The organism is Serratia plymuthica NBRC 102599 (genome assembly GCF_001590925.1).
Taxonomy (GTDB): Bacteria; Pseudomonadota; Gammaproteobacteria; order Enterobacterales; family Enterobacteriaceae; genus Serratia; species Serratia plymuthica.
In genome coordinates, this window is record NZ_BCTU01000034.1 from 1 (window position 1) to 55,539 (window position 55,539).

Here is a 55,539-nt window from a genome sequence, read left to right on the forward strand (position 1 = left end):
GTTACCCCTCCCATTAAACGCAACCCCTCATTTTTTACTTTTACTTTCAATAAACTGGCCTTTCTTCTCCTGATTATACTTTAGGGGTAGTCACGCTTGCTTCCCCGTTTATCTCCCTCTATTCCCTTGATCGCAATCAATTTGCCGCCTTTGTCGCCTCAGTAGGCTGGCGGCAGATTGAGCATGTCTTCTTATAACGACAAGAGCCTTCAGGAGAACTCCGGATGAGCAAGTTTCTAGACCGTTTCCGCTATTTTAAGCAACTGGCGGAACCTTTTTCTGGCGATCATGGCCAGACGTTGAACACCAACCGCGACTGGGAAGACGGCTACCGCAGCCGCTGGCAGCACGACAAGATTGTGCGCTCGACCCACGGAGTGAACTGCACCGGCTCGTGCAGTTGGAAGATTTACGTCAAAAACGGCCTGGTGACCTGGGAAACCCAGCAGACCGATTACCCGCGCACCCGCCCCGATCTGCCCAACCATGAACCGCGCGGCTGCCCACGCGGCGCCAGCTATTCCTGGTATCTGTACAGCGCCAACCGACTGAAATATCCGCTGATGCGTAAACGCCTGATCGCACTGTGGCGTGAGGCGAAGGCGCTGCACAGCGATCCGGTCGATGCCTGGGGCTCTATCGTCTCCGACCCCGAAAAGTCCAAGAGCTATAAGGTCGCCCGCGGGCGCGGCGGCTTTGTGCGTTCCAGTTGGCAGGAGGTGAACGAACTGATCGCCGCCTCCAACGTTTATACCGCCAAAACCTTCGGCCCGGACCGCATCATCGGTTTCTCGCCGATCCCGGCGATGTCGATGGTGTCCTACGCCGCCGGCGCCCGTTATCTGTCGCTGATCGGCGGCACCTGCCTGAGCTTCTACGATTGGTATTGCGATCTGCCGCCGGCGTCGCCGATGACCTGGGGCGAGCAGACCGACGTGCCGGAATCTGCTGACTGGTACAATTCCTCCTATATCATCGCCTGGGGCTCTAACGTGCCGCAGACCCGCACCCCGGATGCCCATTTCTTCACCGAAGTGCGCTACAAAGGCACCAAAACCGTGGCGGTGACGCCGGACTACGCCGAAGTGGCCAAGCTGTGCGACCAATGGTTGAACCCCAAGCAGGGGACCGACAGCGCTATGGCGCTGGCGATGGGCCACGTGATGTTGAAAGAATTCCACCTGGATCGCGAGGTCGGTTATTTCCGCGACTATGTGCGCCGCTACACCGATATGCCGATGCTGGTCGTGCTGGAGCCGCGTGAAGCAGGTTATTACGCCGCCGGCCGCTTGCTGCGCGCCGCCGATCTGGTGGACGGGCTGGGGCAGGAAAACAATCCGGAGTGGAAAACCGTTGCTATCGACCAGCGCAGCGGCGAACTGGTGGCGCCGCAAGGGTCCATCGGTTTCCGTTGGGGCGAGCAGGGCAAATGGAATCTGGAACAGCGTGAAGGCAAGGGCCAACAGGACGTGGAGCTGCAACTCAGCTTGCTGGGTGCCCATGACGAAATAGCCGAGGTGGGCTTCCCGTATTTTGGCGGCATAAAAACCGAGGGCGAGCACTTTAACAGCGTGGCGCTGGACGAGATCCTGCTGCACAAGCTGCCGGTAAAACGCCTGCGCCTGGCGGACGGCAGCGAAGCTTTGGTCACCAGCGTCTACGATCTGACTCTGGCCAACTACGGCTTGGAACGTGGCCTGGACGACGCCAACTGCGCCGCGAATTACGACGACGTCAAAGCTTACACGCCGGCCTGGGCCGAGCAGATCACCGGCGTGTCGCGCCACAACATTATCCGCATCGCCCGCGAATTCGCCGACAACGCCGAGAAAACCCGTGGCCGCTCAATGATTATCGTAGGTGCCGGCGTCAACCACTGGTACCACATGGACATGACCTACCGCGGCCTGATCAACATGCTGATCTTCTGCGGTTGCGTCGGCCAAAGCGGCGGCGGCTGGGCACACTATGTCGGCCAGGAAAAACTGCGGCCGCAAACCGGTTGGTTGCCGCTGGCGTTCGGTCTCGACTGGCAACGCCCGCCGCGCCATATGAACAGCACCTCGTTCTTCTATAACCACTCCAGCCAATGGCGGTATGAAACCGTCGCAACCGAAGAGCTGTTGTCGCCGCTGGCGGACAAGTCGCGCTTTGGCGGCAGCCTGATCGATCTCAACGTGCGTGCCGAACGCATGGGCTGGCTGCCTTCTGCGCCACAGCTGGGCGTTAACCCGCTGCATCTGGCGGCGCAGGCGAAAGCCGCCGGGCAGACGCCGGTAGATTTCACCGTCGACGCGCTGAAGACGGGGCGGCTTGGCTTCGCCGCCGAGCAACCGGACAACCCGCAGAACTTCCCGCGTAACCTGTTCGTCTGGCGTTCCAACCTCCTGGGCTCCTCCGGCAAGGGCCATGAGTACATGCTCAAATACCTGCTGGGCACTGAAAACGGCATCCAGGGCAAGGATCTGGGCCAACAGGGCGCTGCCAAGCCGCAGGAAGTGGAATGGCTGGATAACGGCGGTGAAGGCAAGCTGGATCTGGTGGTGACGCTCGATTTCCGCATGTCCAGCACCTGCCTTTACTCTGACATCGTGCTGCCGACCGCCACCTGGTACGAAAAAGACGACATGAATACCTCGGATATGCATCCGTTCATTCACCCGCTGTCGGCGGCGGTCGATCCGGCCTGGGATTCCAAGAGCGATTGGGAGATCTACAAGGGCATCGCCAAAGCCTTCTCCGAGGTGTGTGTAGGGCATTTGGCGCAGGAAACCGACGTGGTGACGCTGCCTATCCAGCACGACTCCCCGGCAGAACTGGCGCAACCTTATGGCGTGAAAGACTGGAAGAAGGGCGAATGCGAGCTGATCCCCGGTAAAACCGCGCCGCACATTATGGTGGTGGAGCGTGACTACCCGGCCACCTACGAGCGTTTTACCTCGCTGGGCCCCTTGCTGGACAAGCTGGGCAACGGCGGCAAAGGCATCACCTGGAATACCCAGACCGAAGTCGATTTCCTGAAAAAGCTCAACTACGTGAAAACCGAAGGCCCGGCGGTGGGCCGGCCGAAGATTGAAAGCGCGATCGACGCCGCCGAGGTGATTTTGTCGCTGGCGCCGGAAACCAACGGGCAGGTGGCGGTCAAGGCGTGGGAAGCGTTGGGCAACATTACCGGCCGCGATCACCGCCATCTGGCGCTGAACAAGGAAGATGAAAAGATCCGCTTCCGCGATATCCAGGTTCAGCCGCGCAAAATCATCTCCAGTCCCACCTGGTCAGGGTTGGAAGATGAGCATGTGTCGTATAACGCCTGTTACACCAACGTGCATGAGCTGATCCCTTGGCGCACCCTCAGCGGTCGCCAGCAACTGTATCAGGATCACGAATGGATGCGCGCCTTTGGCGAAAGCCTGCTGGTGTATCGCCCGCCGATCGACACCCGCGCCGCGCAGCCGCTGCTGAACCGGAAGCCGAACGGCAATAAAGAGAAGGCGTTGAATTTCCTGACGCCGCACCAGAAATGGGGCATTCACTCCACCTACAGCGACAACCTGTTGATGCTGACCCTGTCGCGCGGCGGGCCGATTGTCTGGATGAGTGAAGACGACGCCCAGGATCTGGGCATCAAGGACAACGACTGGATCGAGGCCTTTAACGCCAACGGCGCGCTGACCGCGCGGGCGGTGGTCAGCCAGCGCATTCCGGCGGGCATGACCATGATGTACCACGCGCAGGAACGCATCGTGAATATTCCCGGTTCGGAAATCACCAGCCAGCGCGGCGGCATCCACAATTCGGTGACCCGCGTTTGCCCGAAACCGACCCACATGATCGGCGGTTATGCGCAGTTGGCCTACGGCTTTAACTATTACGGCACCGTCGGTTCCAACCGCGACGAGTTCGTGGTGGTGCGCAAAATGAACCGGATCGACTGGTTAGACGGTGAAGGCAACGACGACTCGCAGGGCAGCCGGCAGGAGAAAGCAAAATGAAAATTCGTTCGCAAGTCGGCATGGTGCTGAACCTGGACAAATGCATCGGTTGCCACACCTGTTCGGTGACCTGCAAGAACGTCTGGACCAGCCGTGAGGGCATGGAATACGCCTGGTTCAACAACGTGGAAAGCAAACCGGGCGTCGGCTATCCGCACGCCTGGGAAGATCAGGACAAATGGAAGGGCGGCTGGATCCGTAAAATCAACGGCAAACTGGAACCGCGCATGGGCAGCCGCGTTGGGCTGCTGTCGAAGATTTTCGCCAACCCGGACGTGCCGGCGCTGGACGACTATTACGAGCCGTTCGACTACGACTACCAGACTCTGCATACCGCGCCGCAGGGCAAGCATCAGCCGATCGCCCGGCCGCGCTCGCTGATCACCGGCCAGCGCATGAAGAAGATCGAAAACGGCCCGAACTGGGAGGAGATCCTCGGCGGCGAATTCGAAAAACGCTCGCAGGACAAAAACTTCGACAACATGCAGAAGGCGATGTACGGCCAGTTCGAAAACACCTTCATGATGTATCTGCCGCGCCTGTGCGAGCACTGCCTCAACCCGGCTTGCGTCGCTACCTGCCCGAGCGGGGCGATCTACAAGCGCGGCGAAGACGGCATTGTGCTTATCGATCAGGATAAATGCCGCGGCTGGCGCATGTGCCTGACCGGCTGCCCGTACAAGAAAATCTATTTCAACTGGAAGAGCGGCAAGTCCGAGAAATGCATCTTCTGTTATCCGCGCATTGAGTCCGGCCAGCCGACGGTCTGTTCGGAAACCTGCGTCGGCCGTATCCGCTATCTGGGGGTGCTGCTGTACGACGCCGATCGCATTGAACAGGCCGCCGCGGCCGAAAATGAGAAAGAGCTCTACCAGAGCCAGTTGGACATATTCCTCGATCCGCATGACCCGGCGGTGATTGCTCAGGCGCTGAAGGATGGTGTTCCGCAAGGGGTGATTGAGGCCGCCCAGCAGTCGCCGGTATACAAAATGGCGATGGACTGGAAGCTGGCTCTGCCGCTGCACCCGGAATACCGCACCTTGCCGATGGTGTGGTACGTGCCGCCGTTGTCGCCGATTCAATCCGCCGCAGATGCCGGTGAGCTGGCGCACAGCGGCGTCCTGCCGGACGTGGAAAGCCTGCGTATCCCGGTGCAATATCTGGCGAACCTGCTGACCGCCGGTGATACCGCGCCAGTGCTGTTGGCGCTGAAACGCATGCTGGCGATGCGCCACTATAAACGCGCGGAAACCGTGGACGGCGTGGTGGACACCAGCGCGCTGGAGCAGGTGGGGCTGAGCGAAGCGCAGGCGCAGGAAATGTATCGCTATCTGGCGATCGCCAACTACGAGGACCGTTTCGTTATCCCGTCCAGCCACCGTGAACTGGCGCGAGAAGCCTTCCCGGAAAGCAAAGGCTGCGGTTTCAGTTTTGGCGACGGTTGCCACGGCAGCGACGGTAAATTCAACCTGTTCAACAGCCGCCGCATCGACGCTATCGATGTGACGCAGAAAACCGGCCGTCAGAAGGATATCTCATGATTAGCCTGAAAGTGATTGCTCGCCTGCTGGATTACCCGGAGCAGGCCTTGTTTGACCACCAAAAGGCGCTGATCGAGGCGCTGGAACCGGCCAACGAGCTGGATTTGCACCGCAGCGCGCAGCTGATTTTGTTTATTCGCCGCTTCTGCGCCCGTCCGCTGCTGGACGTGCAGGCCGAATACTGCGAGCTGTTCGATCGGGGCCGCGCCACCTCGCTGCTGCTGTTTGAACACGTGCACGGCGAATCGCGCGATCGCGGTCAGGCGATGGTCGATCTGATGGCGCAATACCGCACCGCCGGGCTGGAGATCGACAGCCGCGAACTGCCGGATTTCCTGCCGTTGTATCTGGAGTATCTCGCCAGCCGCAGCCAGGCGCAGGCCGCTGAAGGGTTGCAGGACATCGCCCCGATTCTGGCGCTGCTCGGCGCCCGGTTGCAGCAGCGCGAAAGCCCGTATGCGGTGCTGTTTGATCTGTTGCTGACGCTGTCCGGCACCGGCGTCGATAGCGCCAGCCTGGAGAGCCAGGTGGCGGGTGAGGCCAGGGACGATACGCCGCAGGCGCTGGACGCGGTGTGGGAAGAGGAACAGGTGCGATTTATTTCGCAGGGCAGTCTGGGCGAGCAGGGCTGCGCTTCGGCACAGCAGACGGCGCACCAGCGGCGCTTTGCCGGCGCCGTGGCGCCACAGTATCTGGACCTGACAGCGGCGCTAACCGGAATCAAAGGACGCTAACCATGCAATTTTTGAATCTGTTCTTCTTCGATATTTACCCTTATCTGGCGGGGGCGATTTTTCTGATCGGCAGTTGGCTGCGCTACGATTACGGGCAATACAGCTGGCGCGCCGGTTCCAGCCAGATGTTGGACAAAAAAGGCGTGCGTCTGGCCTCCAACCTGTTTCACATCGGTATCCTGGGCATCTTCGCCGGGCACTTTCTCGGCATGCTGACGCCGCACTGGATGTATGAAGCCTTCCTGCCTATCGATGTGAAGCAGAAACTGGCGATGATCGCCGGTGGTGCCTGCGGCGTGATGACGCTGATCGGCGGCGCGTTGCTGCTGAAACGCCGTCTGACCAATGCGCGAGTGCGTGCCACCAGCAGCTTTGCCGATATCATGATCCTGACGTTGCTGGTGGTGCAGGTGTGTCTTGGCCTGCTGACCATTCCGTTCTCCGCCCAGCATATGGACGGCAGCGAAATGATGAAGCTGGTGGCCTGGGCGCAGGCGGTGGTGACTTTCCATGCCGGAGCGTCACACTACCTGGTGGGCGTAGCGCCGATCTTTAAACTGCATATGGTACTGGGCATGACGCTGTTCGTGCTGTTCCCGTTCTGCCGCCTGGTGCATATCTGGAGCGTGCCGGTGGAATACCTGACCCGCCGTTACCAACTGGTGCGCAACCGCCGCTAAGCATCGCAACACCAGAATCAACACGGCGAGATCCCCTTCTTGCCCTCAACACAAATGCACCTTAATCGGTGCATTTTTGCTGTCTTGCCCTGACGTTAATATCTCAGTATGGTTACGATGGCTGCGCCGGCGGATACCGGTTGCTTGCACCGCATAACTACGATCGCTAGCCCAGATTCAAGGGGCATTTGGGAAATTAAAAACCGGGGATGACCTGCCGCCGTCGCCATGCCGACAGCGCCGGGAGGTCGCTTTATGGATATTCAGGTTACTTATTAATAATAATGACAATACACTCTGGTTCACCCGCTTTGTTACCTCTCAAAGTCATCGCCACCGGCGTGGCTTTGCCGCCAAACTGTATAGCGTCCTCCGCGCTGGATAGCCTGTTGGGCAAACCGGCCGGCTATGTTGAAAAACGCTCGGGGATTGTTCACCGTTTTCACGCCACCGACGACGCCAGTCAGGCCGAACTGGCCGCTGCCGCATTACATGACGCCTTGGCCCGCCACTCGCTTCACGCACACTCGATTGACCTGCTGATTTCCGCCTCGGCGATTTCTGTCCAGGCGCTACCTTGCACCGCTGCGCACATTCTCAAGGTGGCCGGACTGGCGCCAGGCACCCCAGGTTTTGACATCAACAGCAGTTGCGTGAGCTTTATCTCCGCCCTGCAGGTGGCCGCCGGACTGCTGAATGCCGGCACCTATCGGCGCATTGCTATAGTGTCGGCGGATTTAGCCTCGCGCGGCATCGATTGGGAGCATGAGGAGTCCTCGCTGATCTTTGGCGACGGCGCGGCCTGCGCCATTGTCGAACGCGGCGACGGCGCCAGCGGCATTCTGGCAAGCTTGGTGGAAACCTATCCCGAAGGCAGCGAGCTGTGTGAGATCCGCGCGGGCGGCACTCGCCGCAACCCGCGTGCCGGCATGACCGGCAGCGATTTCCTGTTCCATATGCAGGGCAAACAGCTGTTCAGGCAGGCTTCGGCATTGATCGAAGGCTATCTTGCCCGCTTGCTGGCGGCCGGCGGGCTGACACTGGCGCAAATCGCCACCGTGGTGCCGCATCAGGCGAGCCATCTTTCGCTCGAACACATGCGCAAGCGCCTGCACGTTTCCAACGAGGTGTTGGTGGATATTTATCCCTACCACGGCAATCAGGTCGCGGCATCCATTCCTACGGCGCTGCACGCAGCGGTCACTCAAGGCCGCTTTAATCCCGGCAAACCGGTGATGCTGATCGGCACCGCCGCCGGGCTGTCGCTGGCCGGCATGGTGTTGCTGCCATGAAGGTGCTGGTTACCGGGGCCACCAGCGGCCTGGGGCGCAATGCGGCGCAGTGGTTGCTGGAGGCGGGTCATCAGGTGCGCGCCACCGGGCGCGACAGCCAGGCTGGACAGGGGTTGCGTCAGAGGGGCGCCGAATTTGTCCCGCTGGATTTGGCGCAGGCTACGCTGGAGCAGTGCCGACAACTGATGGCCGACTGCGATTGGGTCTGGCACTGCGCGGCAAAATCTTCACCCTGGGGCGACAAAAACGCGTTCTATCAGGCCAATGCTACCGCGACGGAAAAACTGGCGGAGGCGGCCGGCCAGTGCGGCATCCGGCGTTTTATTCATATTTCCACCCCGGCGATTTACTTCGATTTTCGCCCGCATCAGGATGTTGATGAGGGTTACCGCGCCCGCCGCTTCGCCAACCATTACGCAGGCAGCAAGTATGCCGCCGAGCAGCGGTTGCAGGCGCTGGTGCCGCGCTACCCGCAAACCACCTACGTTATTCTGCGCCCCAGGGGCCTGTTTGGGCCGCATGACCGGGTGATTGTGCCTAGGTTGCTGCAACAGCTCGAACGCGATGGGGGCGTGTTGCGCTTGCCCAGCGGTGGGCGGGCGATGCTGGATCTGACGTTTGTGTTGAACGTGGTGCATGCGATGGACCTGGCCAGTTGCCGGCCCCGGTTGGCATCCGGCGCGGTTTACAACATCACCAATCACCAGCCGCAGCGGCTGGCTGACATGCTGCACGCCTTGTTGCACCAGCAGTTGGGGCTGAATTACCGACTGCAAGCGGTGCCGTACCCGTTGCTCTACGCCTTGGCCGGCGGGCTTGAACTGTTGGCTCGCTTTACCGGCAAAGAACCGTTGCTGACGCGCTACAGCGTGGCGGCGGTGCATTTCGATATGACGCTGAGCCAAACCCGCGCCGTTGAAGAGCTGGGCTATCGGCCGCGCTATTCGATGGAAGAGGGGATCCGCCTGACCGGCGAGTGGCTCAAAAACCCGCGGGGGGCGAACCATGGCTAAGATCAGGGTCTTTGAAGTGGGCTACTGCACCCACATTGGCTGCATGGCGTTGCGCGGGGCGGGGTTCCGGGTGTGTAAATTCCCGGCACGCGCTTACCTGCTGGAGGTGGGGAACCGCCGCTGGCTGTGGGATACCGGCTATGCGCGCTATTTCCAACAGCAAACGCAGTCGGGCATTTTCCGCCTTTACCGCCATATGACGCCGGTCTATTTCGATCCCGCAGAGTCGCTGGCACAGCAGTTGCGCGCCGCCGGCTATGCCGCCGACGATATTCAGGGGCTGATTGTTTCGCACTTTCACGCCGACCACATTGCCGGGTTGCGCGATTTTAGCCAACTCGAGTTTATCTGTTCCGGTGAAGGCTGGCAGCAAACCCGCTCGTTGCGTGGCTTCGCTGCGTTAAAACGCGCTTTTATCCCCGGTTTGATCCCCGACGATTTCGAGAGTGGCCTGCACTTTATCGAGGGTTTTCCGCAGGTGAGTCTGCCTGCGCTGCTGGCACCTTTTGAGCGGGGATATGTGCTGCCGGGCAGCAAAGGACAGATCCTGCTGGTGCCGTTACCCGGTCATGCGGCGGGCCATATCGGCGCGTTTATTCTCACCGAGAGCGGCTGGACGCTGTTGGCCAGCGATGCCGCCTGGTCGCCCTTGAGCTATCAGCAACTGCGAGGGCCGTCAGTGCTGGCCAATCTGGTGATGGACGATCCCAAAGGTTATTACCGCACGCTGGAACGGCTGAACCAACTGTGGGCGGGCGGCAACGTGAACATTCTTCTGTGCCACGAGGGGGATCTATGATCCCGTTAATGACGCTGTGGCACTATTTTCGCGCCCGGCGCTTAATTTTTGCCGATCGCGCGGCACTGGAGGCGCACCAGACGAAACGGCTTAACGTCTTCGCCCGCCGGGTGCTGGCGAGAAGCCCTTACTTCAGGCGCTTCAGCCGGCAACCGATCGCCGCCTGGCCGCTGATGGACAAGGCGCTGATGATGGCGCAATTCGACCAAATGAATACCGCCGGATTGCAGCGTGACACGTTGCTTGCCTGTGCGCAGCGCAGCGAGGCGGAGCGGGATTTCACGCCAAAAATTGGTCAATACAGCGTTGGGTTGTCTTCCGGCACCTCTGGGCAGCGCGGCCTATTTGTCGTCAGCCCGCGCGAGCAGCAAGTCTGGGCCGGTGGCATGTTGGCGAAGATGCTGCCGGAAGGGGTGTTTGCCCGCGAACGCGTCGCGCTGTTTCTGCGGGCGGACAATAACCTCTATCAGAGCGTCAATAATCGCTGGTTGAGCCTGGCGTTCTACGATCTGTTTGCCCCGTTTTCCGTGCAGTTGCCGCGTCTGGAGCAGCAGGCACCGACCCTGATTGTGGCGCCGGCTCAGGTACTGCGCGCGTTGGCGTTGGCGGTGCTGAAAAAACAGATCGTCCTCAACGTGAAAAAAGTGATTTCGGTGGCGGAGGTGTTGGAGGAGCAGGATCGCCGCTTGCTGGCACAGGTTTTTCCGGCGGTGGGCGAAGTGTATCAGGCCACCGAGGGATTCCTGGCCGCTACCTGTGCGCACGGCACCCTGCATCTGAACGAAGAGTTTTTGCATATTGAACCGCAGTGGATCGATGAGCACCGTTTTACCCCCTTGATCACCGACTTTACCCGCAGCACTCAGCCGATAGTGCGTTATCGGTTGGATGACGTGCTGGTCAGGCGGCCCGAACCCTGCCCTTGCGGGCAGCCGACAATGGCGCTAGCCCGCATTGAAGGGCGCAGGGACGATCAACTGATTCTGCCGGATAGGCAGCGGCAACCCAAGGTGGTCTTTGCCGACTTGTGCAGCCGGGCGATCGCCAATGCGCTGCCGCTGACCAGCGACTATCGGCTGATTCAACACGCGCCACGGCGTTTGCAATTGATTGCCGATGGCACCCAGGCTGAGTTGGCGCATTGTCAGGCGCACCTGGTCGAGGTACTCGGCCAACAGGGCATTGCTACCGACCTGCTGGAGTGGCAATTAACGGTACAGGCGGTGATGCCGGAATTTGACAGAAAAAGACGGCGGATCATCCGTTTGGCGGGGATGGCATGAAAACAATCCTGTTTCGGCTAAGGCAGATGTTGTTGGGCTGGGGATTTGTTGGGGTCATTTATTCCAGCGCCGATCGGTGGCAAGGGGCGGGGCACCTGATATCGCCTGCGGCGATTGACCGCTGGATCCCCTTCAGCCCGGCTGCCGTTTGGCTGTATCTGTCTTTCTTTATCCTCATTCCGCTGGGGTATTTGCTGGCACCGGCTCATCGGGTCAAATGGCTGGCAACGGCCATGCAACTGACCGCTCTGGGGGCCGGCGCCATATACCTGCTGTGGCCGACCACGATGGCATATCCGGTGGATAGCGGCACCGGTTTAAGCTCTGAGGTGCTGGCGGCACTGATTGGGGTAGATTCACCGCAAAATTGCCTGCCCTCGTTGCATATGGCGCTGACAGTGCTGGCGGTGTGGGCGCTCAGCGACCGGCAGCGTAAGGTGAGGACGGTGCTTTTGCTGGTTTGGGCGGCGGCGATCGCCGTTTCAATTTTGCAACTGCGCCGTCATTTGTTTGTCGATCTGGCGAGCGGGGCGCTACTGGCGTTGCTGGCCGGTTGGCTGGCCCTGTACATTAAAGGCGCCCGGCGAGATAGGGTAAAAGGAGAGGCAGGATGAGCGATTTAGCCATGCCGATAGTGTTCATGCTGTTTGTCGTCGTCGGCGAAGCCGGGGTATTGCAGTGGGTGCAACGGCAGCGGGTCAACTGGCATGACGTGGTGTTCAATTTGAATTCCGGTCATATCATGCTGTGGCTGTTTCGCGGGCTGGAGATCACCTGCTACGGCTATGTGGCCGCGCATTTCAGCTTGGGCCTGCTGGATGGCTGGCCGCCGTTGTTGATGGGGTTGTTTGCGCTGCTGGCATGGGATTTCGGTTTTTACTGGCTGCACCGCTTGCACCATTATCTGCGGGTGTTGTGGGCGGTACACGTGGTGCACCACCAGGGCGAGCATTTCAATCTGTCGCTGGGGGTCCGTAACTCCTGGTATTCGTCGCTGACCTCGATACCGTTCTTTTTACTGCTGGCGCTGGTGGGCGTGCCGCTGACGGTGTTTGTCACGGTCTCGATCCTGCATTACAGCATCCAACTGTTTAACCACAATGCCCTGACGCCCCGGCTTGGCGTGCTGGAGAAAATTCTGGTCACTCCGGCCCACCACCGGGTACATCATGTCAAAGACCCGGCCTATTCGAACAAGAACTTCGGCGGTAGTTTTATTTTCTGGGACAAGCTGTTCGGCACTTTTTGCCCGAGCCTGCCTGAAACGCCGTTTGCCTATGGTGTCGGTGGGGATAAAGCCTGCGCCAACCCGTTTTGGGCCAGTAACCTGCCGTTCTTGCGTTATTTCCGCCTTGCGTGGCGCCCGACAACGGCGAACGTTAGCTTCCGCTGTTCGGCATTCAGCCTGTTCAGCGGCGCGATGCTGTTATTTACCCTGGTGATTGGCTATGTCGACCAGTATGGCTACGGCTACGCCGACATTCACTGGCCGCAAATGGCGCTACTGGCGTTGCTGGCGCTGGGATCGGTTGCGTTGGGTGGCATGTCGGAAGGACGCGGCTGGGCGATTGTCGCCTGGCTGCTGGTGACGCTGGGAATTGTGTTGCTGTTTATGGGGTATCTTGGCTGGCCGCAACGCTATTGGCACATCACCATGGCGGCTACCGCGCTGCATGCCCTGTGCGTGGCACTGGGCTGGGGGCGGAAAGTAGCGCTTGCACCGGAGGAAGAGACCGATGGCTGACACTCTTTCGCCGCTGAGTTTCCCCGCAGCCGGGGAACAGGCGTTTCATCGCGCGCTTAAGCGTGCGGCGCATGCTTATCTGGCGGATGACCATCGCTACGCCGACGCTGGACGGCTGGCGTTGGCGACACTGCTGCTGGCGTTGTGCGGCGGTTTTTATGCCCTGGCGCTGATGCAGCAGCAGGCGTGGGCGTTTTTCGGCTGCTATTTCCTGTTTGTGATGATGGGGATGCTGCTTAACGTGAATGTGAATCACGACGCTTCGCACAATGCTTTTCTACGCGCGCCCTGGGCGAACCGTCTGGTGGGGCGGCTGGTAACCCTGCCATTGGGGGTGGATCCGGATTACTGGCGGGTACGCCATGTGGAGTATCACCACGTTTACGCCAACGTTGAACATTACGATCTGGATACCGAGGAGAACGGTTTCTTCCGCCAGACGCCGTTCCAGCGCTGGCGCAAGCATATGCGTTATCAGCATCTTTACTGGCCGCTGATCGCCGCGCTCTCCTTGCCCTATATCGCCTGGATTTTTGACTGGTCGGATCGCCTGGGCAAAACCCCGCTGCATGAAAAGAACATTTTGCCGGGCCGTGGCGGTTGGGCGGTGTTTATCCTGTGCAAAATTGGACATCTGTTGTTGGTGCTGGGCGTGCCGCTGGTGCTGTGCCAACACAATGGCATTGGCTGGCCGTGGGTATTGCTGACCTACACGCTCAGCCAGATGTGCGCCTCGCTGTTGGTGGTGTTCTTGTTACTGGGCACCCACTGGGCGCAGGCCGAGTTTTACCCGGTACCTGAGGGGACGAGCATGCCGCACGGTTGGTATCGTCACAACTTCGCCACCGCCTGCGACTGGCTGACGTCCCCGCGCTGGCTGCAGCATTTGACCGGTGGGCTGAATTATCACCTGACCCACCATCTGTTCCCCGGCTGGAATCACCGCCATTATCCGGCGCTGGCCAACATTGTGGCGCAGTTGGCCGCACAGCACGGCATGGAATACCGCTGTATCGGCTATCGCGAACTGCTGGCGCAACAACAGCAGTTTTTACGCCGCATGGGGCAACCATGAAGCCGCTGCGTCCGCTGACTTTCCGGCGCGATGATGCCGGACTGCATCGTGCATTGATGCAGGCGGCCCATGACTATCTGGCCGGCAATCGCGACCACCGTTTCGCCGATGTCGGCATGTTGGCGAAGGTGGCGGTGCTGCTGGCGCTGTGTGCGTTCTGTTATGTTGTTGGCCTGCAGCAGCAGAACGTCTGGGCCTATTTCGCCTGCTATTTCGGCTTTATCTTTATCGGCATGTTTCTGACGGTAAACGTGGTGCACGATGCTTCGCACAACGCGTTTTTCAAACGGCCCTGGGCCAACCGCTGGTTGAACGGCCTGGTCAGCATCCCGCTCGGGTTGGATTCTGATTGCTGGCGGGTGCGGCACGTTATTTTTCATCATGCGCACAACAATATCGAACACTACGATCCCGATATCGACGCCAACGGCGTGCTGCGTCAGACGCCGTTCCAGCGTTGGAAACCCTTTATGCGCGCACAGCGATATTACTGGCCGTTGGTGGCGGCCATGACATTCCCGTATTACATCTGGCTGTTCGACTGGCTGGATCGGGCGGGAAGAACCCGGGTGGCGGCACGCATGGCGCAGCAAGGGGCGCGCGGTTGGGGCATTTTTCTGGCAGGCAAAGCGGCGCATTTTCTTCTGGCGCTGGCGATCCCGGGTTATCTGCTGCCACCGGAGATCGGCATCAGCGAGATCCTGCTGGTTTATCTGCTGAGCCAGATGCTCTCTTCGCTGCTGTTCGTGATGCTGATCATCGGCACCCACTGGGCCAAGGCGAAATTTTATCAGGCGCCGGAGCAGGGGGCGTTGCCGCACGGCAGATATCGCCACGTGTTCGCTACCACCTTTGACTGGCGCACCCGGCCGCGCTGGCTAGGGTATTGGCTGGGCGGGGCGAATCTGCATCTGACGCATCACCTGTTTCCGCACTGGAGCCACCGGCATTATCCCGCGTTGAGCCGCATCATTACCGAGGTGGCTCCGCGCTATGGTATCGACTATCGGGTACTTGAACTGGGGGAGTTGCTGCGGTTACAGCAGCGTTTTCTCAGCGAGATGGGGCGAAAGCCGTCGGAGTCATGATGTTGTCGCAACCTGCTGAATTTGCGAGACGTTACGCAGTTCACTAATTGAACGATGCGTACCGGTAAAGTAGACTCCATATCACTGACAGACAGCCGCAGGAGGTGGCGCATGCGTAGTTTGCCGATTCTGACCTTCAGGGCTATCTGCTGTACATGTACGTGATAATCGCCTGTGGGCATGTTAATCTCTAACATAAGAACTTAGATATGCAATGGATAGAGGTTGCCATGAAAGAAATTACCTACACTCGATTCCGGGCTGATTTATCCCAGGTATTAGATGAAATTCGTGACGGCGAGACTTTTGTTGTTACTCAACGGGGAAAGGAGCCTATAGTGCTGGGTCAGGGAAATAAAAAATTGCCAGCTTCTAATGTCAATACATTGGATAATAAAGCTCTTAAAGCGGCGATTCGTAATACTGTATCAGCAATGAGTACCAATACAGTGACTTCTTTAATCGCATCGCAAGAGCTCGAGGTGCTCGGGAGAATGATTAAGGCTCAGAGAAAACTCGATCCTACTACTATTAGCGCTCTCCAGAAACAAGCTGAGTATGCGGCAAAACTGAAACCTTCTAACCACGTCTCAATAAAAGATGCTGTGGCTGAGGTGAGAAAACGCCATGCTAAAACCATAAAGGATCTGGAGGATAAGTAATGGAAGAGTTTATCTTTTTATCAGCTCAGGAGGTAATTGATATTCAACGCGAAACGTTGCCTCAGGGAGCCGTGGTAGACATTGATAAACTAGAAGGTGCTTTGGGGCGAGTTGCTAATCACCATCACTATGAATTGTGTGATGACATATTTGAACTTGCAGCAGTGTATCTGATTTCCATAGCAAAAGCCCATGCGTTTGCTGATGCAAACAAACGAACTGCTTTCATCACCTGCGCATCATTTCTACAGGCTAATGGACAAGCGTTAAGAGAGTCGTTCTTTCTTGTAAAACTAACAGTAATGGTTGCTGAAGACCGAGTGGATATTAATCAAGCTGCATTTTTGCTACGGCTTCTTGCCGACTATTATTATAAATCTGTTTTTGGTGATAATGATGATTTACCTGCCGATGAGCGGGAGTGTCTGCTATATAATTTAACTGTATTCACAATCACTGCTGATGATGGTGTTGGAGAGTTAATTGCTGTAGCAAATAGCTTAATGGATGACGCTGAATTAGATGAAATGGCAAACCAAATTGTTGCGGACTACCGCAACCCCGTTTAGAGCCCTGTCTATATCATTATCATCGTTAAAATGACCACCAATCGTTGGTAGTCATTTTGTCTTGGATTATTATCGGTCAGTGCGACTTCATGCCCGCCGCAGTCATCAGCAGGCGGAATATTGAAGCGACCAGGAACAACCCCAGCACGCTGGCGCTCCAGATGATCACCAGCCAGCCGACGCGTTTCCACCAGGGAGTGGGTGCGGTTGCGGTTTTATCGTTCATGCTCTCCTCCCTCATCAGTGATAGCCATGTTCATGGCTGACCTTGCCCCGGAACACGTAGTAGCTCCAGAAGGTGTAAACCAAAATAATCGGGATGATAAATAACGCGCCAACCAGCATAAAGCCAAGGCTTTGCGGCGGGGCGGCCGCGTCCCACAGGGTGATGGACGGCGGGATCAGCAGCGGCCAGATGCTGATGCCCAATCCACTCAGGCCGAGGAACACCAACAGCAGGGTCAGCATAAACGGCGAATAGTGCGCGCCGCGTGTTACCCCGCGCTGGATGCCCCAGGCGCTGAGCAGCACCAGTACCGGCACCGGCAGCAGCACGAACAGGTTTGGCAACGTAAACCAGCGGCCGGCGATTTCCGGGTGGGCAATCGGCGTCCAGATACTGACCACCGCCAGCACCAGCAGCAGGGTTACCAGCAGCGGCGTCGCCAGCCGGTACATGCGCGCTTGCAGATCACCGGCGGTTTTCATCACTAGCCAGGTGCAGCCGAGCAGGGCATAGGTCACCACCAACCCCAGCCCGCAGAACAGCGCGAAAGGCGTCAGCCAGTCGAGCGCACCCCCTGCATAGCTGCGGCCGCTGACCGGGAAACCGTTGATGATGGCACCCACCACGACTCCCTGGCTGAAGGTGGCGAAGATCGAACCCCAAATAAATGCCTTGTCCCAGATGTGGCGCTTTTCTTCTTTGGCTTTGAAGCGGAACTCAAAGGCCACGCCGCGGAAGATCAGCCCGAACAGCATCAGCGTCAGCGGGATCGCCAGCGCGTCGAGGATCACCGCGTAAGCCAGCGGGAAGGCACCGAACAGCGCCGCGCCGCCCAACACCAGCCAGGTTTCGTTGCCGTCCCAGACCGGGGCGACGGTGTTCATCATCACATCGCGGTCACTGCTGTCCTTAACCCACGGGAACAGGATGCCGATACCCAAATCAAAGCCGTCCATTACCACGTACATCATGGTGCTGAACACGATGATCACAAACCAAATCAGCGGAAGATCAATGCCCATGCTCAGCTCCTGTCATCCAGAGTTTCTTTCACCGCAGACAGCGGACGCGCCGGCCGGCCTTCGGTGTCATCTTCTTTATGCTCATGCTGCTGCGGCCCTTTACGTATCAAGCGCATCATGTAGGAATACCCCACCCCGAACACCGAACAGTAAACGACGATAAACGCCAGCAGGCTGATGCTCATGTGCAGGTCGCCGTGCGCAGAAACGGCGTCCTTGGTGCGCAACAGGCCATACACCACCCACGGCTGTCGGCCGATTTCGGTCGTAAACCAGCCCGCCAACAGCGCCAGCAGCCCGGAAGGCCCCATCCACAGAATGAAATAGAGGAAAGGCCGTGACTGGTACAGCCCGCCGCGCCAGCGCAGCCACAGGCTCCATACCCCGGCGAGGATCATCAGCATCCCGAGCGCCACCATGATACGGAACGACCAGAACACCACGGTGGAGTTCGGGCGGTCCTCCGGCGGGAAGGATTTCAGTGCCGGCACCTGTTCGGTCAGGCTGTGGGTCAGGATCAGGCTACCGAGATAGGGCACTTCCAACTTGAAACGCGTTTCTTCGCGCTGCATATCCGGCCAGCCGAACAGGATCAGTGGTGTGGCCTCGCCCGGAGGGTTTTCCCAGTGGCCTTCGATGGCGGCGATCTTCGCCGGCTGATGTTTCAGCGTATTCAGGCCGTGGGCATCGCCGATCATCGCCTGCACCGGCGCGACGATCAGCGCCATCCACATCGCCATCGACAGCATTTTGCGCATGGCCGGTGTGTCGCGCCCGCGCAGCAGGTGCCAGGCGGCGGAAGCGCCGACGAAGAAGGCCGAGGACAGGAAAGCGGCGGTCGACATGTGCAGCAAACGGTACGGGAATGACGGGTTGAAGATCACCTTCAGCCAGTCGACCGGCACCACCTGGCCGTTGATGATTTCGTGTCCCTGCGGGGTTTGCATCCAGCTGTTGGACGCCAGGATCCAGAAGGTGGAAATCAGCGTGCCGAGGGCCACCATGCAGGTAGCGAAGAAGTGCAGGCCAGGGCCGACGCGGTTCCAGCCGAACAACATTACCCCCAGGAAACCGGCCTCAAGGAAGAAGGCGGTCAGCACTTCGTAGGTCAGCAGCGGGCCGGTTATGCTGCCGGCGAACTCGGAGAAGAAACTCCAGTTGGTGCCGAACTGGTAGGCCATCACCAAACCGGAAACTACGCCCATGCCGAAGTTGACGGCGAAAATTTTGGACCAGAAATGGTACAGGTCGCGATAGGCTTCATTGCGCGTTTTCAGCCACATTCCTTCCAGCACGGCCAGATAACTGGCCAGGCCGATGGTAATCGCAGGAAAAATGATATGGAAAGACACGGTGAAGGCGAACTGTATTCTGGCAAGTTCCAGTGCATCAAGACCCAGCATGGCGCCTCCTTGGGTTGGACATAAAATAACCTTTTCAGTATAGCTGTAATTTTTTTGTGGAAAGCTTGGCGTCAAGTTAAGCACGGAGTACAGTGACTATAATAGTGACAGTTATTTCACTTTTTCATATAACAGCTAGGGCTTATGACCAGATACGAACAGCTTGCGCAACAGATTCGCGAACAAATTCAAAACCGGGTGTGGCGGGCGGGAGACAAGCTGCCTTCACTGCGAGAGAGCGGCAAGCGGGCCGGTCTCAGCCTGATGACGGTGGTGCAGTCGTACCAGTTGCTGGAGAGCCAGGGCTGGATCGTCGCCCGGCCGCAGTCCGGCTACTACGTGGCGGCGCGCCCGCAGCCGCTGCCGCAGCCGGTGCGTGGCGAGAAGATGCTGTTGAGCGAGCAGGTGGACATCAACACCTTTGTTTTCGATGTGTTGCAGGCGTGCAAGGATCCGGAAATCGTCCCTTTCGGCTCGGCGTTTCCCGACGCTACGCTGTTTGCCCAGCCGAAGCTGGCGCGGGCGCTGAGCAGCGTGGCGCGCAAGTTTACGCCGCACAGCTCGCTGGCCAACCTGCCGCCCGGCAACGACGCGCTACGGCGTAACATCGCCCAGCGTTATGCGCTGAGCGGCATGCAGGTGGCTCCGGACGAGATAGTGATTACCGCCGGGGCAATGGAATCACTGAGCCTCAGCCTGCAGGCGGTGACCCAGCCGGGCGATTACGTGGCGATTGAATCGCCGGCCTTTTACGGCGCGTTGCAGGCGCTGGAACGGTTGCGGCTGAAGGCGGTGGCGATCGCCACTCATCCGCAGGACGGCATCGATCTGGACGCGCTGGAGCAGGCGCTGGAGCAGTATCCGATCAAGGCCTGCTGGCTGATGACCCACTTCCAGAACCCGCTGGGCGCCACCCTGCCGGAGGAGAACAAGCAGCGGCTGGTGTCCTTGCTGCGCGAACGGCAGATATCGTTGATTGAGGACGATGTTTACGGTGAGCTGTACTTCAGTGCAGAACGGCCGCTACCGGCCAAGGCGCTGGACAACGGCGGCCAGATCTTGCACTGCTCGTCGTTTTCCAAATGCCTGGCGCCGGGGTTTCGCGTCGGCTGGGTGGCGGCGGGGCGCTACGCGCAGCAGATCCAGCGTTTGCAGCTGATGAGCACCGTATCGACCAGCGTGCCGACCCAAATGGCGATTGCCGATTACCTGCTGCACGGCGGCTACGATACCCACCTGCGGCGTTTGCGGCGGCTGCTGGCCCAGCGCCAGAGCATGATGCGCCAGGCGATTGCCCACCATTTTCCGCCCACCGTGAAGGTCAGCCAGCCCGACGGCGGTTACTTCCTTTGGCTGGAGCTGGATCCTGCGCTGTCGTCGATGGAGCTGTACCAGCGTGCGCTGGCGCTGGGGGTGAGCATCGCGCCGGGCAGAATGTTCACCACCGGCAATCATTTCAACCATTGCTTCCGCCTGAACGCCTCTTTTGACTGGAGCGACAAGCATGAGGCGGCGATCAAAACCTTAGCCAAACTTATCCGGCAGCTCGAACCGGCAGGTTGAGTGGCGCCGCGCCGGTAATCATCGCAATAGAAAAATTCATAATGCTTTATCCGGCAATGGAATGCCGGTTTCGTTGTTAGACAGCCCTCCGGCCGCCCATTACTCTGCGATAAATTTTGTCACATTTAATCAACGGGCAGACAAGGGGCAGTGGGTGAGCAGAATAAAAAACAAGATAAACAAACTGTTGCAAAAACGGCTGGCACCATTGGCGGTAGCCTGTGCCGTGGGACTGGCCTTCAGCGCTCAGGCGGAACCCCTGACGGAAGGCATTACCCCGGCAACCGACGCAAGCCAGGTGCCGGCGGCCGCCAAGCTCCGTAAAGACACCGTGGTGGCCGGTATTCTTGAGCCGCAGGGCAATTTTAACCCTTATCTGTTTACCAACGGCTGGGACGAGAACGTTACCGACGTGATTTTCACCCGCTTGATTGGCCTGGACAGCCAGGGCAAACCGGTGGCACGGCTGGCAGAATCCTGGCAGGTCAGCCCGGACAACCGGGTGTATACCCTCAAGCTGCGTCCCAACCTGGTCTACAGCGACGGATCGCCGATAAAAGCGGAAGATATCGCCTTTACTCTGACGCTGCTGCATGACCCGGCCTATGACGGCGACACCGACATTGCTCCGGCGCACATCCAGGGCGGGGCGGAATACAAAAACGGCACCGCGCCCAGCATCAGCGGGCTGAAGGTTATCGACGATCGCACTATTCAAATCACCACCACCCAGCCGGGGGCGACGACCTTGCAACTGATCGGCGGGCCGGTGCTGTCGAAAGCCTATTACGGCAAGGATTACCAGCGCGGCAAGCTGGAGAGCGTGCGTGCGCTGAACGGCAAGCCGTTGGGCAACGGGCCTTATATTTACGATAAATACGTGCCGGGGCAGGAGATCCGTTTCCACGCCAACCCGAACTTCTACCTCGGTCAGCCAGCCGTGGCGCGCTTTATTTACCGCGTGACCAACCCGGCCACCAACTTCCAACTGTTCCAGACCGGCGAAACCGATTACGACGCCTTCACCGCCAAGCCGGATGACATTGAGCAGTTGAAGCTGCTCGGCTTTGCCAACATCAATCTGTACAGCTCCAGCGACTACAGCCGTATCGATTTCAACTTTAAGCGGCCGGCGTTGCAGGATGCGCGCGTGCGGCAGGCCTTAATCTACGGGCTGGACCGCCAAAAGCTGATTACCGTGGTGTATCAGGGGTACGGCACCGTGGCTAATCAGCCGATCTCTCCTGTTTCCTGGGCTTACGATCCGCAGGGTATTAATCCGTACGCCTACGACGTCAACAAAGCGAAGCAACTGCTGGATCAGGCCGGCTGGAAACCGGGCGCGGACGGCATTCGCCAAAAAGACGGCAAAAAGCTGGAGCTGACGCTGCTGGTGACCAAAAAACTGCTGAATGACGCGCTGGTGCCGATCGCCAAAGACAACTACCGGCAGATTGGCGTGCTGCTGAAGCCGCAGGTGCTGGATTTCAACGCCTTATTGGCGCAACGCAAGGCGGGCAATTATGACCTGGCGTCGCTCAGTACCAGCAGCCTGAACGATCCGCATGATGGGGTGCGCGATTACATCAGCCAGGTGAGTGAAACCGGCTACAACAACCCGCAGGTGGATAAGCTGATCGGCCAGGCCAACGCTACGCTGGATATCGAGCAACGCAAACCGTTGTATCACCAGTTGTATCAGGTCTTGGCCGAAGATCCGCCGGTGATCCTGCTGGGCAACCGCAAAATCCTCAGCGCCAGCAGCGCCCGTGTAACCGGCTTTAAACCGGACGTCTACAACGGCCTGACCGGCAGCCTGCCGGACGTCAAACGAGTTCAGTAACGGCAAGACGCCGCCGCGCCATCGTGCGCGGCGGCGAGGGAAAACACCATGAGACATTTTATCCTGCGCCGCCTGCTGCAAACCATTCCGATGATGCTGCTGGCATCACTCCTGATCTTTTTTATCTTCGCACTGACCCCCGGCGACTTTATTGACGGCAACATCAACCTGACGCCGCAGCGCGCCGCCGAGCTGCGGGCGCTGTATGGGCTGGACCAGCCGCTGCTTTTCCGCTATTGGCACTGGCTCGGCCAGTTGCTGCAAGGCAACCTCGGCTTTTCGCTGCAATACCAAATCCCGGTCAGCACGCTGTTGAACCAGTACATCTGGAACTCGTTCCTGCTGGCTTCGGTGGCGCTGGTGCTGTACTGGGGCATCGCGCTGGCGGTGGGTGTGGCTTCGGCGATGAAACCCTATTCGCTGTTCGATCATCTGGTCACCGTCGCGGTGTTCGGTGCCATGTCGTTCCCGACGTTTTTCCTCTGCCTGCTGTTGATTAAATGGTTCGCCGTCGATCTGCACTGGTTGCCGGCGGGCGGCATGCTGCGCACCGGCAGTGAGGCCACTGGACTGGCGTGGGTATTGGAAGTGGCGGCGCACCTGCTGTTGCCGGTATTGGCGCTGGTGATGTTGCAGGCCGGCACCCTGACGCGCTATTTCCGTGCCAGCATGCTGGACGTTATCCGCATGGATTATATCCGCACCGCGCGCGCCAAGGGACTTAAAGAAAAAACGGTGATCGTTAAACATGCACTGCGCAATGCGCTGTTGCCGATCATCACGCTGTTGGGGTTTGAGCTGCCGGCGCTGTTTTCCGGCGCGCTGATCACCGAAAAGATCTTCAACTGGCCGGGGGCGGGGCATATTCACATCGACTCGCTGGCCGCGCGCGACTATCCCGTACTGATGGGCTTTACGCTGTTTCTGGCGGTGCTGACCATTTTGGGCAACCTGCTGGCGGACATTCTGTATGCCTATGCCGACCCACGCATTCGTTTGAGGTAAATATGTTGGCAACGCTGTTTTTTGGTCGCCGTCGCCGCTGGCGGCAGGCACAACTTCCGGCGCTGGCGCAGTTGTCGCCACCGCCGGCCGCACAGGCCTGGCAACGGCTGCGGCGCCACCGGCTGGCGATGGCCTCGCTGTTGCTGCTGCTGATCCTGGCCGTGCTGTGCATTTTGGGGCCGATGCTGTCGCCGTGGCAGGATGACGCCGGCGACGCGCTGAACATTAACCAGGCCCCTAATGCCGCGCACTGGTTGGGTACGGATTTTCTCGGCCGCGATATTTACACCCGCCTGCTGCTGGCGGGGCGCATCTCGTTGACCATCGGCCTGGTGTCGATGCTGTTGTCGGTGACGCTCGGCTACCTGTTGGGGGCGTTATCCGGCTATTTGGGCGGCATCGTGGACAAGCTGATCATGCGTTTTGCCGATCTGTTGATGACCATCCCCAGCCTGCCGCTGCTGATCATTATGGGAGCGATGTTGTCCGAGCTGGACGTCTCGCCGGATTACCGTATCTACATGGTGATGATCATGCTCAGCCTGTTGGGCTGGCCTTCACTGGCGCGGCTGGTGCGCGGCCAAATCCTGTCGCTGCGCGAGCGTGATTTCATGCTGGCGACCGAAGTGCTGGGGCTGTCCACGCGGCGACGTATTTTCGGCCACCTGCTGCCGAATACCATCCCGATCCTGGTCGTGGTGGCGACCATGGGGGTGGCCAACGCCATTCTCAGCGAATCGGCGCTCAGCTATCTGGGGCTGGGTGTGGTACCGCCGACGCCGTCGTGGGGCAACATGATGGATGCTGCCAACAGCCTGATCGATTTTCAGCGTCGCCCCTGGCTGTGGATGCCGCCGGGCCTGGCGATTTTTATCACCGTAGTGGCGATTAACATTCTGGGCGACGGCCTGCGGGACGCGCTCGATCCGAAAATGAACGGGGTAAGACGATGAGCCAACCGCTGGTAGCTTTTAATCAACTGTCGGTGGCCTTCAACGGCGAGCAAGGCCGGGTGCGGGCGGTGCAGCAGGTGAGTTTCGAACTGCACGCCGGGCAGACGCTGGGCGTGGTTGGCGAGTCCGGCTGTGGCAAAAGCGTCACCGCCCTGGCGATGATGGGGTTGTTGCCGCAGCCGCTGGCACAGATCGATGGCGGTGAGATTCATTTTGACGGCCAGGATTTGTTGAAACTGCGTCCGCAGCAGATGGCCGATTTGCGCGGCAACCGGCTGGCGATGATCTTCCAGGAACCGATGAGCGCGCTGAACCCGGTGTTGACCATTGGCGAGCAACTGGTGGAGCCGCTTATCCGCCACCGAGGGGCGGCGCCGAAGGCCGCCTGGCGGGAAGCGACGGCGTTGATTACGGAGGTGGGATTGGCGCGTGCAGAGCAGCTGATGGCCAGCTACCCGCACCAGCTTTCCGGCGGCATGCTGCAACGCATCATGATCGCCATGGCCATCAGTTGCCGCCCGGCGTTGCTGATTGCCGACGAGCCGACCACGGCGCTCGACGTCACTGTGCAGGCGCAAATCCTGGCGTTGCTGCGTGAACAGGCGCAAAGGCACAATATGGCGATGATGCTGATCACCCACGATCTTGGGGTCATCGCTCAGATGGCAGACCGGCTGGTGGTGATGTACGCCGGGCGGATTGTCGAGCAGGGGGCCACCCGAGAGGTGCTGGCTAACCCGCAGCATCCGTACACCCAGGGGCTGATGGCTTCGCGGCCGGTGGCCGGACAGCGGCGGCGCCGATTGTATTCGATCCCCGGTCAGGTGCCCGATCTGGCCCGTTTGCCCGACCATTGCGCTTTTGCCGATCGTTGCTCGCAGGCGAGTGTACGCTGTCGTGACGGCGTTCCGCCGCTGTATGGCCATGCGCAACGTCAGTCCGCCTGCTTTCTGAACGCGGGAGGGCGTATTCATGTCGGCTGAATTACTGGTTGAAGTTAAGGGGCTGAAGAAATATTTCCCGCTGCGCGATGGCCTGTTCGGCCAAACGACCGGGCAATTGCGGGCGGTGGATGACGTCAGTTTCGCCATTCGCAAGGGCACCATTTTCGGTTTGGTGGGCGAATCCGGCAGCGGTAAAACCACCGTTGGCCGCACGTTGCTGGGGCTGCATGATAAAACCGCCGGTGAAGTGTCGTTTAACGGGCAGGCGCTGGATGCGCTCAGCCCACGCCAACTGCGCGCCCTGCGTCCGAAGATGCAACTGGTGTTTCAGGATCCCTACAGTTCGCTGAATCCGAGAATGCGCGTTGGCGATGCGATTGGCGAAGCCCTGCTGCAACATGGGTTGGTGGGTAAAAATGAACTGCGCGATCGGGTGATCGACACGATGGAAATTTGCGGGCTGTCGGCGCAGCACTATGGGCGTTTCCCGCATGAGTTCTCCGGCGGTCAGCGGCAACGCATCGGCATTGCGCGTGCGGTGATCTTACAGCCCGAGTTTATCGTCGCCGATGAGCCGATTTCGGCGCTCGACGTCTCGATTCAGGCGCAGATCATCAACCTGTTTTCCGATCTCCAGGAGCAGCAGGGCGTAACCTTCCTGTTTATTTCGCACGATCTTGGGGTGGTAGAACACCTGTGTCAGGACGTGGCGGTGATGTATCTCGGTCAGATTGTCGAGAGCGCCGATCGCGACAGCCTGTTTCGCCAACCGCGGCATCCTTACACCCAGGCGTTACTGGCGGCGGTGCCCAGCCTGGATCCACTGCGGCAGCCGCAGGCGATGGCCAGGGGGGAGTTGCCCAACCCGGCTCAACCGCCGCACGGCTGCCGTTTTCATCCCCGTTGCCCGCAGGCTACCGCTCAGTGTCGGCAACAGGCCCCCGCGTTACGTACCCTGGCTGCAGGGCACCGTGTGGCCTGCCATTATGCCGATTAGGCCAGATAGTGTTTCAGCGCGCGCCCGGCCTGGTGGATGGCCGAGTGCACCGCCGGGACGTGGGCTATCGGATTCAGCAAGCCATAATCGTGGATCAGCCCGTTATAGCGAGTGGAGGTGACTTCTACGCCGGCGGCGTTAAGCAGGCGAGCATAGGCTTCGCCTTCGTCGCGCAACACGTCCAGCTCTGCAGTCTGCACCAACGCCGGCGGTAAGCCTTTCAGCTGTTCCAGCGTGGCATTAAGCGGTGAAGCGTAAATCTCTTTGCGCTGTGCCTTGTCGGTCGTGTAGTTGTCCCAGAACCATTTCATCATGTTGCGCGTCAGGAAGTGGCCTTCGGCGTACTGGTGATAGGAGTCGGTATCAAAGCTGGCATGGGTCACGGGCCACAGCAGAATCTGGCTGCGCAGCGCCGGCGTGCCTTTTTCCTTGGCCATCAGGCTGACCACCGCCGCCATATTGCCGCCTACGCTGTTGCCGACGACCGCCAACCGGGAACCGTCGACGTTGATTTTTTCGCCGTATTCGGCCACCCATTCTGTGGCGGCGTAGGCCTGGTTGATGGCGGTGGGATAATGCGCTTCCGGTGAAGGGGTGTAATTGACGAACACCGCCGCGGCACCGGAACTGCGCACCAAATCGCGCACCAGCCGTTCATGAGTCGGGAAGTCGCCCAGCACCCAGCCGCCGCCATGGAAGAACATGAATACCGGCAGCGCTTCTTTTACTTTGGCCGGTCGCACCAGATGCAGCAGGATATCCTGCCCCTCAACGTGGATGGTCTTCTCGCTGATTTCGACTTCGTACAGCGGCACCTCAACGCTGCTTTGCGCCCCCTCCAGCACTTTACGCGCCTCTTTCGGCTTCATCTGTTCCATCGGTTTGCCGCCGCCGGCATTTAACGCATCCAGGAATACGCGAATATCCTTTTGCGCTGCCGGTTGGGTGGGATCAACAGTTTTTTTAGACATCATGGCTCCTCAAGTGCGGGGTGGTCGAAATCACAGTGTAGTTGCTGGTTAACAAATAGGTGATCTGGCGTGTGGATGAACCGCCGGCGGACAGGATCATGGCCCGGCAGAGCCTTAACTGACGCGGGATTGCTCGTCTCTGGTGCATTCGCTGCACTCTAATGGGGCGAAAGTGTGATCGGGCGCAAATCGGGCCAAATTATTTTTGCGAGCGCGATCAGAAATATTGAAGTTTTTTGCAATTGAATAGGATTTCGCGGCCAATGATGATTTTTAGCCTTATTTTTCCAATTATTCATTACCAATGCATAATTATTGAATAAGTATGCATTGTAAGCCGTTGTTTTAACGAAAAAAAACGCGATATTCGCCAAAAATCCCGTTTTGGCACGATAGCTGCTCTACACTCTTTATCAAACGGCATGTATTTTAACTGCTCGTTAACATTTATTCCCCGTTCAGAGACCGGATACGCGGCATAAATAGTGGAAAACCGATTTTATGTAACAGATTTGTTTCTGAATAGCCGGTAGATGGCAGAGTTATCACCGGGCGAAAAGCGGAATCAACGGTGCGGTTTTTTTGTTTTGTTGCGGAATATCCGGGCAGGAACGGCCCTTACAGTCAAAATTCAGCCTTTGCTGAGGTTATGAGGTCATTATGGAACAGCCAATCGCAGTTACCCGCCAGTCTTTCGACGACTGGATGGTCCCGGTTTATGCCCCCGCTGATTTTATTCTGGTTCGGGGGGAGGGGTCACAGGTCTGGGACCAGCAGGGTAAGTCTTACATCGATTTTGCCGGCGGCATCGCGGTTAATGCGTTGGGGCATGCGCATCCGGCGGTGAAGGCGGCGCTGGTGGAGCAGGCGGGGAAACTGTGGCATCTGGGCAACGGCTATACCAACGAACCGGTACTGCTGTTGGCGAAACAGCTGATTGACGCCACCTTTGCCGAAAAAGTGTTTTTCTGCAACTCCGGGGCGGAAGCCAACGAAGCGGCGCTGAAGCTGGCGCGTAAACGTGCGTTGGACAACGGCAACGCCGGCAAGAACCAGATTGTGGCGTTCAATAACGCTTTCCACGGCCGGACGCTGTTCACCGTGTCTGCCGGTGGCCAGCCGAAGTATTCAAAAGATTTTGCGCCGCTGCCGGGCGGTATCAGCCACACGGCGTTTAACGATCTGGCTGCCGCGGCTGAGCTGATCAACGACCAGACCTGCGCGGTGATTGTGGAGCCGATTCAGGGCGAAGGGGGCGTGCTGCCGGCCGATGCCGCTTTCCTGCAGGGCCTGCGTGAGCTGTGCGATCGCCACGATGCGTTGCTGATTTTCGATGAAGTGCAAACCGGCGTGGGTCGCACGGGGTATCTGTACGCGTACATGCAATACGGCGTCGTGCCGGACGTGCTGACCACCGCTAAAGCGCTGGGCGGTGGCTTCCCGATTGGCGCCATGCTGACCACCGACGCATTGGCCAAAACCCTGGGCGTAGGCACCCACGGCACCACCTACGGCGGCAACCCGCTGGCAACGGCGGTGGCGGGCGCGGTGTTCTCCATCATCAACACGCCAGAGGTGCTGGAAGGCGTGAAGCAGCGCCACCAGTGGTTTATCGACGGCTTGAACGAAATTAACCGGCAATACCCGATTTTCTCTGAAATTCGCGGCGGCGGCCTGCTGATTGGCTGCCAGTTGAATAAGGATTATGCCGGCAAGGCAAAACAGATCACCCAGTTGGCCAACGAAGAGGGCGTGATTGCACTGATCGCCGGCCCGGATGTGGTGCGCTTCACCCCTTCACTGATCATTCCAGAGCAGGATGTGAAAGAGGGGCTGGCGCGATTCGCGCGTGCCGTGGCGCGGATTTGCAGCTAATACACAGGCTGCGCCTTAACCGGCGCAGCCTGATTCTGACGAGGTTCGCATTATGATGATTATTCGCCCTATAGAGCGTCGCGATTTGGCTGATTTACTGACGCTTGCCGGTAAATCCGGCATCGGTCTCACTTCCCTGCCGCAAGATGAAGATACGTTGTCGGCGCGCATTGAGCGGGCGTTAAAAACCTGGCAAGGCGAACTTCCGCGTGGCGAGCAGTGCTATCTGTTTGTGCTGGAGGACAGCGAGCGCCGGCAGGCGGTAGGGGTTTGCGCGATTGAAGTGGCCGTTGGGCTGACTGAACCCTGGTACAGCTTTCGCGTCGGTACCCAGGTGCACGCGTCCAAACAGTTGAACGTCTATAAATCGGTGCCGACGCTGTTTCTCAGCAATGATCACACCGGCCATTCCGAGCTGTGTACGCTGTTCCTCGATCCGGACTACCGTCACGGCGAAAACGGCAAGCTGTTGTCGAAGGTGCGTTTCCTGTTTATCGCCGCTTTCCGTGAGCGTTTTTCCGCGCGGCTGATTGCCGAAATGCGCGGTTTCTCCGATGAAGAGGGCCGTTCGCCGTTCTGGGAGAGCGTCGGAAACCATTTCTTTTCCATCGAGTTCGCCAAGGCGGACTACCTGAGCGGTACCGGACAGAAGGCGTTTATCGCCGAGCTGATGCCGAAACACCCGCTGTATGTCGATTTCCTGGCCGAAGACGCGCAAAAGGTGATTGGCCAAGTGCACCCACAGACCGTTCCTGCCCGCCGGGTGCTGGAGTCTGAAGGCCTGCGCTATCAGGGCTATGTCGATATCTTCGACGGCGGGCCGACGCTGGAAGCGGAAATCGACCAGATCCGCGCTGTCAAAGAGAGCCGCACGGTGAAAGTGGTGTTGGACGAGACGCCGATGCGCGCCGATGCGCCGGCTCTTCTGGTGGCCAACGATCATTATCAGTCCTACCGCGCACTGCTGGTCAATGCCGATCTGTATGACGAGCGCCTGCATCTCAATGCGGAAACCGCTGCGGCGCTGGGCGTTGAGCAAGGCAGCCTGGTGCGGGTCATCCCCCTCATTTCAAAGGAGAAAGCCTAATGTCACATCCTGCACTGTTTATTAACGGCGCCTGGCAACAGGGCCGGGGCGCTGAATTCGGCAAAACCGATCCGGTCGACAACCAGACGCTGTGGCAGGCCAATGCCGCCGATGGCAGTGATGTCGCCGCCGCTTGCGAGGCTGCTCGCAGCGCGTTCCCGGCCTGGGCCCGTACCCCGTTTGAACAGCGTGAGCAGTTGGTAAAGCGTTTTGCTGCCCTGCTGGAAGCGCATAAACAGGATTTGGCGGCGGTGATCAGCCGTGAAACCAGCAAACCGCGCTGGGAAACGCTGACCGAAGTGCAGGCGATGATCGGCAAAGTGGCGATTTCCCTGCAGGCTTACCAGGCGCGCACCGGCATCAGTGAAACCGCGATGGCGGACGGCGCTTCGGTGCTGCGCCACCGGCCGCATGGCGTGCTGGCGGTGTTCGGGCCTTATAACTTCCCGGGCCATTTGCCGAACGGCCACATTGTGCCGGCCCTGTTGGCGGGCAATACGGTGGTCTTTAAACCCAGCGAGCTGACGCCGCTGACCGCCGAGGAAACGCTGAAGCTGTGGCAGCAGGCCGGTTTGCCAAACGGGGTGATCAACCTGGTGCAGGGCGGGCGTGAAACCGGCGAGGCGCTGGCTGCCAGTGCAGATATCGACGGTCTGCTGTTTACCGGCAGCGCAGGGACCGGTTATCACTTGCATCGCCAATTGGCGGGGCAGCCTGAAAAGATGCTGGCGCTGGAAATGGGCGGCAACAATGCGCTGATTGTCGATCAGATCGACGATCGCGATGCGGCGGTTAATCTGGCGATTCAGTCGGCGTTTATCTCCGCCGGCCAGCGTTGCACCTGTTCGCGCCGCATTCTGGTGAAACGCGGCAGCGAGGGCGATGCCTTCATTGAACGTTTGGTGCAGGTGGCGGGCGCTCTGCGCGTCGGCCGCTGGGACGCTGAACCGCAGCCGTTCATGGGCGGGGTGATATCCCCTGCGGCAGCGGAAAAAATGCTGGCGGCGCAGCATCATTTGTTGTCTTTGGGTGGCAAAGCCTTGCTGACCATGCAGCGGCTGGAAAGCGGCAGTGCGCTGCTCAGCCCAGGCATTATCGATGTGACTGGCGTGCGCGATGTGCCGGACGAAGAATATTTCGGTCCGCTGACCACCGTCATTCGTTATAACGACTTTGACGAGGCGTTGCGCATCGCCAACCAGACGCGCTATGGCCTGTCTGTCGGCCTGGTGTCGCCGCAGCGTGAACGCTTTGATCAACTGCTGTTGGAAGCGCGTGCCGGTATCGTCAACTGGAACAAACCCTTGACCGGCGCCTCCAGTGCCGCGCCGTTCGGCGGCGTGGGCGCCTCGGGCAACCACCGCCCAAGCGCCTATTACGCGGCGGATTACTGCGCCTGGCCAATGGCGTCGCTGGAAAGCGAAAGTTTGACTCTGCCGGCAAGTCTGTCGCCAGGGCTGTCGTTTAATACCGATACACCCTAAATTTGAGGCCGGCGGGGGGATTACAGGTTAGCCGACCGTTGAGCGCACCAGCCCTCAAGAATGTCGGCGCTCGGTATGACGCCCCACAGCCAGGCGCCGCTATTTAGCTGGGCGCCTGGCTGTGCTGTACAGGAATGTACAAATGCCGCGAGCGCATGGACGCGCTAAATCGGCCAACTTGACATTCACGGGGTATGTTTTTTGAATAGGGCCGAGCCTGCTCGGTCCGGGAGAACAGCATGGCAGGATATGAAGTCAATTTTGATGGCCTGGTGGGCCTGACCCATCATTACGCCGGATTATCGTTTGGTAATGAAGCCTCTACGCAGCACCAAAACAGCGTGTCCAACCCGAAACTGGCGGCCAAACAGGGTTTGCTGAAGATGAAGGCGCTGGCCGATCTCGGCTTCCAGCAGGGGGTTTTGCCACCGCAGGAGCGACCGCATGTGCCGATGCTGCGCAAACTGGGTTTCAGCGGCAGCGATGAGGCCGTGTTGGCGCAGGCGATGCGTCAGTCGCCACGTTTGTTGTCGGCGCTCAGTTCGGCCTCCTGCATGTGGACCGCCAATGCGGCCACGGTTTCGCCTTCGGCGGACAGCAAAGATGGCAAGGTGCATTTCACCGCCGCCAACCTGAACAATAAATTCCATCGTGCGATTGAGGCCGAGACCACCTCCGGCGTGCTGCGCGCGATTTTCAACGATGAACGCCATTTCGCCCACCACGAAGCCTTGCCGCAGGTGGCGTTGTTTGGCGACGAAGGCGCGGCCAACCACAACCGGCTGGGCGGCGACTATGGCAAACGCAGCGTGCAGATGTTTGTCTATGGGCGCCAGGAGTTCGGTGGCGAAACGGCCCCGACACGCTACCCGGCACGCCAGACGCGTGAGGCCGGCGAGGCGATTGCCCGCCTGCATCAATTGGATGAGCAGCACACCGTGTTTGTGCAGCAAAACCCCGCGGTGATCGACCAGGGCGTGTTCCATAACGACGTGATTGCGGTCAGTAACCAGAACGTGCTGTTCCATCATCAGCAGGCGTTTCATCAGCAGCAGCAAGCGCTGGATGAGGTGCGCCGCAAGATGGCGACGCTGGACTGCGAACTGACGGCGATTGAGGTGCCGACGGCACAGGTCTCGGTGGCGGATGCGGTATCGACCTATCTGTTCAACAGCCAGATTTTAACCAAACCTGACGGCAAGATGATGATTGTGGTGCCGGAAGAGTCACGCCAGCATGGCGGTGTGTGGCGCTATCTGAGCGAGATGGTGACCGGCGGCGGGCCGATCGATGAAATCAAGGTATTCGATCTGCGTGAGAGCATGCGTAACGGTGGCGGGCCGGCGTGCCTGAGACTGCGTGTAGCGCTGAATGAACAGGAACTGCGGGCGGTGAATCCGCGCGCGATGATGAACGATGCGCTGTTCGTTACGCTCAATGAGTGGGTCGATCGCTATTATCGCGATCGGCTGACGCAAAACGATTTGGCCGACCCGCAGTTGCTGCGCGAGGGGCGCGATGCGCTGGACGCGTTGACGTCTATCCTCGGGCTGGGGTCGGTTTATCCTTTCCAACAATAGACGGAGCTGCCATGTTTGATTTGTTGGCCCTGACGCTGGCGGGGCAAGCCCCGGCCAACCAACAGGGTGATAACCTGAATGTGCACTGGCGCTGGCTGGGGGAAGGCCTGTTGGAAATCACCCCGCACCAGGCTTACCGGCAGGCGGTGGTGCTTTCCGCCGGGATACACGGTAATGAAACGGCACCGATTGAACTGCTGAACCAATTGGTCAATGCGCTGATGGCGGGCGAAAGGCCGCTGGCGGTGCGGCTACTGGTGGTGCTGGGTAACCCGGCGGCGATACGTGCAGGTAAACGTTATTTGCACAGTGACATGAACCGCATGTTCGGCGGCCGCTATCGCGAGTTTAACCACAGTGGTGAAACCGCACGGGCGCAGCAACTGGAGCAGGTGATAACGGCGTTTTTCGACGGGGAAGAGGCCGCGTGTTTCCATTATGATCTGCACACGGCGATACGTGAATCGCGGCTGCCGCGTTTTGGCATTCTGCCCTTCCAGACGCGGCCTTACAGTGCGGAGATGCTGGGGGTGCTGGATGCCGCCGATCTTGACGCGCTGGTGATCCACAGTGCGCCCGGCGGTACCTTTAGTCATTTTTCCAGCGAGCACGCCGACGCCGCAAGTTGTACGTTGGAGCTGGGCAAGGCGAAACCCTTCGGCAACAACGATCTGCTACAGTTTGCGGCCATTAACCGTGCGTTGCAGGGGGTGGTGAGCGCTGAACCTTTACCTTCTCGGCAGGGTGAGGCGCTGCGCCTATTCCGCGTAGAGCAGTCGTTGATTAAGCGCAGTGAGGCTTTCAGGCTGCACCTTAGCGACGATACCGCCAATTTTACCGAGCTTAAGCAGGGCACTTTATTGTGCGAGCAACCGGGTGAAGAGTACCGGGTTCAACATGCCAGCGAGTGGATTTTGTTCCCCAATCCTGGCGTTGCGCTTGGGCTGCGTGCCGGTATGGTGCTGACTGAGGTGCCGCGCAGCACGCTGTATTAATCTGTCAACCATGTTGGCGGTTTTCATTTGCGGTGTGTACCAGGTTGTAGCGTTGTCAGCTGCAACCTGGAGTTAGTGTGGTGTATTATTCTGTAGTATTTGTTCATTCCCTTCTCTTATATATCCGCTATTCGCTGTTGCCATTTCTTAAATTTAATTTCCCCCGGTATTACTATTTTGACGGTTTGAATCGTATTGACTATGAGAAGCTGTAAAAGATCTGATTAAAACTCGGTTAATGGTCTAAATCAACACAGCGACTTTGTTCAGATAAAAATGTGAAATAAGTAACGTTATTAGTAACCATGCTAAGTTTCATGTTATTTACGCATCGCTTAGAAAGTAGGCAAAAAGAAAGTGATTTGCACTTAATTGGTGCAATGCACCAATTTGGTTATAAGTTATGTGTCAAATATCAATATGAATCAATGATTTGATGCTGGCTTCTTTTGTAATATTAAGTTACAAATAAACATGCTTTACCCACGGTATTTTATGAACTTTTTCTTTTGAAGTTTGGATTCATGATGCTAATGTCACATGGCCCCTGATTAGGGGCGCTCATAAAATACTAAATGATAAAGATCACAGCCCAAATCATAAATTGGGCGTGATGGGCAGGTTTTTAATTATAATATCTAGGAAAATAAATGATGAATCGCAGTGTATTAGCCTTAGCTGTTGCCCTTGCGGCAATCACCTCCTTTGCCAACGCGGCTGAAATTTATAATAAGGATGGTAATAAACTTGACCTGTACGGTCGCGTTTCCGCCAAACATGTTTTCAGCGATGATAAATCTGAAGATGGCGACAAGACTTATGTCCGTCTGGGTTTCAAAGGCGAAACGCAAATCAATGACCAACTGACCGGTTACGGCCAGTGGGAATATAACGTCCAGGCCAACCACGACGAAGCGCAGGGCACTACGGGCACCAAAACCCGTCTGGGCTTTGCCGGTCTGAAGTTCGCCAACTATGGTTCATTCGACTACGGTCGTAACTACGGCGTGGTGTACGACGCGGAAGCCTACACCGACATGCTGCCGGAATTCGGTGGCGACAGCTACAGCTACACCGACAACTACATGACCGCGCGTTCCAACGGCTTGGCGACTTACCGTAACCGTGACTTCTTCGGTCTGGTGGAAGGCCTGAACCTGGCAGTACAGTACCAGGGCAAAAACGACGGCGACGGTCGCAGCGTGACCAAGCAAAACGGTGACGGCTACGGCCTGTCATTGGATTACCAGGATATCGGCGGCTCAGGTATCGGTGTGGCGGCGGCATTCTCTGACTCGAACCGCACCAGCGAGCAAAAGAAACTGCAGTACGGTCAAGGCGACAGCGCGACGGCCTGGACCACTGCGGTTAAATACGACGCCAATCAGGTTTACCTGGCGGCAATGTATGCGGAAACCCGCAACATGACGCCAATCAGCGGCAACGGCGTGTCTGGCTTCGCCAACAAAACTCAGAACTTCGAAATGGTCGCTCAATACCAGTTCGAAAACGGTCTGCGTCCTTCTCTGGCTTACGTGCAGTCCAAAGGCAAGGATATCGAAGGGTTTGGCGATGTCGATCTGGTGAAATACGTGGAAGTGGGCGCGACTTACTACTTCAACAAAAACATGTACACCTATGTTGATTACAAAATCAACCAGCTGAATGACGACAACAAGCTGAAACTGAGCACAGACGATATCGTCGCGGTCAACCTGACTTATCGTTTCTAAGTTTCAACGCTATTACCTTCATCCTGTGTCGGGATAACGGTCAAAAGGCAGGGCGCAAGCTCTGCCTTCTTTATTTGGGACGCTATCCTTTGGCTGCCAGGCCCACGACTTCAATAGCGGAGCGCAGGGTTTCAAAGCGCTGCTGATTTTTCTCATGTTCAATCTCGGTGACCAAATGGGCCAGAATATTATTGCCGGACACTTTCTTGTTGAGATTGATCAGTTGAATCACCGCGCCACCGAGCACCAGGCTGACATCGCGTAACAGGGTTTCATAATGTTCGTCTGAGAGAGCAGATACGGGCATGACGCCGTCTCCATATCGTTCGGGTAAAGCAATTTAGCAAAGTGGCGGGATAAAATATCGTAGACGCGCCGCTTTTCCGATGAATTAAGAAATTCCTCAGAGATAAGTAGCGGAAGAATGGACGGTCGCTCTACAACGGCGCATATTCACTGGCAGGTAGCCAGAAACCATCGATAAAATCCTCCACCGGAAAACACCCGGCGTGGCGCAGATTTTGTTCCTTCATGACGACCAGGCACTGGGGTTCATTGCGCAGCACGTCAACCACGATATCGGCGCAGCCGCCATCCAGATAACATACAAACATCACCAGTGCGTACATAACGTCTTGCGTCCTCTACCCAAATCTCTCCATACCTTTATTGTAGGTAAAAACGGGGTGTCTTTCAGTGCGAGAATCGATGCAACACGATGGATTGGCAACAAAAGGGTGCACTTTCGGATTACTCCAGCGGCGGAATACCGCAGGAGCAATTGAATATCCGTTTTGCAGTGCTAAGCTTAACAAGCCTTAAGTGAACGCAACATTGTAACCATCGAAAGGAGTGAATATGGGCTTGTTTAACTTCGTCAAAGAAGCTGGCGAAAAACTGTGGGACACAGTGACCGGCAATGCGACTGCCGAAGACCAAAGTGCCAAACTGAAGGAGCATCTGGATAAAATCGGCCTGCCGGGTACCGATAAGGTCGACGTGCAGGTGGTGGATGGCAAAGCCGTGGTGACCGGGGACGCCGTCAGCCAGGAACTGAAAGAAAAAATCCTGGTGGCGATCGGTAACGTGGCGGGTATCAGCGGTGTGGAAGACAAGGTGTCTGTTGCACAATCTGAAGCCGAGAGCCGTTTCTATACCGTGAAGAAGGGCGACACGCTGAGCGCAGTGTCGAAAGAAGTGTACGGCAACGCCAATCTGTACAACAAGATCTTCGAAGCGAACAAACCTATGCTATCCAGCCCGGACAGAATTTATCCAGGACAGGTTCTGCGCATTCCGCAGTAAAAAAGAGAAGATATCCAGGAGCCCGATGTGATATCGGGCTTTTTTTATCGCATTTACTATCAGTTTTATTGATTATTTTTTGCTTTTAATAAAAGTTGTGAATGTTTTATACTCACCGCCGCCTCAGCTCCCGGGGGATGTTGACCCTGGCGAGGAAAGTTGATAGCGTCTTGCCACTATTGAGGTCTGAATGGCGTTGACGCAGAATCTAAGAAAACCGCAGTAGCGAGTTTTTATCGACCATCCCATAACAGTAGCGTTTACGCGTGATGAGTTAAGATAGATTTTGTGAAAGAACAACGTAATGCCTCACAAGACAAAAACTACCGTGAAACTCTGGGAGATGCGCAGTTTGCCATCATTGTGTTGGCGATAGCGTCCTGCTCCCTGATCATCTTTACGCTGTCAGTCACCCTGTGGCTGACATGATGTCTTTCTGTACAGGAGATAAAATGGAGCATAATCTCCACGATGAAACCAAACTGCTGGCTGTTATCGGCCTGCTGGTTTCCGTGTTGTTGGTCGTATCGATACTCTTTGGTGTGACGTATTTCTCCGATTTGAAGCATGCACGTGACGAAGTTGATGTAAAAGGCTGTTATATCAAGACGTCCTGACGCTCTCCGTCCCCAGGTTGCATCGAGGCCGCCGGCTGTGTGATAAGCTGGCTTTGCCATCAATTCAACCTGTGTGCCGTTCTGGAGGCGTTACTATGAGCAACTCCCGCCCAACCCATTCTTCTTCTTCCCGTGACTGTCCCGTGGTCGAGGGTGTGCGTCAAATACAACGCATTACCGCACGCAATGCCGAAGTCGGCGGTATCCCGATCAATCGCGCCTTACCTACCCGCGAACGCCGTACCGTGGGCGCCTGGTGCTTTCTCGACCATGCCGGACCTTCGGTCTTCAGCGGCTCCTCTAAAGGCATGGACGTGGGGCCGCACCCGCATATTGGCTTGCAAACCTTTACCTGGATGATTGAAGGAGAGGTGCTGCATCGCGACAGCCTGGGTAGCGAGCAGGTGATTCGTCCGGGCCAGGTCAATCTGATGACGGCAGGGCGCGGTATCGCCCATACCGAACAGTCAACGGGGGAAGAGCGGCGTTTACATGCTGCACAGCTGTGGATTGCTCTCCCTGCCGACGATGCCGATATGGCGCCACGCTTCGATCATTATCCCGACTTGCCGTCCTGGGAAAAAAATGGGGTTAGGCATACTTTGTTGGTGGGCGATTTTGAACAATACCGTTCCCCGGTGTTTACATTTTCGCCACTAATCGCCATTGATTTGGCGTGGCAGAGTGACGGCTATTTACCCTTACCTTTGCGGGAAGACTATGAAATAGGTTTTTTGCCCCTTGTTGGTGCAATTGAGGTTAATGATGAAAAATTTTCACCTGATGAGTTCGCCTATTTAGGCATGAATCTTAACCAAATCGGGTTAAATGCCAAGAAGGGCAGTCGGGCATTATTAATCGGCGGGGTGCCATTAAACGAAGAGATTCTCATTTGGTGGAACTTTGTCGGCCACAGTAAGCAAGATATTACCCAGGCGCAGCATGACTGGGAGCAGGGGAATAGCCGTTTTCCGGATGTGAGTGGTTATAGCGGGCCGCGTATGACCGCGCCACGCCTGCCCTGGAGCGAGGTTTGATGCTCTCTGGCTATAACGATGAGGCGATCTTATTCATTTCTTTCTATCAACGCTGAATTAATGTGATCGAAAGTCCATGTTTTAGATCGAATATAGTTTATCTGGTAAATAGTGATCTGGCGCAAATAATTGGTCGGAGCAGTGGATTAAGATATCTTTCAAGAAGTGTTGTTATCTAACCGCTAGTCAGAAGCCTGTGAGGTCATTATGAGCCAAGTACTCTATCGTGCAAGATTATCCCATGTTGTTATTGCAACGGCGGCTTTTTGGATCTCTATCGCAGCTATGCTGGTTGTTGCGTTAAGCTAACACTGAGTGATTAGGTAATAGACCCGCTGCGGCGGGTTTTTTTATGTCTGATTATTCGCAATTTTCCGAATGCGGTTATACTTATTAAACCTGATTCTTAATTAACCTTTAAAAACACAATGGTAATTCTTTCTAATGTTATCGTGATATTAATAGCCGCGATTCATCTGTATATCCTGATCCTGGAAATGTTCCTTTGGCAGACGCCGACCGGCAGACGCGTGTTCGCCACTACGGCGGAATTTGCGGCTGCAACGCGAGTGCTGGCCGCTAACCAGGGGTTGTATAACGGTTTCCTGGCTGCCGGGCTGGCATGGGGAGTCTGGCGTGCTGACCCGACGGTGCAACTGTTTTTCCTCGGCTGCGTGCTGGTGGCGGGCATCTTCGGCGGCCTGACGGCGAGCCGTAAAATTCTTAAGGTCCAGGCGCTCCCTGCGTTGATTGCCATTTTGGTGGTGATTTGGGCCCATTAGCCCGCCGGTGGGTACGGCGGGAGAGCGGTCAGGCGGTTTTTTGATGGATGACGTGCAACGGCGGGGCGATGTGCAAATCCACGCTTAAATCCTGGCGGAAATCATAAGGCGTGATGTTGAACCGTTTTCTGAACATATAAGTAAAATGTGACTGCGAGCCAAAACCAAAATCCAGTGCAATGTCAAAAATGGTAGCGTCACTGCTGCGCAATTGATAAACCGCACCGGCCAGGCGGCGCTCGCGGATATACTTGCCCAGCGAAATCCCGGTCGCTTCTTTGAACAGCTTCTGCATGTGCCACAGGGAGTAGCCGGAGTACTCGGCCAACTCTTCGAGATGGATCACTCTACCTAGGTGAGTTTCGACCCATTTACTGAGGGCGCAGACCAATGAGAGGTGATGTTCTTGTATCATCAGTGCGTCTGTGTGAGATCTACATAGCGGTGAAGTATACACAACTTGCCGCCCCGGACAAAAAGCCCACCCGCTCCAGGGCGAAATTATTCGGAAAAACCATCATCAGGTGGCTTGTCAGCCGGAAGGAAAAACGGCTAATCTGAGATTGCCCGTTACCGCTGATACTAAAGTGGTTCAGGCCGCAGGAAATAAACCGCCTAGACAGAGTCAGCCGTAACAACTCAGCGTTGATGGGGTGATCGCATGTTAATGACAGTGATTATTACTCTGGTTGTAATCGTGGGCGTTGCCGCTTTTATGGTGACACCGGTAATGAGAATGAATAATGCGGAAGGTGTGGGAGGTGAAGAGCCGTGAGATCAGGCCACAATATAGCCCGCTGTGGGATGTGACAGACTACCGAAAAAGCCTGGATGTTCTTACCCGTCGTGTTTCGCGTCAGCGCGTTTTGGCTGCAACCTGAAATGCACAGGGTATCGTTCATCCGGGCTTTTTGTTGATAACGTCCGATCAGACGTTTTTGCGCTCTACGGTTTCTTCGCCCCAGTACAGCTGATCGGCACTGGTTTTGGCGAAGGCCATTTCCAAGGCTTCGTCACTGCCTTCCTCCCAGATTTTTTGCGCCAATATCTCGTCGTTCTTCGCCAGCTCAAAAATCGCCTCGGCAATTTCAACCGAAGTTTCGCGCACTGTCGCCCAGGATTTCACATTGTGGTTTGCCATCACGTTCTCCCGTCAGGTTAGGATTTGCAATGCGCCGCCAAGCGCAACGCTCAAGCCCCAAGTATAGGCCAATTCGGCAGGGCGTTTTGCTGACCAATGCGCATTAACGCTGAAAATTCAGCGGCAAACGGCGTGGGGGGCGGAAAAGCGGCAGGCGGCATGGTATTCTGTGCGGCGTCTGAACTAAGAAGGAAAGTCACTATGTCCGACATGCTGAGCAACGATCAGGAATTGGCATCCGATCTGGTCGCCTGCCAACTGGTCATCAAACAAATTCTGGATGTCATTGACGTTATCGCACCAACCGAGGTGCGGGACAAAATGGCAAGTCAGTTGAAAAGCATCGATTTTTCCACCCATCCTGCCGGCGCCGATCCGGTGACGCGGCGGGCTATCGAAAAAGCGATTGCGTTGATTGAGATGAAATTCACGCGTAATTGATGGGAAACCGCCGTTTGACGGCGGTTTCGGACGGTGGTGATCAATCCACCACCGTTTCGATCTTTTTGAACAGCGGGCAGTCGGCAATGCCAATCACGCCGTTGTCACCGTGCAGATACTGCGCTATCACCACATTCCGCGCCGTCAGATATTTACACTGCAACCCCAGCCCACCGACGTTTTGATTGCTGCCGATAAGCACCCCGTACCCCGAAAACAGAAATACGCCATACAGCACCGCCAGCGCCGCGATCCACTTAATCAGCTTACCCATTGTGACTCCTGTTATTGATTGTCGTAGCGATATAGCCACGAGCCAGAGCAGGGCGCAACGGTAACATTCTGAAAAATAAACCCAGGTGAGATTTCTAAACGACCGGTTAAACTTCGTTTAAGTTTGCCGTGATAGGCTGAGTAACCAATTACCAAGATAACAATGAGGCTGCTAAAATTTGTTGCGAAAAAAAATCCTCGTGATAATTGCGGCTCTGGCTGCCTGTCTGTTTTTTTATCTGCTGGCACTGGACAGTTATTGTGATGAGGGGGAGAGGTTTGCGTTGGGAATTTGTTCAATCACTCGCTTTGTTCCCTGGTGAGGTGCGCGGTGGTGCGCAACAATTTTCCGCGGAGATGTTCGTGCCCATCCCCGGAGTGCTAAGATGTCCGCCTGATTTTAGCAGTAGATAGGGTTGTCCATGTACGATTTAGGTTTTGGTCCAAATAGCCTGGTTTCGCTGGCCATCGCAGCGCTGGCGCTGCTGGTGGGATTATGGGGCTGGTTCCTGGTGAACCGCGCCAGCGTGCGTGCCAATGAACAGATTCGCCTGTTGCAGGAAATAGCCGAGCAGCAGCGCCAACAAACGGCGTTACTGAAGAGCCTGGCGCAAAGCGCCCGCGGCGACAGCGTGGCGGAGGATGACGATCTCAGCCCGGCGCTGGATTTCAAGGGCTTCATCCCCGAACGTTAATCAGCTGCCTGTCGGGTGGCGCTTCACGCACTTTATGCCACCCGCTTTCCTCAGAAAAACTCCATCCCCTGATAAGGTTGAGCACGGCATGCTGCCAGACGACTGGCCAGATCGCCGCTGTGAATTTCTAACTGATGCCCGTCGGGATCGAGAAAATACAGTGATTCCCCCTCGCTGCGGTTGCTTTTCCACTCTTTTACTCCTGCCTGGCGTAGCCGTAATGCGGCGGGTGCAAAATTTTCCTCCGTCACGCTGAACGCATAATGGGTATAGTCTCCCGGCGTGTCCGTCGCACGCGAACTGTCCCACGACAGACACAACCACAGTTCGCCAAGGGACAGGTAGGCGCCATTTTGCCAGCGCGCATGCGGGATGAATCCCAACAGACGGGTGTAGAAATCGAAACTGCGGTTGACGTCACCTACCGCGAGCGTCAGGTGGTTAAGGCCGCTCAACATGGCGATGATTTCCGGGCAATGAAACAGGTAAAAAGTGTAATCATCCGAATGGAGAATATAAAGATCAAAAAACATTAGTATGGATAATATGAAAAGCCGTCGCTTTGTCATAAATCTGTCGTATTGGCATCGTAATGTAGCGCCAACCTTACGAAAGATGGATGAAGCCGATGATTAAATGGTATGAAGAAAGCGACGCCGAGGTGAACCGCAGCATTGCGTTGATCACCGGAGAAAACCCGGAAAAATGGTATCCTTACGGCGGCGTGAAAGGTAAAGATTATTGCAAGAATCCCTCCGATGCCTGGCCGATTATCTGCGCCAATAAAATCAGTTTGAATGCTGACGGCCAAAGCGATAACCCGCTGTGGCAGGCCCGTATGATCACCCAGCGCGGTGAGTGGCAGGCAGACAGCAACAGCCCATTGCGCGCCGCGATGATCTGTTTCCTGCTGAGCCAGCAAACCACCGAGATGACCCGTTGAACCACCAGAAATACTGATGATTTTTCCCTTTTTATGACAACAGAACTGTCTCTGGCGGAGCCTGTTTATGAAGCGCATTATTAAAGGTGATAAAAACTTGTCTCATCTGGTGATTGCCCATGCGGCAATCGATCGTCATGCCGAAAGCTTTGGGCAGCGCCGACAGGGCTGGCCCTCAACCTACCTGATAAAATATCAAAACGATCGCGTGGCAGTGGAAGTGGTCACGCGTCGCCAGTCCTATGTCGCGACGCTGATGATTGGCGCACGCAATCTGACCAAACTGTGCGGCCTGCCAGGCTGAATCTCAGCCATTTCGGCGCCATTCTTTGCATAAAATAGCATCCTGGTCCCTGTTGCCGGGGTGCTTCTCCTTGATGCTCCCGGGGTTAAGTGTTAAAAAGCCGCCCGCAGATACATTTATTGATTGGCGAAATCTTGTGCAAAAGCGACGGGATTCAACGCCATATGAGGATAAGATGGGCGGTCAGCAACAGGATACTCCGCTAAAACGCGGTTTAAAAAACAGACATATACAACTCATCGCCCTTGGGGGCGCCATTGGCACCGGTTTGTTTCTCGGCATTGCACAGACCATTAAAATGGCCGGTCCTTCCGTGCTGCTGGGCTACGCAATCGGTGGCGTTATCGCTTTTCTGATTATGCGCCAACTGGGTGAAATGGTGGTTGAAGAGCCGGTCGCCGGCTCATTCAGCCACTTTGCCTATAAATACTGGGGCGATTTCGCCGGTTTCCTTTCCGGCTGGAACTATTGGGCCATGTTCATTCTGGTCGGCATGGCCGAGTTAACCGCCGTAGGGATTTATATTCAGTATTGGTGGCCGGACATCCCGACCTGGGTTTCCGCTGCGGGATTTTTTGTGCTGATTAATCTGATCAACCTGGTCAACGTGCGCCTGTATGGCGAAACGGAGTTCTGGTTCGCCATCATCAAGGTGGTGGCGATTGTCGGCATGATCGTCTTCGGCGCCTGGCTGTTGGTCAGCGGAAATGGCGGCCCGCAAGCCAGCTTCGGCAACCTGTGGGAGCAGGGGGGCTTTATGCCGCACGGCATAGAAGGGCTGGTCATGGCGATGGCGGTGATCATGTTTTCATTCGGTGGGCTGGAGATGGTCGGCATCACGGCTGCGGAAGCCGCCGATCCGCGCCGCAGCATTCCGAAAGCCACCAACCAGGTGGTGTACCGCATCCTGATTTTTTATATCGGCTCACTGACCGTACTGCTGTCTCTCTACCCATGGGACAAGGTGGTGGAAGGCGGAAGTCCGTTTGTGATGATTTTCCACGCGCTGAACAGCAACCTGGTGGCGACCCTCCTTAACGTGGTGGTGCTGACGGCGGCGCTGTCGGTGTATAACAGCGGGGTTTATGCCAACAGCCGCATGCTGTTCGGCTTGGCGACGCAGGGGAATGCGCCGAAGGCGTTGACCCGGGTGAATAAGCGCGGCGTACCTGTGCTGTCCATTGCGCTGTCGGCGCTGGTGACCTCTGTCGGCGTGCTGATCAACTACGTGATGCCTGGCAAGGCGTTTGAGCTGTTGATGGCGCTGGTGGTGTCTACGCTGGTGATTAACTGGGTGATGATTTGCCTGGCGCACCTGAAGTTCCGTGCGGCGAAAAACCGCCAGGGGGTGATCCCGAGCTTCAAGGCGTTGTGGTATCCGTTTGGCAACTACCTGTGCCTGGCGTTTCTCAGCCTGATTCTGGTGATCATGTATTTCAGCGAGGGGATCCGCATCTCCGTACTGCTGATGCCGGTATGGATCCTGCTGCTGTGGGTGGGTTTTATGCTGACGCGCCGTAAAGGCGCCAAAGTGCGGCGTTAATCTATAACGGAGGCGCCTTGCGCGCCTCCGGTTCAGGCTTTAGCTACGTGGCATAAAGGCCGTGCCCTGATTGCCGCGGCCCAGGCCCAACAGCTTCCTGCACAGCAGGAACAGGGTGGTGACGATATCGATAGCGACCACGCTAAGCATCAGCACGCCCAACATGAAAAAACTCACCAGCGCGCCAAACAGCAGCACCAGCGGTGCCGGCACTCTCACCCGGCGGAGCTTCATCGCCGCGTACATTTTCCAATACTGGCTCTGTTGCCGCATCGTGCTACGGATACGGCCCAGACGAACACGTGACTTGCGTGATGTAGAACGGCTCATAACTTCTCCTTTTCTGAATGTCCTATAAGTAAATCATAAAGATCTTAAGAGATGCTTAACAGGCTCTTTATGGCCCTGGCATGCTCACAGGGACTGTGACAACACAATATCCGAAAAGGTCCCCCCCGAGGTGAGCACGGTTCACAAAGCACGCCAATCGACTATCTTGTTATGTTATCTAATCTGCCCGTGCAGGGTGTCCGCAGTGGTCGGGAGAGCAATTTGAAGAGAATCAATCGTTACTATGATGCCGCGAAAGCTCACCACACCCCGGAGGGGTTTCGCAATCCGGAACCGACTCAGCGTCAGGAAGGGGATTTGAGACGCTGGCAAAATGAGCGCAAGCAGCAAGGGTTGCCCAAACCGCCACAGTTGGGGTATCAGCAGTTTACCCAGCGCTGGTGGCAGCCTGCCGACCTCAGCGGCAGCGATGACGGCATCTGGTGGCTGGGGCACGCTTCGATGCTGCTGCGTCTGGATAGCCGCTATATCCTGATCGACCCAGTGCTTTCGCAACGCGCATCTCCGCTGAGTTTCTACGGCCCTAAACGTAAAACGCCGCCGCCGTTGACGGTGCAACAATTACCGGCGGTGGATGTGGTGTTGATTTCTCACAACCATTATGACCACCTTGATCGGCGGACCGTGCGCCAATTGGCGCGACGTTTTCCCAACGCGACCTTTATCGTGCCTCTGGGGTTAAAAAGCTGGTTCCGGCGTTATCGCCTCAAGCGTGTGGAAGAACTGGACTGGTGGGACAGCCTGTCATTGGGCGAGTTAAGGTTCCACTGTACGCCGGCGCGTCACTGGAGCATGCGTACCCTGTGGGATCGCAACCGCTCTTTGTGGTGCGGCTGGGTTATTCATCATCCGTCGCTGCGTTTCTATTTTTCTGGTGACAGCGGTTATTCGGAACGGCTGGCGGATATCGGCGTGCGCCTGGGGCCGTTTGACGTGGCGGCGTTGCCAATCGGCGCTTATGCACCGCGTTGGTTCATGCAGGAACAACATATGGATCCGCAGCAGTCGGTGACGCTGTATCAGCAATTAAATTCACCGCGGGTTATTCCGATTCATTGGGGCGTTTTTGAATTGGCCGATGAGTCGCTGGATGAACCGCCACAGCAATTAAATCTGGCGTTGAGCTCTGCCGGAATAGAGCGGCATCAGTTCTTGCCAATCAAAATTGGCGAGCGCATTGCGCTTTCCTCTAACTCTTAAGGGGTAAATTCACGCCCCGTGAGGGACGGTTTTTCGGATTGAACCGCCTGCAAGGCCGCCCGGTTGCGGGCTGCCGTTGTACGGGGGAACGGCGGAGGGCGTTATCAGGTGCCGGGTCTGATGAGTGGGTGCGAATAGCGAGGTGTGCAAAAAGACAAAATAATTAGACCCGAGAGTGGGTTTTGTCGGCAGAGTAAATACCCCCTGTCTTTTTAAGATTTAATTCGGTTATACATTCTCACGGATGTTAGGGTTATTGCCGTTATTTAATTCTGTCGTCAGCAGGATATTTATCCGGTTATGCACAATGATGGTGCGTAATTTTCCCCGTTGCATGCTTATGCACCTTAAAGCGGCAGCGCCATTTGTTTTTTGCCGGGGATCCGATTGTGCAGCGGGTATTCGCGATAACTAATATTAATAATTAGCATCGGTATTATTTTCTCCGGAGAGGGGAAGGTTATCAGACAGGCGGCGGCACCGGCGTTGGGCCGTCCAGATGGCGACCAAGTGGTCTGATGAGTTTGAGGTCAAAGGCACCCGTTCATCGATATTCAAATGTTGTATAAGAAATTCCATAAAGATTCAAATTTTTTAACGTTCTAAGCGCCCGATGGCGGTTATATGTCGCAACGCAGAGGAGCGATCGGATGAAAGAATTGTTAAAATTCAGTCAGGCTGCGGAGTGTAGCGCGGTGTGAGCGTTAAGCAGAAAATAGCTAAGGCTTCAACATCTTTTAGCCTATTTAAGCTTATGTTGCTATCGACCGTTTCAAATATGTGCGACAGGTCCATCAGTGATTAAAAATGGCTTGCCATCGAATACAGAGTATGTGATAACGCATCTGGGTAAAACGAGGTACAGTTCTGTATATGTGTGGCATTTTCAGTAAAGAAGTTCTGAGTAAAGACGTTAGCGTTGAATACCGCTTCTCTGCCGATCCTTATCTTAGTGCCTCAAGCAGTAACGACTCTAGTTTGTCTATGTAACGCCTACGGGCGGTTTAAACAATCCAAAGGAAATACTCAAGATGGCAAAGATCAAAGGTCAAGTTAAGTGGTTCAACGAGTCTAAAGGTTTCGGTTTCATCACCCCAGCTGACGGCAGCAAAGACGTGTTCGTACACTTCTCTGCAATCCAGGGTAACGGCTTCAAAACCCTGGCTGAAGGCCAGAACGTTGAGTTCGAAATCCAAGATGGCCAGAAAGGCCCATCTGCAGTGAACGTTACTGCTATCTAATCAGCGTCAGCTGTACAAAAAGCCCGCCTTCGTGCGGGCTTTTTCGTGTCTGCGCTCAGCCGGCGATGATAATCCCCGCGTACTGATTGCGGCCGGTAATGCCTGGGTGCCCAGGATCCTGCTCACGCCGGTGGCTGTTGCGGCGGTAGCTGGTGTATTTAAAGCGCTGCGGGTGCCGCGAGTCGGTATTCGGCGTGCAGATGGTGCAACTCCCGGCGCGATCAACGGCGGCAAACCCCAGCTCGCTGAGTTTGTATTCGGCGATGGCGGCCAGATCCAGGTGGCGATAGCTTGGACTGATCAAGGCGGCAGGCAGCGGCAACTGCTGTTTAAAGCGCGTAACCAGCTCTTCGTTCACCTCATAACAGCACGGGCCGGCAGCCGGGCCGATGGCGGCCACCCAGTTTGCCGTTGAGTCATCGCGGCTGATTCGCGCCGCCAATTGCTCAAGAATGCCATCCAGCAAGCCGCGCCAACCGGCATGCACGGCCGCAATGGCCGAGCCGTCATTGCGGCTGAAAATGACCGGCAGACAGTCTGCCGTCAATACGCTGAGCAGAATACCGGGTTGGGTGGTGTAGAAACCGTCGGCTTCACCGCAAATTTGGGCCGCATGATGAATGTCGACGATGCGAGTACCGTGCACCTGTTTTTTTTCCGGCAGCGTGGCGCGATAGGGTTGCAGATGGCCAGGCAGCAGGGCACTTTTGTGGCCGAAACCGTGCTGAATGGCCGGAACGGTGCTGAGAAGCGGGGAGTAGTCGGTCATATAACGTCTTTGCCTGCGTCAGAAAACATATCGTCAGTGTAGCCAGCTTTTTTACCCGTTGGCTAGGCCTGCCTTGCATCGTGCAGAAGCCTTCTTTAGACTACCTGCGCCGTATCTCTCTGGAATCCAACCATGTCTTATCAGTGCCCTCTGTGTCACCAGCCGCTTCTTCTTTCTCACTTGCAATGGCGTTGCGATGCCAATCATCAGTTTGACTGCGCCAAAGAAGGCTATGTCAATCTGCTGCCTGTGCAGCATAAACGTTCGAAGCAGCCGGGAGACAGCACGGAAATGATGCAGGCGCGGCGCGCTTTTCTCGATGCCGGATTTTATCGACCGTTGCAGCAACGGGTGGCGGAACTGCTGGAACAGGCGTTGGGTGGCGAGGCGCAGGCGCTGCTGGATATTGGCTGTGGCGAAGGTTATTACACCGCTGAAGTGGCGGCACGATTGGCGCCGCGCGACATCACCGTTTATGGGCTGGATGTTGCCAAAGTGGCGATCCGCTATGCGGCCAAGCGTTACCCTGCGGTGTCATTCTGCGTGGCGTCCAGCCACCGTTTACCCTTTGCCGACCGTTCTTTGGACGCGATCCTGCGCATTTACGCGCCGTGCAAAGCCGAAGAGCTGGCGAGGGTGGTCAAACCCGGCGGCGTCGTAGTGACGGTATCGCCTGGCCCGCGCCATCTGTATCAGTTGAAAGAACAGGTTTATCAGCAGGTGCAACTGCACGCGGAATCCGATGAGCAACTGACGGGCTTTGACTGCGAGCGGCTCGAGGCACTGGCGTACCCGATGACGCTGCCGGGCGAGCAGGCGGCCAACCTGCTGCAGATGACGCCTTTCGCCTGGCGGGCTTCTCCAGAGGTGCAACAGCGCCTGAGTGCCAGCGAAGCATTCGCCTGTGAAACGGATTTCGTTATAGGCCTGTACCGTCGCCAAGCCGATTAAACCACCGGATATGCCGCTTCGCCATTGACCGTATCGTCCTCCAGATCTGCGCGCTCAATGGCGAGGTGCGTTTTCAATGCCGTCCAGCCCCTTGGGGTAACCTTGAGCGCCCGGGTTTCCGGCAAGCGCTGCAGCCAGCCCCAATGGCAAAACGCGTCCAGCAGATAAGCCGCCAGCGGCCCGGCGAGGTGATATTGCCGCTCGGTCCAGTCCAAACATTGGCGGCCTTTGCCAACCCCCTCTGGCTCTACTGCGGCCGCCTCGGCGCCCAACGCCTGTAACCAATTGACGCCGGCCGGCGTCAGCACATATTCGCATGCGCCATTTTCGACGATTAGCCCTTGTTTCAGCAGGCTGCGCGTTACGGCGACGCCGACTTTCCCGGCCAGATGATCATAACAACAGCGCGCGAAGCGCATCTCACGCGCAGAACGGTTGGGCGTATTGCGCCAGGCCGGCGTTACCGGCCCGATCGACGCCAGACTTTCCAGCAGATGCGAGACGTGCGGCCCCGAGAGACGATAGTAGCGATAGCGCCCAATCTGTTCGACGCTAAGCAAGCCGCCGTCCAACAACTTTGCCAGATGCGAGCTGGCGGTTTGCGGGGTGACGCCTGCCGACTCTGCAAGCGCACTGGCTGATAGCGCGTTGCCGTCGGCCAGCGTGATCAACATCACCGCCCGCACCGGTTCGGCGATCAGATGCGCAACGGATGCAATATTATGTTGGCCCACGAGTTTCTCCTTTATCGATAGCAGGCGATGTTTTCATCGTTCAAGGTACACTTCGATATGCTTCGAAGTATTCCAGGCTAAGAGCGGCTTATAGTCAATGCCTGTTTCATCACCCTGGGTACGCAACGAGTGGCAAGCTTGAATAAACAACAAAAACGAGTACTGATGGCAACCAGCCTCAGCTATGTCATCGTCATCCTGGATACGTCGATCGTTAACGTCGCCTTGCCGCCGATCGCCGCCGATCTGGGTACCGGGCTTAGCGGTCTGCAGTGGGTAGTGAACGCTTATACGTTGGCGTTCGCCAGCCTGTTGCTCAGTGGCGGGATGCTGGGCGACAGGCTAGGAGGGCGGCAAGTCTACCTTGCCGGGCTGGCGATCTTTGCCTGCGCTTCTGCCCTTTGCGGGCTGGCGGGGGCACTACCCGTACTGGTCACCGCCAGAATATTGCAAGGCGTTGGGGCCGCTTTGCTGGTGCCCAGTTCCTTAACGCTGATTAACGCGGCCTTTCCCGAGGCGAAACAGCGGGCGGGTGCCATTGGCGTATGGGCCGGATGTGGCGGCGTAGCGATGGCGGCGGGGCCGCTGGCCGGCGGCGTGCTGATCCAATTGCTGGGCTGGCGTAGCCTGTTTTGGATCAATATCCCGGTGATTGCGTTGGGAATCGGGCTGACTCTGCGTATTGCGGCCGTTCGCCCGCCACTATCCTTGCGCCAGATGGACTACGCCGGGCAGGGGACGGTGATTGTGGCGCTAGCCACTTCGGTGGCCTTGTTGATTGAGGGCGCGCGGCTTGGCTGGCACTCTGGCTGGGTGTTGGGCGGTATCGCCGTGGCTGCCTTGAACTGGCTGATGTTTGTTGCGATAGAGCGACGAAGCCGGCAGCCGATGCTGCCGCCGGCGCTTTTCCGCAGCGTGGTTTTTTCCGCCTCGGCATGGGTTTCGCTGGTTTCTGCTCTGGTGTTTTACGGGGCGTTCTTTCTGCTGAATCTTTATTTTCAAGAGGTACGGGGTTGGTCGCCGCTGCAGTCCGGCCTGGCATTTCTTCCCCTGACCATTATGGTCACGCTGGGCAGCTTTCTTTGCGGCCATCTGGTTCAGGCGTTGGGTGCGGGGCGGGTAGTTTATTGCAGTTTGCTGCTGTATGCGTTGGGTTTCGGTGGCTTGCTGGCGCTGGCCGAAAGCCCGCCTTACTGGCGTATTGCGTTGTGTTTCCCCTTGCTTGGCCTGGCGGCCGGGATCATTACGCCTGCGGCCACGACGGCGTTGTTGAATGAGGTCGCGAGTGAACGGGCGGGCGTTGCCGCCGGCGTGCTCAATGCCGGCAGGCAAAGCGGCTCCGCGTTTGGCGTGGCGATTTTCGGCGCGCTAATGACGGCGTTTCATCCGCTGGAAAAGGGGATCCAGTTCGCCGTGTGCGGCGCGATAGGCCTGTCGTTGCTCACGGCTGTTCTATGGGGATTGGCGATCAGGTTTGCCGCGTGTGCAGGAGGCCGGCAACCGACCGGGCGATAGCTAAGGTGAATGCTTATGCCAGAAACGAAAAAACCTGCCATTGGCAGGTTTTTTTGCGTTCAGCGACAATCAGGCGAGGTAGCCCAAATGCTCCAGCAGAATATTGATGCCGATACCGATCAACACCACGCCGCCGATGATCTCTGCGCGTTTGCCCAACAGCGGCCCGATAAAGCGGCCAATCATCATACCCAGCGTTGCCATAATCATGGTGGCCATGCCGATGGCCATGGCGGTATGCACAATATTGACCTGCAGGAAGGCCAGACCAACGCCGATCGCCATGGCATCAAGGCTGGTGGCGATAGCGGTGGCCACCAACAGCCAGAAGCCGTGGCGCTTCACTTTTTCCACTTCGTCCGGCCGGTTTCTGATGCCTTCGACAATCATGCGCGTACCGAGAATAAACAGCAGCGAGAAGGCTACCCAGTGATCCCACTCCATGATGTATTGGCTGGCGAACAGGCCAATTGCCCAGCCGATGATCGGCGTAATGGCTTCGACCACGCCGAAGATGAGTCCGGTGCGCAGGGCTTCACGAAAACGGGGTTGATGCAGGCTGGCACCTTTGCCGATCGACGCGGCGAACGCATCCATAGACATGCCAAAAGCGAGAATGAGTGTAGCGGAAAGATTCATGTTAAATAGCCTCGGCCGGGCGGCTCCATATACACGTAACCCACCCCCAACCATACGACGGAGTTACGTGTCTATGGTCTCGCCAACCTTACCTGGCTGCCCGCACCACGTTTCAGAGTCCGAAACGAGTATGTTGATACGGGCGTTTCTGGCGTTTTATTGCCCAGAAACCGGCTACTCCCCAATGACGGCGCAACCATACCATAATATTTCTGACGACGACAACCTTAATTACTTGAGAATATTCTTTTTGGAATTGAGAATTGTTTTCATTAAAGAATTGCAAGAGGGAATATAATGTAGGCTGATGCAACAATGTTGCGTAAATAATAAACTGATAAGCGCTGGGGTTGTTGATTAATTATCCATATACAGCGCGTATTATCGGCAGGGATGAAACTTTAAGTATTATTTATTCATTGATTTTCAACGAAAAAATGATAAATCCTCTCCAGATCGTCTAATTGTGTAACCTGAATGAGTAACCGGCGCTGTTCCAGGTCGATGACCAGGATGCCATCTTCAGATAAATTCATGGCTTTAATGCGGTTATATTCAATGAAGGTGTTGGCATAAAAGAAACCCTGGGTTTTAAACAGTATCTTGGGCCAGCGAATATAAGAAATGTAGATGGCGATCAGCGCTAAAGAAATAAGCAGATAAGTGGTCAATATTGCGCCGTTGGTGGTGACGTTTCGGTAAATCAAAATGACAATCAGGCCGACAAAAATCAGGCAGTCGATCCGGTTGCGGCGCTTTAACTGCACTTTAAGCCGCGTTTTGCCCTTCAGCAGGTTCATGCCGAATTCGTCGTAAATCGCATACAGCAGCATCAGCGCGGTAAAAATCAGTAATACGCCATCGGTCAGTGACATCTTTCAACTCCACAAATAAAAAAACCGGGGGTTTCCCCCCGGTTGCGACTAGCTTTACAGGCCCAGCAGACCAATCCAGTAACCGAAGATGCCGATGGCGAAGAAGCCGATGATAATCCACAGCGCATTCACTTTTCTGCGCAACAGCCACATACAGCCGAAGGTCAGCAGCAGCGGCACCAGACCCGGCATCAACTGATCGAGAATGGTTTGCACCGTGGTCACAGTGGTATGCCCGGTCTGATCGGTGATCTTCGACACCACCAGCGGGATATTCACGTGCGTCCACTTGTTAACCAATGCTCCCATCACAAACAGGCCAAGAATGGACGCTCCTTCCGTCAGTTTTTGCAGGAAGCCGCCGCCCATGTCATTAACGATATCCACCCCTTTACGGTAACCGTAGGCCACGCCGTAATAGCGGGTCAACAGGCGTACCAGGTTGAACAAGACAAAGAACAAAATAGGGCCAAGCAGGCTGCCGCTCATGGCAATACCGGCGCCGAGCGCGGCGAATACCGGCCGTACGGTGCCCCAGAAGATCGGGTCGCCCACGCCGGCCAGCGGCCCCATCAAACCGACCTTGATGCCGTTGATGGCCGCATCGTCGATCGGCGCGCCGTTGGCACGTTGTTCCTCCATCGCCATGGTAACGCCAAGCACCGGCGCCGCCACGTAAGGGTGGGTGTTGAAGAATTCCAGGTGGCGTTTGATTGCCCGTTTGCGGTCGTCGTTATTTTCCGGGTACAGGCGGCGGATCACCGGCACCATAGAGAAGCAAAAACCCAGCGCCTGCATGCGTTCGAAGTTCCATGAGCCCTGGAACAGGTTCGAGCGCAGGAACACACCGCGAATATCGGCCGGCGTGAGTTTCTTTTGAGCTGTTGTATCAACCATGTCTCTCACCTATTCCTAATCGAGTTCGTTATCGAGATCGTTGGCATTAGCCGGACCAGCCTGTACAACCTGAGACTTGTTGTATTTCGGACTGAGCTGGATATAAAGCACGGCCATCACCACGCCGATGACGCCGAGCGCCACCAGGTTAAAGTTGGTGAAGGCGGCGGTAACGAAGCCGAGGTAGAAGAAAGGCATCAGGTAACCGGCGCGCATCATGTTGATCACCATGGCGTAACCGACCACCACAATCATCCCGCCGGCGATGTTCAGGCCGCTGGTGACGACTTCAGGGATCGAGTTAAGCAGCGCGTGAACGCCTGCGGTGCCCACCGAGATGGCCACGATAACCGCCGGGATGGCGATACGCATCGCCTGCAGCAGCAGGGCGGAGATGTGGATCCAGGTGATGGCACGTAAACTGCCGCGTTCCGCTGCGCTGTCCGCCGCGTGCTGGAAGGCCACGGTCAGTGTACGCACGATGATGGTCAGCACTTGCCCGGCCGCCGCCAGCGGTATGGCCAGCGCGATACCGGCACCGACGCTCTGGCCGCCGGCAATAACCAGAATGGTGGAAATGATGGAAGCCAACGCCGCATCTGGCGCGACCGCAGCACCGATATTCATCCAGCCCAGGGCGATCATCTCCAGCGTACCGCCGATGATGATGCCGGTTTTCATATCACCGAGAATAAAGCCAATCAGGGTACAGGCGACCAGCGGACGGTGGAACTGGAATTCGTCGAGGACGGATCCCATCCCGGCGATACAGGCAACGATAAATATCAGCACAATCTGAAGAGTGGTGATCTCCATTGCACTTCTCCTATGACCAAAGAGCTCTGAGTAAAATAATTATTGGCTTGCGCCATTAATTGAGTTTGTTAATCAGGTCCATCATTTTTAACCGGCTGTCGGACGAGACTTTGCGAACTTCCAGTTCGATACCGCGATCGTTTAATTTCTTAAACGCTTCGATATCTTTTTCGTCGACCGACACGGCGTTGTTGACCTGGGTTTTCCCCTGGCGAAACGCCATGCCGCCGATATTCACCGATGTGATATCTACGCCGGCCTCGACCAGGCGCCAAACGTCGGTCGGATTGGTGAACAGCAGCATGACGCGGTCACCG

Annotated in this window: 60 protein-coding genes and 1 riboswitch (1 of these 61 only partly in view); of the genes, 42 read left to right on the plus strand and 18 right to left on the minus strand. The window is 56.8% G+C overall.

Translation table 11 applies throughout. The features are described 5' to 3' along the window. Positions 1-224: 224 nt before the first annotated feature. The 14 genes from SPL01S_RS21085 (at position 225) to SPL01S_RS24860 (ending at position 16,472) form a co-directional block, all read left to right on the plus strand. The gene (locus tag SPL01S_RS21085; protein ID WP_063202670.1) at positions 225-3,992 is read left to right on the plus strand and encodes a nitrate reductase subunit alpha; all 3,768 of its coding nucleotides are present in this window, start codon (positions 225-227) and stop codon (positions 3,990-3,992) included. Beyond that, positions 3,989-5,533 (plus strand): nitrate reductase subunit beta, encoded by a 1,545-nt coding sequence (gene narH / locus SPL01S_RS21090; protein ID WP_063202672.1) that lies wholly within the window; start codon positions 3,989-3,991, stop codon positions 5,531-5,533. The genes SPL01S_RS21085 and narH overlap by 4 nt, the downstream gene beginning before the upstream one ends. Beyond that, entirely contained in the window at positions 5,530-6,267 is a 738-nt protein-coding gene (narJ, locus tag SPL01S_RS21095; RefSeq protein WP_063202674.1) for a nitrate reductase molybdenum cofactor assembly chaperone, read from the plus strand. The genes narH and narJ overlap by 4 nt, the downstream gene beginning before the upstream one ends. Before the next feature lie 2 nt (positions 6,268-6,269). After that, the gene (narI, locus tag SPL01S_RS21100; protein WP_062871128.1) at positions 6,270-6,947 is read left to right on the plus strand and encodes a respiratory nitrate reductase subunit gamma; all 678 of its coding nucleotides are present in this window, start codon (positions 6,270-6,272) and stop codon (positions 6,945-6,947) included. 284 nt (positions 6,948-7,231) lie between these two features. Further along, positions 7,232-8,239, plus strand: coding sequence for a 3-oxoacyl-[acyl-carrier-protein] synthase III C-terminal domain-containing protein (locus tag SPL01S_RS21105; protein WP_063202676.1), 1,008 nt, complete (start codon positions 7,232-7,234; stop codon positions 8,237-8,239). Then, entirely contained in the window at positions 8,236-9,252 is a 1,017-nt protein-coding gene (locus tag SPL01S_RS21110) for an NAD-dependent epimerase/dehydratase family protein (protein ID WP_063202677.1), read from the plus strand. The genes SPL01S_RS21105 and SPL01S_RS21110 overlap by 4 nt, the downstream gene beginning before the upstream one ends. After that, positions 9,245-10,051 carry an MBL fold metallo-hydrolase gene (locus SPL01S_RS21115; protein ID WP_063202679.1) on the plus strand — a complete coding sequence of 269 codons (807 nt, stop codon included), beginning with the start codon at positions 9,245-9,247 and terminating at the stop codon, positions 10,049-10,051. The genes SPL01S_RS21110 and SPL01S_RS21115 overlap by 8 nt, the downstream gene beginning before the upstream one ends. Continuing rightward, the gene (locus tag SPL01S_RS21120; RefSeq protein WP_063202681.1) at positions 10,048-11,334 is read left to right on the plus strand and encodes a F390 synthetase-related protein; all 1,287 of its coding nucleotides are present in this window, start codon (positions 10,048-10,050) and stop codon (positions 11,332-11,334) included. Before SPL01S_RS21115 ends, SPL01S_RS21120 begins: the two co-directional genes overlap by 4 nt. Next, positions 11,331-11,948 carry a phosphatase PAP2 family protein gene (locus tag SPL01S_RS21125; protein ID WP_063202683.1) on the plus strand — a complete coding sequence of 206 codons (618 nt, stop codon included), beginning with the start codon at positions 11,331-11,333 and terminating at the stop codon, positions 11,946-11,948. The genes SPL01S_RS21120 and SPL01S_RS21125 overlap by 4 nt, the downstream gene beginning before the upstream one ends. Next, a complete protein-coding gene (locus SPL01S_RS21130) occupies positions 11,945-13,078 on the plus strand; it encodes a sterol desaturase family protein (RefSeq protein ID WP_063202685.1) in 1,134 nt (377 codons plus the stop codon). Before SPL01S_RS21125 ends, SPL01S_RS21130 begins: the two co-directional genes overlap by 4 nt. Next, on the plus strand, positions 13,071-14,153 hold the full coding sequence (locus tag SPL01S_RS21135) for a fatty acid desaturase family protein (protein WP_063202687.1): 1,083 nt from the start codon (positions 13,071-13,073) through the stop codon (positions 14,151-14,153). The genes SPL01S_RS21130 and SPL01S_RS21135 overlap by 8 nt, the downstream gene beginning before the upstream one ends. After that, positions 14,150-15,241, plus strand: coding sequence for a fatty acid desaturase family protein (locus SPL01S_RS21140; RefSeq protein ID WP_063202689.1), 1,092 nt, complete (start codon positions 14,150-14,152; stop codon positions 15,239-15,241). The genes SPL01S_RS21135 and SPL01S_RS21140 overlap by 4 nt, the downstream gene beginning before the upstream one ends. A 230-nt stretch (positions 15,242-15,471) precedes the next feature. Then, positions 15,472-15,903 (plus strand): type II toxin-antitoxin system Phd/YefM family antitoxin, encoded by a 432-nt coding sequence (locus tag SPL01S_RS21145; protein ID WP_162268768.1) that lies wholly within the window; start codon positions 15,472-15,474, stop codon positions 15,901-15,903. Continuing rightward, on the plus strand, positions 15,903-16,472 hold the full coding sequence (locus tag SPL01S_RS24860) for a type II toxin-antitoxin system death-on-curing family toxin (protein WP_073972092.1): 570 nt from the start codon (positions 15,903-15,905) through the stop codon (positions 16,470-16,472). Before SPL01S_RS21145 ends, SPL01S_RS24860 begins: the two co-directional genes overlap by 1 nt. 76 nt (positions 16,473-16,548) lie before the next feature. On the opposite strand, the gene SPL01S_RS24865 is transcribed toward SPL01S_RS24860, so the two are convergent. From SPL01S_RS24865 to SPL01S_RS21160, 3 genes are read right to left on the minus strand one after another with little or no spacing between them, the layout of a single operon-like run. After that, a complete protein-coding gene (locus SPL01S_RS24865) occupies positions 16,549-16,698 on the minus strand; it encodes a DUF2474 domain-containing protein (protein ID WP_073972093.1) in 150 nt (49 codons plus the stop codon). A 14-nt stretch (positions 16,699-16,712) separates the two neighbouring features. Continuing rightward, on the minus strand, positions 16,713-17,720 hold the full coding sequence (gene cydB, locus SPL01S_RS21155) for a cytochrome d ubiquinol oxidase subunit II (protein WP_062871119.1): 1,008 nt from the start codon (positions 17,718-17,720) through the stop codon (positions 16,713-16,715). A gap of 2 nt (positions 17,721-17,722) precedes the next feature. Then, complete coding sequence (locus SPL01S_RS21160) at positions 17,723-19,123, minus strand: cytochrome ubiquinol oxidase subunit I (RefSeq protein ID WP_004945743.1); 1,401 nt, start codon at positions 19,121-19,123, stop codon at positions 17,723-17,725. Positions 19,124-19,267: 144 nt separating this feature from the next. Between SPL01S_RS21160 and SPL01S_RS21165 the strand changes: the two genes are divergently transcribed. From SPL01S_RS21165 to SPL01S_RS21190, 6 genes are all read left to right on the plus strand, one after another. Further along, positions 19,268-20,686, plus strand: a complete 1,419-nt coding sequence (locus SPL01S_RS21165; protein ID WP_063202694.1) for an aminotransferase-like domain-containing protein — start codon at positions 19,268-19,270, stop codon at positions 20,684-20,686. Between the two features lie 154 nt (positions 20,687-20,840). Then, complete coding sequence (locus tag SPL01S_RS21170; RefSeq protein ID WP_063202696.1) at positions 20,841-22,529, plus strand: ABC transporter substrate-binding protein; 1,689 nt, start codon at positions 20,841-20,843, stop codon at positions 22,527-22,529. 48 nt (positions 22,530-22,577) lie between these two features. Then, entirely contained in the window at positions 22,578-23,534 is a 957-nt protein-coding gene (locus tag SPL01S_RS21175) for an ABC transporter permease (protein ID WP_063202699.1), read from the plus strand. 2 nt (positions 23,535-23,536) lie between these two features. Continuing rightward, positions 23,537-24,487 (plus strand): oligopeptide ABC transporter permease, encoded by a 951-nt coding sequence (gene opp4C / locus SPL01S_RS21180; RefSeq protein WP_006325976.1) that lies wholly within the window; start codon positions 23,537-23,539, stop codon positions 24,485-24,487. Further along, complete coding sequence (locus tag SPL01S_RS21185; protein WP_063202701.1) at positions 24,484-25,470, plus strand: ABC transporter ATP-binding protein; 987 nt, start codon at positions 24,484-24,486, stop codon at positions 25,468-25,470. The genes opp4C and SPL01S_RS21185 overlap by 4 nt, the downstream gene beginning before the upstream one ends. After that, positions 25,460-26,428: an ABC transporter ATP-binding protein gene (locus SPL01S_RS21190; protein ID WP_041417596.1), complete on the plus strand. Its 969-nt coding sequence runs from the start codon at positions 25,460-25,462 to the stop codon at positions 26,426-26,428. Before SPL01S_RS21185 ends, SPL01S_RS21190 begins: the two co-directional genes overlap by 11 nt. Here SPL01S_RS21190 and SPL01S_RS21195 read toward each other — a convergent pair. Next, positions 26,425-27,399 carry an alpha/beta hydrolase gene (locus SPL01S_RS21195; protein ID WP_062871114.1) on the minus strand — a complete coding sequence of 325 codons (975 nt, stop codon included), beginning with the start codon at positions 27,397-27,399 and terminating at the stop codon, positions 26,425-26,427. The two genes, SPL01S_RS21190 and SPL01S_RS21195, sit on opposite strands and share 4 nt — an antisense overlap. Positions 27,400-28,059: 660 nt before the next feature. Here SPL01S_RS21195 and SPL01S_RS21200 point away from each other — a divergent pair. The 6 genes from SPL01S_RS21200 to ompC all read left to right on the plus strand — a co-directional run bounded on the left by SPL01S_RS21200 (position 28,060) and on the right by ompC (position 36,153). After that, positions 28,060-29,274 (plus strand): aspartate aminotransferase family protein, encoded by a 1,215-nt coding sequence (locus tag SPL01S_RS21200; RefSeq protein WP_063202703.1) that lies wholly within the window; start codon positions 28,060-28,062, stop codon positions 29,272-29,274. A 52-nt stretch (positions 29,275-29,326) separates the two neighbouring features. Then, positions 29,327-30,361: an arginine N-succinyltransferase gene (gene astA / locus SPL01S_RS21205; RefSeq protein WP_004945720.1), complete on the plus strand. Its 1,035-nt coding sequence runs from the start codon at positions 29,327-29,329 to the stop codon at positions 30,359-30,361. Continuing rightward, on the plus strand, positions 30,361-31,845 hold the full coding sequence (gene astD / locus SPL01S_RS21210) for a succinylglutamate-semialdehyde dehydrogenase (RefSeq protein WP_063202712.1): 1,485 nt from the start codon (positions 30,361-30,363) through the stop codon (positions 31,843-31,845). The genes astA and astD overlap by 1 nt, the downstream gene beginning before the upstream one ends. A 239-nt stretch (positions 31,846-32,084) precedes the next feature. Next, positions 32,085-33,425, plus strand: coding sequence for an N-succinylarginine dihydrolase (astB, locus tag SPL01S_RS21215; RefSeq protein ID WP_063202714.1), 1,341 nt, complete (start codon positions 32,085-32,087; stop codon positions 33,423-33,425). Positions 33,426-33,436: 11 nt separating this feature from the next. Further along, positions 33,437-34,420 carry a succinylglutamate desuccinylase gene (gene astE / locus SPL01S_RS21220; RefSeq protein WP_063202716.1) on the plus strand — a complete coding sequence of 328 codons (984 nt, stop codon included), beginning with the start codon at positions 33,437-33,439 and terminating at the stop codon, positions 34,418-34,420. A gap of 650 nt (positions 34,421-35,070) precedes the next feature. Further along, complete coding sequence (gene ompC / locus SPL01S_RS21225) at positions 35,071-36,153, plus strand: porin OmpC (protein ID WP_063202718.1); 1,083 nt, start codon at positions 35,071-35,073, stop codon at positions 36,151-36,153. Positions 36,154-36,235: 82 nt separating this feature from the next. On the opposite strand, the gene SPL01S_RS21230 is transcribed toward ompC, so the two are convergent. Together SPL01S_RS21230 and SPL01S_RS21235 are read right to left on the minus strand one after the other, a co-directional pair. Beyond that, entirely contained in the window at positions 36,236-36,460 is a 225-nt protein-coding gene (locus SPL01S_RS21230) for a biofilm development regulator YmgB/AriR family protein (protein WP_013813382.1), read from the minus strand. A gap of 130 nt (positions 36,461-36,590) precedes the next feature. Further along, positions 36,591-36,782 (minus strand): YdfD/YebW family protein, encoded by a 192-nt coding sequence (locus tag SPL01S_RS21235; protein WP_006325949.1) that lies wholly within the window; start codon positions 36,780-36,782, stop codon positions 36,591-36,593. Between the two features lie 229 nt (positions 36,783-37,011). On the opposite strand from SPL01S_RS21235, the gene lysM reads away from it, so the two are divergent. The 5 genes from lysM (at position 37,012) to SPL01S_RS21250 (ending at position 39,894) form a co-directional block, all read left to right on the plus strand. Further along, positions 37,012-37,458, plus strand: coding sequence for a peptidoglycan-binding protein LysM (gene lysM / locus SPL01S_RS21240; protein ID WP_063202720.1), 447 nt, complete (start codon positions 37,012-37,014; stop codon positions 37,456-37,458). A gap of 288 nt (positions 37,459-37,746) precedes the next feature. Further along, entirely contained in the window at positions 37,747-37,887 is a 141-nt protein-coding gene (locus SPL01S_RS25515) for a hypothetical protein (RefSeq protein WP_004945701.1), read from the plus strand. A gap of 23 nt (positions 37,888-37,910) precedes the next feature. Next, a complete protein-coding gene (locus tag SPL01S_RS25520) occupies positions 37,911-38,075 on the plus strand; it encodes a hypothetical protein (RefSeq protein WP_169800866.1) in 165 nt (54 codons plus the stop codon). A 95-nt stretch (positions 38,076-38,170) separates the two neighbouring features. Continuing rightward, complete coding sequence (locus SPL01S_RS21245) at positions 38,171-39,112, plus strand: pirin family protein (RefSeq protein ID WP_063202722.1); 942 nt, start codon at positions 38,171-38,173, stop codon at positions 39,110-39,112. Between the two features lie 428 nt (positions 39,113-39,540). Then, positions 39,541-39,894: a DUF1304 domain-containing protein gene (locus SPL01S_RS21250; protein WP_004945694.1), complete on the plus strand. Its 354-nt coding sequence runs from the start codon at positions 39,541-39,543 to the stop codon at positions 39,892-39,894. 28 nt (positions 39,895-39,922) lie between these two features. Here SPL01S_RS21250 and SPL01S_RS21255 read toward each other — a convergent pair whose 3' ends face one another. Beyond that, entirely contained in the window at positions 39,923-40,309 is a 387-nt protein-coding gene (locus SPL01S_RS21255; protein ID WP_013813378.1) for a helix-turn-helix domain-containing protein, read from the minus strand. 513 nt (positions 40,310-40,822) lie between these two features. Next, the gene (locus SPL01S_RS21260; RefSeq protein ID WP_004945687.1) at positions 40,823-41,035 is read right to left on the minus strand and encodes a YccJ family protein; all 213 of its coding nucleotides are present in this window, start codon (positions 41,033-41,035) and stop codon (positions 40,823-40,825) included. A gap of 201 nt (positions 41,036-41,236) precedes the next feature. On the opposite strand from SPL01S_RS21260, the gene SPL01S_RS21265 reads away from it, so the two are divergent. Then, positions 41,237-41,476: a DUF2766 family protein gene (locus SPL01S_RS21265; RefSeq protein ID WP_004945684.1), complete on the plus strand. Its 240-nt coding sequence runs from the start codon at positions 41,237-41,239 to the stop codon at positions 41,474-41,476. Between the two features lie 40 nt (positions 41,477-41,516). Here SPL01S_RS21265 and SPL01S_RS21270 read toward each other — a convergent pair whose 3' ends face one another. Beyond that, positions 41,517-41,750, minus strand: coding sequence for a YobH family protein (locus SPL01S_RS21270; protein WP_004945682.1), 234 nt, complete (start codon positions 41,748-41,750; stop codon positions 41,517-41,519). A 178-nt stretch (positions 41,751-41,928) separates the two neighbouring features. Here SPL01S_RS21270 and mgrB point away from each other — a divergent pair, with 178 nt between their 5' ends. Beyond that, the gene (mgrB, locus tag SPL01S_RS24870; protein WP_006325944.1) at positions 41,929-42,072 is read left to right on the plus strand and encodes a PhoP/PhoQ regulatory lipoprotein MgrB; all 144 of its coding nucleotides are present in this window, start codon (positions 41,929-41,931) and stop codon (positions 42,070-42,072) included. Positions 42,073-42,171: 99 nt separating this feature from the next. Further along, positions 42,172-42,444: a YebO family protein gene (locus tag SPL01S_RS21275; RefSeq protein ID WP_063202724.1), complete on the plus strand. Its 273-nt coding sequence runs from the start codon at positions 42,172-42,174 to the stop codon at positions 42,442-42,444. A gap of 50 nt (positions 42,445-42,494) precedes the next feature. On the opposite strand, the gene fos is transcribed toward SPL01S_RS21275, so the two are convergent. Next, positions 42,495-42,902, minus strand: coding sequence for a fosfomycin resistance glutathione transferase (gene fos, locus SPL01S_RS21280; RefSeq protein ID WP_063202762.1), 408 nt, complete (start codon positions 42,900-42,902; stop codon positions 42,495-42,497). Between the two features lie 170 nt (positions 42,903-43,072). On the opposite strand from fos, the gene SPL01S_RS21285 reads away from it, so the two are divergent. The 3 genes from SPL01S_RS21285 (at position 43,073) to SPL01S_RS21295 (ending at position 45,234) form a co-directional block, all read left to right on the plus strand. Beyond that, complete coding sequence (locus SPL01S_RS21285; protein ID WP_063202727.1) at positions 43,073-43,387, plus strand: phage protein NinX family protein; 315 nt, start codon at positions 43,073-43,075, stop codon at positions 43,385-43,387. Between the two features lie 67 nt (positions 43,388-43,454). Continuing rightward, positions 43,455-43,691, plus strand: coding sequence for a DUF4060 family protein (locus SPL01S_RS21290; protein WP_004945669.1), 237 nt, complete (start codon positions 43,455-43,457; stop codon positions 43,689-43,691). A gap of 175 nt (positions 43,692-43,866) precedes the next feature. Further along, positions 43,867-45,234 (plus strand): amino acid permease, encoded by a 1,368-nt coding sequence (locus SPL01S_RS21295; protein WP_006325942.1) that lies wholly within the window; start codon positions 43,867-43,869, stop codon positions 45,232-45,234. Positions 45,235-45,273: 39 nt separating this feature from the next. Here SPL01S_RS21295 and SPL01S_RS21300 read toward each other — a convergent pair whose 3' ends face one another. Next, complete coding sequence (locus tag SPL01S_RS21300; protein WP_063202729.1) at positions 45,274-45,564, minus strand: hypothetical protein; 291 nt, start codon at positions 45,562-45,564, stop codon at positions 45,274-45,276. 222 nt (positions 45,565-45,786) lie between these two features. Here SPL01S_RS21300 and SPL01S_RS21305 point away from each other — a divergent pair, with 222 nt between their 5' ends. The 3 genes from SPL01S_RS21305 (at position 45,787) to cspE (ending at position 48,026) form a co-directional block, all read left to right on the plus strand. After that, a complete protein-coding gene (locus SPL01S_RS21305; protein WP_063202731.1) occupies positions 45,787-46,785 on the plus strand; it encodes an MBL fold metallo-hydrolase in 999 nt (332 codons plus the stop codon). A gap of 873 nt (positions 46,786-47,658) precedes the next feature. Continuing rightward, the gene (locus SPL01S_RS24875) at positions 47,659-47,775 is read left to right on the plus strand and encodes a DUF2627 domain-containing protein (protein WP_002211058.1); all 117 of its coding nucleotides are present in this window, start codon (positions 47,659-47,661) and stop codon (positions 47,773-47,775) included. A 41-nt stretch (positions 47,776-47,816) separates the two neighbouring features. Further along, positions 47,817-48,026: a transcription antiterminator/RNA stability regulator CspE gene (cspE, locus tag SPL01S_RS21310; protein WP_002221949.1), complete on the plus strand. Its 210-nt coding sequence runs from the start codon at positions 47,817-47,819 to the stop codon at positions 48,024-48,026. A gap of 55 nt (positions 48,027-48,081) precedes the next feature. On the opposite strand, the gene SPL01S_RS21315 is transcribed toward cspE, so the two are convergent. After that, complete coding sequence (locus SPL01S_RS21315; protein WP_004945657.1) at positions 48,082-48,795, minus strand: purine nucleoside phosphorylase YfiH/LACC1 family protein; 714 nt, start codon at positions 48,793-48,795, stop codon at positions 48,082-48,084. 132 nt (positions 48,796-48,927) lie between these two features. Between SPL01S_RS21315 and rlmA the strand changes: the two genes are divergently transcribed. After that, the gene (gene rlmA, locus SPL01S_RS21320) at positions 48,928-49,746 is read left to right on the plus strand and encodes a 23S rRNA (guanine(745)-N(1))-methyltransferase (protein WP_006325939.1); all 819 of its coding nucleotides are present in this window, start codon (positions 48,928-48,930) and stop codon (positions 49,744-49,746) included. Here the strand turns inward: rlmA and SPL01S_RS21325 are convergent. Then, positions 49,743-50,480 (minus strand): ArsR/SmtB family transcription factor, encoded by a 738-nt coding sequence (locus SPL01S_RS21325; RefSeq protein WP_063202733.1) that lies wholly within the window; start codon positions 50,478-50,480, stop codon positions 49,743-49,745. The two genes, rlmA and SPL01S_RS21325, sit on opposite strands and share 4 nt — an antisense overlap. Before the next feature lie 165 nt (positions 50,481-50,645). Between SPL01S_RS21325 and SPL01S_RS21330 the strand changes: the two genes are divergently transcribed. Next, positions 50,646-51,995, plus strand: a complete 1,350-nt coding sequence (locus SPL01S_RS21330) for an MFS transporter (RefSeq protein WP_232245996.1) — start codon at positions 50,646-50,648, stop codon at positions 51,993-51,995. Positions 51,996-52,064: 69 nt separating this feature from the next. Here the strand turns inward: SPL01S_RS21330 and mntP are convergent, their stop codons facing one another. From mntP to manX, 5 genes are all read right to left on the minus strand, one after another. Beyond that, a complete protein-coding gene (mntP, locus tag SPL01S_RS21335) occupies positions 52,065-52,634 on the minus strand; it encodes a manganese efflux pump MntP (protein ID WP_004945650.1) in 570 nt (189 codons plus the stop codon). A gap of 11 nt (positions 52,635-52,645) precedes the next feature. Next, positions 52,646-52,829, minus strand: a riboswitch (yybP-ykoY riboswitch). A gap of 221 nt (positions 52,830-53,050) precedes the next feature. Further along, positions 53,051-53,509 carry a DUF986 family protein gene (locus tag SPL01S_RS21340; RefSeq protein ID WP_062871099.1) on the minus strand — a complete coding sequence of 153 codons (459 nt, stop codon included), beginning with the start codon at positions 53,507-53,509 and terminating at the stop codon, positions 53,051-53,053. Between the two features lie 54 nt (positions 53,510-53,563). Next, positions 53,564-54,406 (minus strand): PTS mannose transporter subunit IID, encoded by an 843-nt coding sequence (locus SPL01S_RS21345; protein WP_062871098.1) that lies wholly within the window; start codon positions 54,404-54,406, stop codon positions 53,564-53,566. A gap of 15 nt (positions 54,407-54,421) precedes the next feature. Continuing rightward, on the minus strand, positions 54,422-55,222 hold the full coding sequence (locus SPL01S_RS21350; RefSeq protein ID WP_004945641.1) for a PTS mannose/fructose/sorbose transporter subunit IIC: 801 nt from the start codon (positions 55,220-55,222) through the stop codon (positions 54,422-54,424). A 55-nt stretch (positions 55,223-55,277) separates the two neighbouring features. Then, positions 55,278-55,539, minus strand: partial view of a PTS mannose transporter subunit IIAB gene (manX, locus tag SPL01S_RS21355; protein WP_063202737.1) — the 3' portion only. The gene runs 710 nt beyond the window's last position; 262 of the gene's 972 nt are visible here — the last part of the coding sequence; its start codon lies beyond the right edge, outside the window — the gene reads right to left on this strand; the stop codon is at positions 55,278-55,280.

Bases quoted from the DNA above. Each gene is read 5' to 3' on its own strand.
- SPL01S_RS21195 (WP_062871114.1), bottom strand. From the start codon at position 27,399: ATGTCTAAAAAAACTGTTGATCCCACCCAACCGGCAGCGCAAAAGGAT.
- rlmA (WP_006325939.1), top strand. From the start codon at position 48,928: ATGTCTTATCAGTGCCCTCTGTGTCACCAGCCGCTTCTTCTTTCTCAC.
- SPL01S_RS21140 (WP_063202689.1), top strand. From the start codon at position 14,150: ATGAAGCCGCTGCGTCCGCTGACTTTCCGGCGCGATGATGCCGGACTG.
- SPL01S_RS21345 (WP_062871098.1), bottom strand. From the start codon at position 54,406: ATGGTTGATACAACAGCTCAAAAGAAACTCACGCCGGCCGATATTCGC.
- narJ (WP_063202674.1), top strand. From the start codon at position 5,530: ATGATTAGCCTGAAAGTGATTGCTCGCCTGCTGGATTACCCGGAGCAG.
- SPL01S_RS21185 (WP_063202701.1), top strand. From the start codon at position 24,484: ATGAGCCAACCGCTGGTAGCTTTTAATCAACTGTCGGTGGCCTTCAAC.
- SPL01S_RS24865 (WP_073972093.1), bottom strand. From the start codon at position 16,698: ATGAACGATAAAACCGCAACCGCACCCACTCCCTGGTGGAAACGCGTC.
- fos (WP_063202762.1), bottom strand. From the start codon at position 42,902: ATGTTGAGCGGCCTTAACCACCTGACGCTCGCGGTAGGTGACGTCAAC.
- SPL01S_RS21245 (WP_063202722.1), top strand. From the start codon at position 38,171: ATGAGCAACTCCCGCCCAACCCATTCTTCTTCTTCCCGTGACTGTCCC.
- SPL01S_RS21250 (WP_004945694.1), top strand. From the start codon at position 39,541: ATGGTAATTCTTTCTAATGTTATCGTGATATTAATAGCCGCGATTCAT.
- astD (WP_063202712.1), top strand. From the start codon at position 30,361: ATGTCACATCCTGCACTGTTTATTAACGGCGCCTGGCAACAGGGCCGG.
- SPL01S_RS21255 (WP_013813378.1), bottom strand. From the start codon at position 40,309: ATGATACAAGAACATCACCTCTCATTGGTCTGCGCCCTCAGTAAATGG.
- SPL01S_RS21260 (WP_004945687.1), bottom strand. From the start codon at position 41,035: ATGGCAAACCACAATGTGAAATCCTGGGCGACAGTGCGCGAAACTTCG.
- SPL01S_RS21230 (WP_013813382.1), bottom strand. From the start codon at position 36,460: ATGCCCGTATCTGCTCTCTCAGACGAACATTATGAAACCCTGTTACGC.
- SPL01S_RS21115 (WP_063202679.1), top strand. From the start codon at position 9,245: ATGGCTAAGATCAGGGTCTTTGAAGTGGGCTACTGCACCCACATTGGC.
- astE (WP_063202716.1), top strand. From the start codon at position 33,437: ATGTTTGATTTGTTGGCCCTGACGCTGGCGGGGCAAGCCCCGGCCAAC.
- SPL01S_RS21110 (WP_063202677.1), top strand. From the start codon at position 8,236: ATGAAGGTGCTGGTTACCGGGGCCACCAGCGGCCTGGGGCGCAATGCG.
- SPL01S_RS21145 (WP_162268768.1), top strand. From the start codon at position 15,472: ATGAAAGAAATTACCTACACTCGATTCCGGGCTGATTTATCCCAGGTA.
- SPL01S_RS21160 (WP_004945743.1), bottom strand. From the start codon at position 19,123: ATGCTGGGTCTTGATGCACTGGAACTTGCCAGAATACAGTTCGCCTTC.
- SPL01S_RS21190 (WP_041417596.1), top strand. From the start codon at position 25,460: ATGTCGGCTGAATTACTGGTTGAAGTTAAGGGGCTGAAGAAATATTTC.
- narH (WP_063202672.1), top strand. From the start codon at position 3,989: ATGAAAATTCGTTCGCAAGTCGGCATGGTGCTGAACCTGGACAAATGC.
- SPL01S_RS24860 (WP_073972092.1), top strand. From the start codon at position 15,903: ATGGAAGAGTTTATCTTTTTATCAGCTCAGGAGGTAATTGATATTCAA.
- SPL01S_RS24875 (WP_002211058.1), top strand. From the start codon at position 47,659: ATGTGTGGCATTTTCAGTAAAGAAGTTCTGAGTAAAGACGTTAGCGTT.
- SPL01S_RS21200 (WP_063202703.1), top strand. From the start codon at position 28,060: ATGGAACAGCCAATCGCAGTTACCCGCCAGTCTTTCGACGACTGGATG.
- SPL01S_RS21105 (WP_063202676.1), top strand. From the start codon at position 7,232: ATGACAATACACTCTGGTTCACCCGCTTTGTTACCTCTCAAAGTCATC.
- SPL01S_RS21125 (WP_063202683.1), top strand. From the start codon at position 11,331: ATGAAAACAATCCTGTTTCGGCTAAGGCAGATGTTGTTGGGCTGGGGA.
- SPL01S_RS21235 (WP_006325949.1), bottom strand. From the start codon at position 36,782: ATGTACGCACTGGTGATGTTTGTATGTTATCTGGATGGCGGCTGCGCC.
- SPL01S_RS21265 (WP_004945684.1), top strand. From the start codon at position 41,237: ATGTCCGACATGCTGAGCAACGATCAGGAATTGGCATCCGATCTGGTC.
- SPL01S_RS21085 (WP_063202670.1), top strand. From the start codon at position 225: ATGAGCAAGTTTCTAGACCGTTTCCGCTATTTTAAGCAACTGGCGGAA.
- cspE (WP_002221949.1), top strand. From the start codon at position 47,817: ATGGCAAAGATCAAAGGTCAAGTTAAGTGGTTCAACGAGTCTAAAGGT.
- SPL01S_RS21285 (WP_063202727.1), top strand. From the start codon at position 43,073: ATGATTAAATGGTATGAAGAAAGCGACGCCGAGGTGAACCGCAGCATT.
- SPL01S_RS21330 (WP_232245996.1), top strand. From the start codon at position 50,646: ATGGCAACCAGCCTCAGCTATGTCATCGTCATCCTGGATACGTCGATC.
- SPL01S_RS21165 (WP_063202694.1), top strand. From the start codon at position 19,268: ATGACCAGATACGAACAGCTTGCGCAACAGATTCGCGAACAAATTCAA.
- SPL01S_RS21300 (WP_063202729.1), bottom strand. From the start codon at position 45,564: ATGAGCCGTTCTACATCACGCAAGTCACGTGTTCGTCTGGGCCGTATC.
- SPL01S_RS21350 (WP_004945641.1), bottom strand. From the start codon at position 55,222: ATGGAGATCACCACTCTTCAGATTGTGCTGATATTTATCGTTGCCTGT.
- SPL01S_RS25520 (WP_169800866.1), top strand. From the start codon at position 37,911: ATGGAGCATAATCTCCACGATGAAACCAAACTGCTGGCTGTTATCGGC.
- narI (WP_062871128.1), top strand. From the start codon at position 6,270: ATGCAATTTTTGAATCTGTTCTTCTTCGATATTTACCCTTATCTGGCG.
- mntP (WP_004945650.1), bottom strand. From the start codon at position 52,634: ATGAATCTTTCCGCTACACTCATTCTCGCTTTTGGCATGTCTATGGAT.
- SPL01S_RS21130 (WP_063202685.1), top strand. From the start codon at position 11,945: ATGAGCGATTTAGCCATGCCGATAGTGTTCATGCTGTTTGTCGTCGTC.
- cydB (WP_062871119.1), bottom strand. From the start codon at position 17,720: ATGGGCATTGATCTTCCGCTGATTTGGTTTGTGATCATCGTGTTCAGC.
- astA (WP_004945720.1), top strand. From the start codon at position 29,327: ATGATGATTATTCGCCCTATAGAGCGTCGCGATTTGGCTGATTTACTG.
- SPL01S_RS21295 (WP_006325942.1), top strand. From the start codon at position 43,867: ATGGGCGGTCAGCAACAGGATACTCCGCTAAAACGCGGTTTAAAAAAC.
- SPL01S_RS21290 (WP_004945669.1), top strand. From the start codon at position 43,455: ATGAAGCGCATTATTAAAGGTGATAAAAACTTGTCTCATCTGGTGATT.
- SPL01S_RS21270 (WP_004945682.1), bottom strand. From the start codon at position 41,750: ATGGGTAAGCTGATTAAGTGGATCGCGGCGCTGGCGGTGCTGTATGGC.
- ompC (WP_063202718.1), top strand. From the start codon at position 35,071: ATGATGAATCGCAGTGTATTAGCCTTAGCTGTTGCCCTTGCGGCAATC.
- SPL01S_RS21175 (WP_063202699.1), top strand. From the start codon at position 22,578: ATGAGACATTTTATCCTGCGCCGCCTGCTGCAAACCATTCCGATGATG.
- SPL01S_RS21120 (WP_063202681.1), top strand. From the start codon at position 10,048: ATGATCCCGTTAATGACGCTGTGGCACTATTTTCGCGCCCGGCGCTTA.
- SPL01S_RS21135 (WP_063202687.1), top strand. From the start codon at position 13,071: ATGGCTGACACTCTTTCGCCGCTGAGTTTCCCCGCAGCCGGGGAACAG.
- SPL01S_RS21315 (WP_004945657.1), bottom strand. From the start codon at position 48,795: ATGACCGACTACTCCCCGCTTCTCAGCACCGTTCCGGCCATTCAGCAC.
- astB (WP_063202714.1), top strand. From the start codon at position 32,085: ATGGCAGGATATGAAGTCAATTTTGATGGCCTGGTGGGCCTGACCCAT.
- lysM (WP_063202720.1), top strand. From the start codon at position 37,012: ATGGGCTTGTTTAACTTCGTCAAAGAAGCTGGCGAAAAACTGTGGGAC.
- SPL01S_RS21275 (WP_063202724.1), top strand. From the start codon at position 42,172: ATGTACGATTTAGGTTTTGGTCCAAATAGCCTGGTTTCGCTGGCCATC.
- opp4C (WP_006325976.1), top strand. From the start codon at position 23,537: ATGTTGGCAACGCTGTTTTTTGGTCGCCGTCGCCGCTGGCGGCAGGCA.
- SPL01S_RS21340 (WP_062871099.1), bottom strand. From the start codon at position 53,509: ATGTCACTGACCGATGGCGTATTACTGATTTTTACCGCGCTGATGCTG.